55 protein-coding genes and 1 riboswitch (1 of these 56 only partly in view) are annotated in these 55,346 nt (G+C 72.5%); of the genes, 15 read left to right on the top strand and 40 right to left on the bottom strand.

What is annotated here, in order from left to right; translation table 11 throughout:
• A protein-coding gene (locus AB0J21_RS29030) for a 2-hydroxyacid dehydrogenase (RefSeq protein ID WP_363149115.1) crosses the window boundary here: on the bottom strand, nt 1-419 show its 5' end (the start). 544 nt of this gene lie to the left of the window's left edge; the window shows 419 of its 963 coding nt (coding positions 1-419); its start codon is at nt 417-419; its stop codon lies beyond the left edge, outside the window.
• Nucleotides 420-579: 160 nt separating this feature from the next.
• Between AB0J21_RS29030 and AB0J21_RS29025 the strand changes: the two genes are divergently transcribed.
• Together AB0J21_RS29025 and AB0J21_RS29020 are read left to right on the top strand one after the other, a co-directional pair.
• Entirely contained in the window at nt 580-1,653 is a 1,074-nt protein-coding gene (locus AB0J21_RS29025) for an aldo/keto reductase (RefSeq protein ID WP_363149114.1), read from the top strand.
• A 150-nt stretch (nt 1,654-1,803) separates the two neighbouring features.
• Nucleotides 1,804-2,979: a PQQ-dependent sugar dehydrogenase gene (locus tag AB0J21_RS29020; protein ID WP_363149113.1), complete on the top strand. Its 1,176-nt coding sequence runs from the start codon at nt 1,804-1,806 to the stop codon at nt 2,977-2,979.
• A 102-nt stretch (nt 2,980-3,081) separates the two neighbouring features.
• Here AB0J21_RS29020 and AB0J21_RS29015 read toward each other — a convergent pair whose 3' ends face one another.
• The 14 genes from AB0J21_RS29015 to AB0J21_RS28950 all read right to left on the bottom strand — a co-directional run bounded on the left by AB0J21_RS29015 (nt 3,082) and on the right by AB0J21_RS28950 (nt 19,773).
• Nucleotides 3,082-3,378: a DUF6191 domain-containing protein gene (locus tag AB0J21_RS29015; protein WP_363149112.1), complete on the bottom strand. Its 297-nt coding sequence runs from the start codon at nt 3,376-3,378 to the stop codon at nt 3,082-3,084.
• 121 nt (nt 3,379-3,499) lie between these two features.
• The gene (locus tag AB0J21_RS29010) at nt 3,500-6,577 is read right to left on the bottom strand and encodes an AAA family ATPase (RefSeq protein WP_363149111.1); all 3,078 of its coding nucleotides are present in this window, start codon (nt 6,575-6,577) and stop codon (nt 3,500-3,502) included.
• Between the two features lie 139 nt (nt 6,578-6,716).
• The gene (locus AB0J21_RS29005) at nt 6,717-6,974 is read right to left on the bottom strand and encodes a hypothetical protein (RefSeq protein WP_363149110.1); all 258 of its coding nucleotides are present in this window, start codon (nt 6,972-6,974) and stop codon (nt 6,717-6,719) included.
• Nucleotides 6,975-7,373: 399 nt separating this feature from the next.
• Nucleotides 7,374-8,054, bottom strand: a complete 681-nt coding sequence (locus AB0J21_RS29000; protein ID WP_363149109.1) for a hypothetical protein — start codon at nt 8,052-8,054, stop codon at nt 7,374-7,376.
• Nucleotides 8,055-8,089: 35 nt separating this feature from the next.
• Complete coding sequence (locus AB0J21_RS28995) at nt 8,090-8,662, bottom strand: GNAT family protein (protein WP_363149108.1); 573 nt, start codon at nt 8,660-8,662, stop codon at nt 8,090-8,092.
• A gap of 359 nt (nt 8,663-9,021) precedes the next feature.
• The gene (gene gatB / locus AB0J21_RS28990) at nt 9,022-10,536 is read right to left on the bottom strand and encodes an Asp-tRNA(Asn)/Glu-tRNA(Gln) amidotransferase subunit GatB (RefSeq protein WP_363149107.1); all 1,515 of its coding nucleotides are present in this window, start codon (nt 10,534-10,536) and stop codon (nt 9,022-9,024) included.
• 16 nt (nt 10,537-10,552) lie between these two features.
• Nucleotides 10,553-10,795 carry a hypothetical protein gene (locus AB0J21_RS28985; RefSeq protein ID WP_363149106.1) on the bottom strand — a complete coding sequence of 81 codons (243 nt, stop codon included), beginning with the start codon at nt 10,793-10,795 and terminating at the stop codon, nt 10,553-10,555.
• The gene (gatA, locus tag AB0J21_RS28980) at nt 10,792-12,285 is read right to left on the bottom strand and encodes an Asp-tRNA(Asn)/Glu-tRNA(Gln) amidotransferase subunit GatA (protein WP_363149105.1); all 1,494 of its coding nucleotides are present in this window, start codon (nt 12,283-12,285) and stop codon (nt 10,792-10,794) included. Before gatA ends, AB0J21_RS28985 begins: the two co-directional genes overlap by 4 nt.
• Before the next feature lie 2 nt (nt 12,286-12,287).
• Nucleotides 12,288-12,587: an Asp-tRNA(Asn)/Glu-tRNA(Gln) amidotransferase subunit GatC gene (gatC, locus tag AB0J21_RS28975; protein WP_363149104.1), complete on the bottom strand. Its 300-nt coding sequence runs from the start codon at nt 12,585-12,587 to the stop codon at nt 12,288-12,290.
• A gap of 108 nt (nt 12,588-12,695) precedes the next feature.
• Nucleotides 12,696-14,867, bottom strand: a complete 2,172-nt coding sequence (locus tag AB0J21_RS28970; protein WP_363149103.1) for a bifunctional diguanylate cyclase/phosphodiesterase — start codon at nt 14,865-14,867, stop codon at nt 12,696-12,698.
• 208 nt (nt 14,868-15,075) lie between these two features.
• Nucleotides 15,076-17,331 carry an NAD-dependent DNA ligase LigA gene (gene ligA, locus AB0J21_RS28965; RefSeq protein ID WP_363149102.1) on the bottom strand — a complete coding sequence of 752 codons (2,256 nt, stop codon included), beginning with the start codon at nt 17,329-17,331 and terminating at the stop codon, nt 15,076-15,078.
• A 61-nt stretch (nt 17,332-17,392) separates the two neighbouring features.
• Nucleotides 17,393-18,391 (bottom strand): methionine synthase, encoded by a 999-nt coding sequence (locus AB0J21_RS28960; RefSeq protein ID WP_363149101.1) that lies wholly within the window; start codon nt 18,389-18,391, stop codon nt 17,393-17,395.
• A gap of 81 nt (nt 18,392-18,472) precedes the next feature.
• Nucleotides 18,473-19,162: an SDR family oxidoreductase gene (locus AB0J21_RS28955; RefSeq protein WP_363149100.1), complete on the bottom strand. Its 690-nt coding sequence runs from the start codon at nt 19,160-19,162 to the stop codon at nt 18,473-18,475.
• Between the two features lie 71 nt (nt 19,163-19,233).
• Nucleotides 19,234-19,773 (bottom strand): TIGR00730 family Rossman fold protein, encoded by a 540-nt coding sequence (locus AB0J21_RS28950; protein ID WP_363149099.1) that lies wholly within the window; start codon nt 19,771-19,773, stop codon nt 19,234-19,236.
• Nucleotides 19,774-19,911: 138 nt separating this feature from the next.
• Here AB0J21_RS28950 and AB0J21_RS28945 point away from each other — a divergent pair, with 138 nt between their 5' ends.
• A complete protein-coding gene (locus AB0J21_RS28945; RefSeq protein ID WP_363149098.1) occupies nt 19,912-20,238 on the top strand; it encodes a DUF427 domain-containing protein in 327 nt (108 codons plus the stop codon).
• A 61-nt stretch (nt 20,239-20,299) separates the two neighbouring features.
• Here the strand turns inward: AB0J21_RS28945 and mnmA are convergent, their stop codons facing one another.
• A complete protein-coding gene (gene mnmA / locus AB0J21_RS28940) occupies nt 20,300-21,427 on the bottom strand; it encodes a tRNA 2-thiouridine(34) synthase MnmA (RefSeq protein WP_363149097.1) in 1,128 nt (375 codons plus the stop codon).
• 61 nt (nt 21,428-21,488) lie between these two features.
• On the opposite strand from mnmA, the gene AB0J21_RS28935 reads away from it, so the two are divergent.
• Nucleotides 21,489-22,190 carry a peptidoglycan recognition family protein gene (locus tag AB0J21_RS28935; RefSeq protein ID WP_363149096.1) on the top strand — a complete coding sequence of 234 codons (702 nt, stop codon included), beginning with the start codon at nt 21,489-21,491 and terminating at the stop codon, nt 22,188-22,190.
• Nucleotides 22,191-22,226: 36 nt separating this feature from the next.
• On the top strand, nt 22,227-22,706 hold the full coding sequence (locus tag AB0J21_RS28930; protein ID WP_363149095.1) for a GNAT family N-acetyltransferase: 480 nt from the start codon (nt 22,227-22,229) through the stop codon (nt 22,704-22,706).
• Here AB0J21_RS28930 and AB0J21_RS28925 read toward each other — a convergent pair.
• From AB0J21_RS28925 to AB0J21_RS28900, 6 genes are all read right to left on the bottom strand, one after another.
• The gene (locus AB0J21_RS28925) at nt 22,678-22,953 is read right to left on the bottom strand and encodes a hypothetical protein (RefSeq protein ID WP_363149094.1); all 276 of its coding nucleotides are present in this window, start codon (nt 22,951-22,953) and stop codon (nt 22,678-22,680) included. The genes AB0J21_RS28930 and AB0J21_RS28925 overlap by 29 nt on opposite strands.
• 22 nt (nt 22,954-22,975) lie before the next feature.
• Nucleotides 22,976-23,098: a hypothetical protein gene (locus tag AB0J21_RS28920; protein ID WP_363149093.1), complete on the bottom strand. Its 123-nt coding sequence runs from the start codon at nt 23,096-23,098 to the stop codon at nt 22,976-22,978.
• 335 nt (nt 23,099-23,433) lie between these two features.
• Entirely contained in the window at nt 23,434-24,579 is a 1,146-nt protein-coding gene (locus AB0J21_RS28915) for a methyltransferase domain-containing protein (RefSeq protein ID WP_363149092.1), read from the bottom strand.
• 17 nt (nt 24,580-24,596) lie between these two features.
• Complete coding sequence (locus AB0J21_RS28910) at nt 24,597-25,139, bottom strand: SPASM domain-containing protein (protein ID WP_363149091.1); 543 nt, start codon at nt 25,137-25,139, stop codon at nt 24,597-24,599.
• 740 nt (nt 25,140-25,879) lie between these two features.
• Nucleotides 25,880-26,086: a hypothetical protein gene (locus tag AB0J21_RS28905; RefSeq protein ID WP_363149090.1), complete on the bottom strand. Its 207-nt coding sequence runs from the start codon at nt 26,084-26,086 to the stop codon at nt 25,880-25,882.
• Between the two features lie 471 nt (nt 26,087-26,557).
• A complete protein-coding gene (locus AB0J21_RS28900; protein ID WP_363149089.1) occupies nt 26,558-26,962 on the bottom strand; it encodes a hypothetical protein in 405 nt (134 codons plus the stop codon).
• 361 nt (nt 26,963-27,323) lie between these two features.
• Between AB0J21_RS28900 and AB0J21_RS28895 the strand changes: the two genes are divergently transcribed.
• Nucleotides 27,324-28,229 (top strand): helix-turn-helix transcriptional regulator, encoded by a 906-nt coding sequence (locus AB0J21_RS28895; protein ID WP_363149143.1) that lies wholly within the window; start codon nt 27,324-27,326, stop codon nt 28,227-28,229.
• Nucleotides 28,226-28,420 carry a DUF397 domain-containing protein gene (locus AB0J21_RS28890; protein ID WP_363149088.1) on the top strand — a complete coding sequence of 65 codons (195 nt, stop codon included), beginning with the start codon at nt 28,226-28,228 and terminating at the stop codon, nt 28,418-28,420. The genes AB0J21_RS28895 and AB0J21_RS28890 overlap by 4 nt, the downstream gene beginning before the upstream one ends.
• Before the next feature lie 162 nt (nt 28,421-28,582).
• Here AB0J21_RS28890 and AB0J21_RS28885 read toward each other — a convergent pair whose 3' ends face one another.
• From AB0J21_RS28885 to AB0J21_RS28875, 3 genes are all read right to left on the bottom strand, one after another.
• Nucleotides 28,583-29,746 (bottom strand): cysteine desulfurase family protein, encoded by a 1,164-nt coding sequence (locus AB0J21_RS28885; protein WP_363149087.1) that lies wholly within the window; start codon nt 29,744-29,746, stop codon nt 28,583-28,585.
• 87 nt (nt 29,747-29,833) lie between these two features.
• Nucleotides 29,834-30,127, bottom strand: coding sequence for a DUF4190 domain-containing protein (locus tag AB0J21_RS28880; protein WP_363149086.1), 294 nt, complete (start codon nt 30,125-30,127; stop codon nt 29,834-29,836).
• A gap of 46 nt (nt 30,128-30,173) precedes the next feature.
• On the bottom strand, nt 30,174-30,335 hold the full coding sequence (locus AB0J21_RS28875) for a hypothetical protein (RefSeq protein ID WP_363149085.1): 162 nt from the start codon (nt 30,333-30,335) through the stop codon (nt 30,174-30,176).
• 132 nt (nt 30,336-30,467) lie between these two features.
• On the opposite strand from AB0J21_RS28875, the gene AB0J21_RS28870 reads away from it, so the two are divergent.
• Nucleotides 30,468-31,118 carry a TetR family transcriptional regulator gene (locus AB0J21_RS28870; RefSeq protein WP_363149084.1) on the top strand — a complete coding sequence of 217 codons (651 nt, stop codon included), beginning with the start codon at nt 30,468-30,470 and terminating at the stop codon, nt 31,116-31,118.
• Nucleotides 31,119-31,134: 16 nt separating this feature from the next.
• Here the strand turns inward: AB0J21_RS28870 and AB0J21_RS28865 are convergent, their stop codons facing one another.
• The 11 genes from AB0J21_RS28865 to AB0J21_RS28815 all read right to left on the bottom strand — a co-directional run bounded on the left by AB0J21_RS28865 (nt 31,135) and on the right by AB0J21_RS28815 (nt 43,435).
• Entirely contained in the window at nt 31,135-32,028 is an 894-nt protein-coding gene (locus AB0J21_RS28865) for an SRPBCC family protein (RefSeq protein WP_363149083.1), read from the bottom strand.
• A gap of 123 nt (nt 32,029-32,151) precedes the next feature.
• Nucleotides 32,152-33,006, bottom strand: coding sequence for a thioesterase family protein (locus tag AB0J21_RS28860; protein ID WP_363149082.1), 855 nt, complete (start codon nt 33,004-33,006; stop codon nt 32,152-32,154).
• Between the two features lie 57 nt (nt 33,007-33,063).
• Nucleotides 33,064-33,723 carry a trimeric intracellular cation channel family protein gene (locus AB0J21_RS28855; RefSeq protein WP_363149081.1) on the bottom strand — a complete coding sequence of 220 codons (660 nt, stop codon included), beginning with the start codon at nt 33,721-33,723 and terminating at the stop codon, nt 33,064-33,066.
• Between the two features lie 28 nt (nt 33,724-33,751).
• On the bottom strand, nt 33,752-35,062 hold the full coding sequence (locus AB0J21_RS28850; RefSeq protein WP_363149080.1) for a dipeptide ABC transporter ATP-binding protein: 1,311 nt from the start codon (nt 35,060-35,062) through the stop codon (nt 33,752-33,754).
• Nucleotides 35,063-35,076: 14 nt separating this feature from the next.
• Nucleotides 35,077-36,180, bottom strand: coding sequence for an ABC transporter ATP-binding protein (locus AB0J21_RS28845; RefSeq protein WP_363149079.1), 1,104 nt, complete (start codon nt 36,178-36,180; stop codon nt 35,077-35,079).
• Nucleotides 36,177-37,175 carry an ABC transporter permease gene (locus AB0J21_RS28840; RefSeq protein ID WP_363149078.1) on the bottom strand — a complete coding sequence of 333 codons (999 nt, stop codon included), beginning with the start codon at nt 37,173-37,175 and terminating at the stop codon, nt 36,177-36,179. Before AB0J21_RS28840 ends, AB0J21_RS28845 begins: the two co-directional genes overlap by 4 nt.
• A gap of 122 nt (nt 37,176-37,297) precedes the next feature.
• Nucleotides 37,298-39,082, bottom strand: coding sequence for an ABC transporter substrate-binding protein (locus AB0J21_RS28835; RefSeq protein ID WP_363149077.1), 1,785 nt, complete (start codon nt 39,080-39,082; stop codon nt 37,298-37,300).
• 61 nt (nt 39,083-39,143) lie between these two features.
• Entirely contained in the window at nt 39,144-40,145 is a 1,002-nt protein-coding gene (locus tag AB0J21_RS28830; RefSeq protein ID WP_363149076.1) for an ABC transporter permease, read from the bottom strand.
• 424 nt (nt 40,146-40,569) lie between these two features.
• Complete coding sequence (locus AB0J21_RS28825) at nt 40,570-41,325, bottom strand: enhanced serine sensitivity protein SseB C-terminal domain-containing protein (protein WP_363149075.1); 756 nt, start codon at nt 41,323-41,325, stop codon at nt 40,570-40,572.
• 310 nt (nt 41,326-41,635) lie between these two features.
• Nucleotides 41,636-42,412 (bottom strand): enhanced serine sensitivity protein SseB, encoded by a 777-nt coding sequence (locus AB0J21_RS28820; RefSeq protein ID WP_363149074.1) that lies wholly within the window; start codon nt 42,410-42,412, stop codon nt 41,636-41,638.
• A 150-nt stretch (nt 42,413-42,562) separates the two neighbouring features.
• Nucleotides 42,563-43,435 carry an AAA family ATPase gene (locus AB0J21_RS28815; RefSeq protein WP_363149073.1) on the bottom strand — a complete coding sequence of 291 codons (873 nt, stop codon included), beginning with the start codon at nt 43,433-43,435 and terminating at the stop codon, nt 42,563-42,565.
• A gap of 194 nt (nt 43,436-43,629) precedes the next feature.
• A riboswitch (glycine riboswitch) is annotated at nt 43,630-43,734 on the top strand.
• Nucleotides 43,735-43,882: 148 nt separating this feature from the next.
• Here AB0J21_RS28815 and gcvT point away from each other — a divergent pair.
• The 5 genes from gcvT (at nt 43,883) to AB0J21_RS28790 (ending at nt 49,133) form a co-directional block, all read left to right on the top strand.
• Nucleotides 43,883-45,010 (top strand): glycine cleavage system aminomethyltransferase GcvT, encoded by a 1,128-nt coding sequence (gcvT, locus tag AB0J21_RS28810; RefSeq protein ID WP_363149072.1) that lies wholly within the window; start codon nt 43,883-43,885, stop codon nt 45,008-45,010.
• Nucleotides 45,011-45,128: 118 nt separating this feature from the next.
• Entirely contained in the window at nt 45,129-45,512 is a 384-nt protein-coding gene (gene gcvH, locus AB0J21_RS28805; RefSeq protein ID WP_363149071.1) for a glycine cleavage system protein GcvH, read from the top strand.
• 26 nt (nt 45,513-45,538) lie between these two features.
• Nucleotides 45,539-46,807: a serine hydroxymethyltransferase gene (gene glyA / locus AB0J21_RS28800; protein ID WP_363149070.1), complete on the top strand. Its 1,269-nt coding sequence runs from the start codon at nt 45,539-45,541 to the stop codon at nt 46,805-46,807.
• 193 nt (nt 46,808-47,000) lie between these two features.
• Nucleotides 47,001-48,368 (top strand): L-serine ammonia-lyase, encoded by a 1,368-nt coding sequence (locus tag AB0J21_RS28795; RefSeq protein ID WP_363149069.1) that lies wholly within the window; start codon nt 47,001-47,003, stop codon nt 48,366-48,368.
• A gap of 222 nt (nt 48,369-48,590) precedes the next feature.
• Nucleotides 48,591-49,133 (top strand): hypothetical protein, encoded by a 543-nt coding sequence (locus AB0J21_RS28790; protein ID WP_363149068.1) that lies wholly within the window; start codon nt 48,591-48,593, stop codon nt 49,131-49,133.
• Between the two features lie 66 nt (nt 49,134-49,199).
• On the opposite strand, the gene AB0J21_RS28785 is transcribed toward AB0J21_RS28790, so the two are convergent.
• A complete protein-coding gene (locus AB0J21_RS28785; protein WP_363149067.1) occupies nt 49,200-50,042 on the bottom strand; it encodes an NAD(P)H-binding protein in 843 nt (280 codons plus the stop codon).
• Between the two features lie 95 nt (nt 50,043-50,137).
• Here AB0J21_RS28785 and AB0J21_RS28780 point away from each other — a divergent pair, with 95 nt between their 5' ends.
• Nucleotides 50,138-50,509: a helix-turn-helix domain-containing protein gene (locus AB0J21_RS28780; protein ID WP_363149066.1), complete on the top strand. Its 372-nt coding sequence runs from the start codon at nt 50,138-50,140 to the stop codon at nt 50,507-50,509.
• A 433-nt stretch (nt 50,510-50,942) separates the two neighbouring features.
• Here the strand turns inward: AB0J21_RS28780 and AB0J21_RS28775 are convergent, their stop codons facing one another.
• Together AB0J21_RS28775 and AB0J21_RS28770 are read right to left on the bottom strand one after the other, a co-directional pair.
• Nucleotides 50,943-51,935, bottom strand: coding sequence for an MBL fold metallo-hydrolase (locus AB0J21_RS28775; protein ID WP_363149065.1), 993 nt, complete (start codon nt 51,933-51,935; stop codon nt 50,943-50,945).
• 124 nt (nt 51,936-52,059) lie between these two features.
• A complete protein-coding gene (locus AB0J21_RS28770; protein ID WP_363149064.1) occupies nt 52,060-53,544 on the bottom strand; it encodes an MFS transporter in 1,485 nt (494 codons plus the stop codon).
• 200 nt (nt 53,545-53,744) lie between these two features.
• Between AB0J21_RS28770 and AB0J21_RS28765 the strand changes: the two genes are divergently transcribed.
• On the top strand, nt 53,745-54,698 hold the full coding sequence (locus AB0J21_RS28765) for a LysR family transcriptional regulator (protein ID WP_363149063.1): 954 nt from the start codon (nt 53,745-53,747) through the stop codon (nt 54,696-54,698).
• 116 nt (nt 54,699-54,814) lie between these two features.
• Here the strand turns inward: AB0J21_RS28765 and AB0J21_RS28760 are convergent, their stop codons facing one another.
• Complete coding sequence (locus tag AB0J21_RS28760) at nt 54,815-55,276, bottom strand: MarR family transcriptional regulator (RefSeq protein ID WP_363149062.1); 462 nt, start codon at nt 55,274-55,276, stop codon at nt 54,815-54,817.
• Nucleotides 55,277-55,346: the final 70 nt, after the last annotated feature.

Raw genomic sequence — 55,346 nt, 5'->3', positions numbered from 1 at the left:
GCGAGCGCCGGGTGGAAGCCGGAGCGCCACCGCTCGGCCCGCTGCCCCTCGACGAAGCCGGGGATGCCGCGCAGGGAGGCGAGGGTGAGGGTGAGGGCCAGTTCGGCGGTGCTCGCCTCGTGCACGCCGCGCGCGTTGCACAGCAGGACGCCGGGGTGCAGCCCGTCGAGTCCGGGCGCGACGTTGTCGGTGCCCGCGGAGAGGGTCTGCACGACGCGTACGGAACTCATGTGCGGCAGCGGCCGCACCGCGACGTCGCCGCCCCTCATGTAGGGGACGACGTAGAAGGCGCACCGGGCCGGGTCGCCGGGGAACTCCTCCTCCCCGTCCCAGAAGAGGTAGTTCAGTCCGGCCTGTGCGGGGTCGGGCAGTCCGGGGATCTCGTGCGCGCGGTAGGGAAGCCATACGTCGTCTGTCATGGTCAGGAGGTTATGACCCGCCGCGCGGAGCGGAACGGGGCGGGGGCGGTGGCCGGGACGGGGCGGGCCGCGCGGGGCCGCCTCGCCGGAGGCGGGCGCGGGGGCGGGCGGCCCAGAGGTTAATTTGGTGCGCGGACGGCGCGGCGGGAGGACGGACCAGGTGGAGCGCAGGACAGTCGGCTCCGCGGCTCTTGAGGTGGGCGCGGTCGGCCTCGGCTGCGCGCCGATGAGCTGGGCCTACACCCGCTCGCAGCAGCGTGGCGAGGAGTCGGTGCGGGCGGTGCGGGCGGCCCTCGACCATGGCAGCACCCTGCTGGACACGGCCGACATGTACGGCCCGTTCACCAATGAGCTGCTGCTGGGGCGGGCGCTGGGCGCGCGGCGTCAGGAGGCTTTTCTGGCCACGAAGTGCGGGCTGCTGGTGGGTGAGCAGCATCTCGTCACCAACGGCAGGCCGGGGTACGTACGGCGGGCCTGCGACGCCTCGCTGCGGCGGTTGCAGACCGAGGTGATCGACCTGTACCAGTTGCACCGTCCCGATCCGGAGGTCCCGGTGGAGGAGACCTGGGGGGCGATGGCCGAGCTGGTCGCGGCGGGCAAGGTCAGGGCGCTGGGCCTGTGCGCCTTCAACCCGCAGTCCGCGCGGCGGCTGCCGGCCCCGCGCCGCTCCCCCGCCCGGGAGCGGGTGGCGGCGGGCGCGCGGGGCGGTGCGCGTCCGGGCCCGCCCCTCCCCGTCGAGGACCCGTACGCGGCGACGGTGCGTCAGCTGGAGCGTGTGCAGCAGGTGTTCCCGGTCAGCGCGGTGCAGGCGGAGCTGTCCGTGTGGTCGCCGGAGGCGCTGGCCCGTCTGGTGCCGTGGTGCGCGGCGCGCGACGTCGGTTTCCTCGCGGCGATGCCGCTCGGCAGCGGCTATCTGACGGGCACGCTGACGCCCGGTCAGGGGTTCGAGCCGGAGGACGTACGCGCGCGGCATCCTCGGTTCACGGCGGAGATGATGGCCGCGAACCAGCCGGTGGTGGCGGGGCTGCGGCGGGTCGCGCAGCGGCACGGCGCGACGGTGGCGCAGGTCGCGCTGGCCTGGGTGCTGAGCCGGGACCACCGGATCGTCGCGCTCGCGGGGACGAAGCGGGCCCGGTGGGCCGCGGAGAACGCGGCGGCGGCAGGGCTGCGGCTGACGGAGGAGGACCTGGCCGAGATCGCGTGTCTGCCGCGCGCCAGGGGCTCCTGGGACTGAGGGTGGGCCGGGACGGTCCGCGAGGCGTCCCGGGCCGCCGGAGGGGAACCTTGAGGGGGTTCGGTGTATCTCAGGGGGGCCGGTGTGTCGCCCCGGTGCAGCGACGACGGTCCGCCCGGGCCGTCGCGACCGCGAGGGAAGGACCGCTTGATGCGAGGCAGAGCCGTGGCCGCCGTACTGGCCGCAGCGGGAGTGCTGTTCGCCGCCGGATGTTCCTCTTCGGACGGTTCGGACGAGGGGAGGTGGTCGCCGGTGTCCAGGGCCCCGTCCGGTTCCGCGCCGCCCTCGCCCGCCGGGCCCTCGGCGAGCCCGGCCGAGAAGGGCCCGCCCGCGAAGGGCTCCGCGGAGGTCGTCCGTACCGTCACCGACCGCCTGAAGGCGCCCTGGGGGCTCGCCCCGTTGCCGGGCGGGGACCTGCTCGTGTCGCTGCGCGACGACGGGAAGCTCGTACGGGTGGACACCGAGTCCGGCGAGAAGACCGAGGTGGGCACGGTGCCGGGGGTCGCCGCGGCCGGGGAGGGCGGTCTGCTGGGGATCGCCGTCTCGCCCCGCTTCGCCTCGGACCACTTCGTGTACGCGTATCTGACGACCGAGTCGGACAACCGGATCGCGCGCCTGCTGTACGACGAGAAGAAGCCGGCCGGTCAGCAGCTCGGGGCGCCCAACACGGTGCTGCGCGGCATCCCGAAGGGGACGGTGCACAACGGGGGGCGGATCGCGTTCGGACCGGACGGAATGCTGTACGCGGGCACCGGGGAGACCGGCGAACGGGGCCTGGCGCAGGACAGGAAGTCCCTCGCGGGCAAGATCCTTCGGATGACGCCGGAGGGCCGGCCGGCCGAGGGCAACCCCGATCCGGACTCCCTCGTGTGGTCCTGGGGCCACCGCAACGTGCAGGGCCTCGCGTGGGACGCGGACAAACGCCTGTGGGCCTCCGAGTTCGGCCAGGACACCTGGGACGAGCTGAACCTGATCGAGCCGGGCGGGAACTACGGCTGGCCAAAGGCGGAGGGCCGCGCGAGCGAGAAGGGCTTCACCGATCCGGTCGCCCAGTGGAAGACCTCCCAGTCCTCGCCGAGCGGCCTCGCGTGGGCCGAGGGCTCGGTGTGGATGGCGGGCCTGCGCGGCGAGGCCCTGTGGCGGGTGCCGCTCAAGGGCACGCAGGAGGCGGCCGAACCGCAGCCCTTCCTGAAGGGGAAGTACGGGCGGCTGCGCGCGGCGGTCGCGGCGGGCGGCGACAAGCTGTGGGTGCTCACCAACGAGACGGACTCGCGCGGCACCCCGCAGAAGGGTGACGACAGGATCCTGGAGGTCCGGGTGAAGTGAGGCCCGCCCGGCCGCGCACGTACCGGCCGCGCACGTACCGGCCGCGCATGTCCCGGCCGTGCTCGCCCCCGGCCCGCGTGGCGGCTGCGCGTCGGCGCCCCGTCACAGCTTCCAGGCGCCCGGGTCGGTGGTCGCGGACGGAGGCGGTGGGGCCTGCGGGCCCGCGCCGTCGCCGGGCTCAGCCGCCCCGTCCTCCTCGGTGTCGGCGGCTGCGACGGAGGCCGTGCGGGGGCCCTGGCCCGCGGTGACGGTCACGGTGACCTTGCCGGAGCCGAGGTCTATCGGGCCGCGGCCCGGGTCGGCGTCGCCGAGCTGCTCGCGGGTCAGCTCCAGCCGGCGGTTCTCGTCCTCGGTGTGCTTGCGTCCCGGCGAGAACAGGGCTTCGAACGCGTTGAACACAGTGACCTCCCGCCACCAGGCATGTGCCGCCAGCGTAAGCGAGGCGCCCGGCGAAGGAACCGGTCCTGGCGCGTGAGCCCGGGCACTGCGGGGCGGCCGGAGTCCCGCGGCGGGCGACGGCTCAGGGGGCGGCGCCCGCGGTCCGCTGCGGCCCGGCGGGGAACAGCCGCAGCCGGTGGGCGAGCGCCGCGGCCTCCCCGCGCCCGGTGACGCCGAGCTTGGCCAGGATGTGCGAGACGTGCACACTCGCGGTCTTCGGGGAGATGAACAGTGTCTCGGCGATCTGGCGGTTGCTGCGTCCGGCGGCGACCAGGCGCAGGACGTCGCGTTCCCGGGAGGTCAGGCCCAGCTCGGCGGCCGGTTCGACCGGGCCGGACGGCGGCTCGGCGGCCGACGCGGTCTCGGTGAGGGAGAGGCGGGCCCGGCGGGCGGTCTGCGCGGCGGTCTCGGCCGCGGCCGAGGCGCCCATCGCGGTGGCCGCCGCGTGCGCCTGTCGCAGCAGGGCGAGAGCGGCTGCCCTGTCGCCCTCGGCGAGCTGCGCCTCGGCCAGCCGCAGCCGGACCCGTACGAGGTCGTGGGGGCGGTCCAGGGGCAGCACCGCCGCGTGGGTCTCGGCCCAGTCGGCGGCGGCGTCCGCGCCCCGGGCCCGGCGCAGCTCCGTGCGCACCCACTGGGCGTGGGCCTGCCACAGCGGTACGGGGGTGGACAGCCGGCGGGCGGCCCGCTCCAGCCGGTCGAGGACGGCCGCACGGCCCTGCTCGGCGGCGGGCAGTCCGCGCGCGTCGGCCTCCAGTTCGGCCCCGGCGAGCAGCAGCGGCCAGGCGTAGCGGTGGACGCCCGTCGCGAAACCGGCCTCCAGCGCGGCCAGGACCAGCGCCCGGCCCTCCAGGACGCGGCCCTCCTGGGCGGCGAGGGTGACGGCGAGGGTGCGCGTCGGGAGTTCGCGCTGCGGAGTGTCCCGGCCGCCGCCCGGCGCGTGCTCGCCCGCGGCGTCGATCTCCCGCCGTACCCGGGCGTGGTCGCCCCGGCGCAGCGCCAGTTCGGCGCGCAGACAGGCGGTGAACCCGCGCGAGGCGGTACCGGCACAGGTGCGGTCGGCCTCGGCGAGGGCCTGTTCGGCCTCGGACAGCCGGCCCAGGGACAGCAGGGACTCGGCGAGGTTGTTCCACACGTAGGCGGCGGTGCCCGCGAGCCCGTAGCGGTGGGCGAGTTCGGTGCCCTCGCGCAGCACCTCGACGGCCTCGGCGGAGCGGCCGATGCCTTCGAGCGAGGAGGGCAGGTTGACGTGGACGCGGCCAATGTGCGGGGCGAGTCCGAGGGCCGTGGAGCACTCCTTGACGGCGCGCAGCTCGGCGAGTCCGGCCTCGACGGAGCCGGAGTCCACGAGGAGGCAGCCGAGGGTGGTGCGGGCGTTCAGTTCGGTGTCCTGGGCGCCCACCATGCGGGCGTAGTCCACGGCGCGCTGCGCGGAGGTGAGGCTGTCGGGGCCCGGACTGTGCAGCATCTGCCATCCGGCCACGTGGGCGAGCACGTCGGCGTGCACCTCGGAGGGCGGCAGGCCCTTGACGAGTTCGCTCGCGGTGCGCAGTTCCGCCCAGCCGTCGCCGCGCGCGAGGTTGGTGACGAGCCGGGAGCGCTGGACCCAGAACCAGGCGGCGCGCAGCGGGTCGGCGGCCTCGTCGACCAGGCGCAGGGCGCGTTTGGTGAGGGCGAGGGCGCGCTCGCGCTCCCCGCACAGGCGGCCCGCCTCGGTGGCCTCGGCCAGCACGTCGAGCAGTTCGAGTGCGGTGGTGGCGGGGTCGCAGCCGCACGGCGGGTATGCCTCGGCCATCGGGCTGAGCGCGTCGAGCCGCGGGTGCGGCGCCGCGTCCCACAGCTCCATCACGCGTTCCAGTAACCGTAGTTGCTCGGCGTAGGCGTGGCGGCGGCGGGCTTCCACGGAGGCGTCGAGGACGGCGGGCAGCGCCTTGTCGGGGGCCTGCGCGTGGTACCAGTAGCTCGCGAGCCGGGCGGGGCGCGCGTCGGCGCATACCAGCGCGGGTGCGGACTCGACAGCCTCGGCGTAGCGGCGGTTGATGCGCGAGCGCTCGCCGGGCAGCAGGTCGTCGGAGACGGCCTCGCGCACGAGGGAGTGGCGGAAGCGGTAGCCCTCGCCGTCGTGCGTCGGGCTCAGGAGGTTGGCGCCGACGGCGGCGCGCAGCGCGGCGATCAGCGTGTCCTCGCTCATCGCGCTGACGGCGGCGAGCAGCGGGTGTTCGACGGTCGAGCCGCCCTCGGCGACGAGCCGGGCCACGGTCTGGGCGTCCTCGGGCAGCGCTTCGACGCGGACCAGCAGCAGGTCGCGCAGGGACTCGCTGAGGCCGACGCGGCGGCCCTCGCACGAGGCGACGGTCAGTTCCTCGACGAAGAAGGGGTTCCCCTCGGAGCGGCGGAACACCTCGTCGAGTACGGCCCGTTCGGGGGCGGCGCCGAGGATGCCGGTCATCTGCCGGCGTACCTGCTCGTGGTCGAGGCGGTGCAGTTCGAGGCGGTGGACGGTACGCAGCCGGTCGAGTTCGGCGAGCAGGGGGCGCAGCGGGTGGCGGCGGTGCAGGTCGTCGGAGCGGTAGGTGGCGAGGACGAGGAGCCGGCCGGCGCGCAGGTTGCGGTAGAGGTGGGCGAGCAGGTGCCGGGTCGAGGCGTCGGCCCAGTGCAGGTCCTCCAGGACGAGGACGACGGGCCGGCGCGCGGCGATCCGCTCCAGCAGGGTGACGGTCAGCTCGAAGAGGCGGGCGAGCGCGTCGGGGTGGTGCCCGCTCTCCTCCGCCTCGCCGAGTTCGGGCAGGAGCCGGGCGAGTTCGCCGGTGCGGTCCTCGACGGCCTCGTCGAACACCTCGGGGAGCTGGGCGCGCAGGGCCCGCAGCGCCGCGGAGAAGGGGGCGAACGGCAGTCCCTCGGCGCCGATCTCGACGCAGCCTCCGACGGCGACGACGGCGCCCTCGCGGTCCGCGGCGGCGGTGAACTCCTCGACGAGCCTGGTCTTGCCGATGCCGGCCTCACCGCCGAGCAGCAGGGTCCGCGGCCCGGTGCTCTCCCCGGTCGCGCCCGGCCCCTCGGGCGCGGCGCCGACGCGCCCGAGGGCGGTGCGCAGGGCGTCCAACTCCTCGGCGCGGCCTACGAACACGGGGCTGACGGACTCGATCTTCACGGGACCGAGCATCGCACAGGGGTCCGACAGCGCGCGCGGAATTGTCGGGGGGACGGGGAGGGCCGGGCTGTGCACGGGCGCGGCGGCGCGGCCGGCCGGGGCGGGTGCCCCGGCCGGCGGGCCGGTTCTGTCCATGGCGCGGTCCCGCCGCTCAGGCGGCGCTGGTGAAGCGGCTGCGCCCCCACGTGCGACGCGGGGCCTCGCTCCCTCGTGCGGCTCCGCGCTCGGCGCGGCGGGCGGCTCTGGCCTCGCGCAGCAGCCGCTGGGTGCGGGCCTCCGCCTCCAGCCGTGCGCGGTGCAGTTGGGCCAACTCGTACGCGAACATCTCGGTGTACCCCCGGTGTTGCCTGTGGTGCTTCGCGACTGTCGCGATGTCTCCACCGTGCTCGCGCAGGGGGCGGGGCCGCATCGGGAGGATGACGGGTCCCGGGGAACGCGCCGCCTTACCCGCGCGGGCCGGGGGCCTTAGGGGGTGTCCGTCCGTTAAGGGGGTGTCCGGCGGATCGGGGGCGGGCAGGGCCCGGCGGCCGGACCGGTGCGGTGCAGGGCGCCGGGGCCCAAGGCGCCGGAGCGTCTCGGGACGGGGTCTCCCCTGCCCGAGACGGGGCCGAGAGCTCGGGAAAGGGAGCTGTCGGGGCGTTTCGGCAACGCGGCGTGGAGGTCCTCCCCCGCCCGGAGGCCGGGGGCGCCGTGCGAGGCCTCGCGAGCCCCGGGCATGATCCGCCGGACACCCCTGAAGGGCCGGGCGTGGGGACGCGGGGGTCTTGGGGACTGAGGCCCCGCGCCCCGTACCCGGCGGCGTCGCGCCCTACACCGAGGGGATGCCGAGCACCACGTCGGTCACCTTGAGGACGGCGAGGACCAGCCCGATGACGGCGAGGACGACGCCGCCCCAGGCGACGGACTTGACCCACGGGGCGCTGTCCACGCGTCCGGGGGCGCCAAAGGCCGGGCGGACCAGGACGAAGACCCCGACGAGCAGGGCGACGAGGGCGAACGCGCCGCCGAACCACGCGGTGAGGTGCCAGGAGTCGCCGTACACGCCGTGCAGTTGCTCCCGCACGTCGCTCGCCGACTGCGCCTGCTGCGCGGACTGCGCCTTGAGCTGTCCGACGAGGGACTGGCGGTCACCGGCGACGGTGCCGATCCAGCTGCCGGAGAGGGAGACGAAGCCGAGGGCGGCGGAGACGACGGCCCCGGCGCCGAGCCCGGTGCCCGCGGACCGCGGGGCGACGGGCGGTGCGGCCTCGTCCGGGTCGTTCCCGGCCCGGTCGTCCTCGTCCAGGTCGTCCTGGTGCGTGTCGGCGTCCTGCGCCCCGGCCTCCGTCCGGTCCCCGGGGGCGGCCTCCTCGCGGGGCGCGGTGGGCCCGGCCCCCTCGGCCGCGTCGGTGTCCTGCTGGGGAGGGGTGTCGACGCCCGCCTTGTCGTTGATCTCGGTGTCGGTCTCGGCGCCGCCCGGTGCGGCGCCCGCGGTCGTCTTCGTATCCATGGCCCGCACCGTACGGACGGAGTCTGAGAGGCGTCTTAACGCACGCTGTCCGGCCCGGGGCGGGCGGCGCGCCACTCGGGGGCGAGCACCGACCAGATCTCGGTGTCGTACCGTACGCCGCGGTGCAGGTGGCTCTCGCGCAGGACGCCCTCGCGGGTCATCCCGAGCCGTTCGGCGACCTTGAGGCTCGCCGTGTTGGCCGAGGCGGCAACCCATTCGACGCGGTGGATGCCGCGTTCCTCGACGGCCCAGTCGATCAGGACGCGTACGGCGCGCGTCACCAGGCCCCGCCCCACGCCCCGCGGCTCCAGCCAGCAGCCGACCTCGCAGGTCCCGGCGGCGGCGTCGAAGAGGCGGAACAGGACGCCCCCGACGAGCAGCCCGTCCAGCCACAGCCCGTAGATCCGGCCGCCGTCCGCGGCGCGCTGTTCGGCGTAGCGCCGCAGCAGGGCGCGCGCGGAGTCCTCGTCCCGCACGGCGTCGGCGAAGCCGATGTACGCGCCGATGTAGTCGCGGCCCCGGTCGACGTGGGCCAGCAGTTCGGCGGCGTGCCGGGGTTCGAGGGGGCGCAGCTGCGCCCCGTCCTCGCCGAGGGATCTCGCGGTCACGGTGTTCCTCTCCGATGGGCCCTTTCGGGCGGGGGCGGCCCCGGCGGTGCGCTCAGCTCGTTCCGGACACGCGTCGGTCCGGCTCCGCCGCACTCCCGGGGACCGCGGCGGGCACGATCGTAGACGTCGCGGCGGGCGCGGGGACAGCGTCCGGCACGAGGGCGAGGAGGGTGCGCAGCGAACATCGCGACGCCGCGTCGCCGCTGGACACGGAGGCGGAGATCATGTGCAAGTACGTGTCCCCCGCCTTCGCGCACGGGTACGCCCGGCACGCCGGTTCCGGTCCCGCACACGCGAAAGGGGCGGCGCCCGGTGGGTGTGTCCACCGGGCGCCGCCCCTCGGGCGGTGCGTGAGGCGATCAGCCCTCGCTGACGCCGAGCTTCTCCAGGATCAGCTCCTTGACGCGGGCGGCGTCCGCCTGGCCACGGGTGGCCTTCATGACGGCGCCGACCAGCGCACCGGCGGCGGCGACCTTCCCGCCCCGGATCTTGTCGGCGACACCGGGGTTGCCGGCGATGGCCTCGTCGACGGCGGTGCCGAGCGCGCCCTCGTCGGAGACGACCTTGAGTCCGCGCTTCTCGACGACGGTGTCCGGGTCGCCCTCACCGGCGAGCACACCCTCGATGACCTGCCGGGCGAGCTTGTCGTTGAGGTCTCCCGCGGCGACCAGCGCGGTGACGCGGGCGACCTGCTCCGGGGTGATGGGCAGTTCGTCCAGGACCCGGCCCGACTCGTTGGCGTTGCGGGCCAGCTCGCCCATCCACCACTTGCGGGCCTGGTCGGCCCGGGCCCCGGCGGCGATCGTCTCGACGATCGGGTCGATGGCCCCGGCGTTCAGCATGGACTGCATGTCGTGGGCGCTGACGCCCCACTCCTCGCGCAGCCGGTTGCGGCGCGTGAGCGGCAGCTCGGGCAGCTTCTCGCGCAGCTGCTCGACCCACTCCCTCGGCGGGGCCACGGGCACGAGGTCGGGCTCCGGGAAGTACCGGTAGTCCTCCGCGTTGTCCTTGATCCGGCCGGAGGTCGTGGAGCCGTCCTCCTCGTGGAAGTGCCGGGTCTCCTGGAGGATCGTGCCGCCCGAGGAGAGCACCGCGGCGTGCCGCTGGATCTCGAAGCGCGCCGCGCGCTCGACGGAGCGCAGCGAGTTCACGTTCTTCGTCTCCGAGCGGGTCCCGAACTCCTCGCGCCCGTGCGGGCGCAGGGACAGGTTCACGTCGCAGCGCATCTGGCCGCGGTCCATCCGGGCCTCGGACACGCCGAGCGCCTTGATGAGTTCGCGCAGCTCGGCGACGTAGGCGCGGGCCACCTCGGGGGCCCGGGTGCCCGCTCCCTCGATCGGCTTGGTGACGATCTCGATGAGCGGGATGCCGGCCCGGTTGTAGTCGAGCAGCGAGTGCGAGGCGCCGTGGATGCGGCCGGTCGCGCCGCCGACGTGCTTCGACTTGCCGGTGTCCTCCTCCATGTGGGCGCGCTCGATCTCGACCCGGAAGACCTCCCCGTCCTCCAGCTGGACGTCGAGGTAGCCGTCGAAGGCGATGGGCTCGTCGTACTGGGAGGTCTGGAAGTTCTTCGGCATGTCCGGATAGAAGTAGTTCTTCCGGGCGAAGCGGCACCACTCGGCGATCGAGCAGTGCAGCGCGAGGCCGATCTTGACGGCGGACTCGACGCCGACGGCGTTGACCACCGGCAGCGAACCGGGCATGCCCAGGCACGTCGGGCAGGTCTGCGTGTTGGGCTCGGCACCCAGCTCCGTGGAGCAGCCGCAGAACATCTTGGTCCTGGTGCCGAGTTCGACGTGGACCTCAAGGCCCATGACGGGGTCGTAGGACGCGAGGGCGTCCTCGTACGACACCAGGTCGGTAGTGACGGTCACGGTGAAACTTTCCCTCTCAGCCCAGCAGGACGTCGTCGTCGCCGAGGCGCTTCAGCTCGCGGTAGAGGATGGCCAGCCCGGTGACGATGCCGGCGGCGGTCACCACGGCGTCGACCAGCCGCAGCTTGTCCCCCTCTGTGCGGGCCTTCTTCGCCTGCTTGACGACGTTGATCGCGCCGAAGGCGGTCGTGCCCATGGACACGTAGGTGCCGGTCCTGGACTTCTTGAAACCCTTGGCCTTGCTCAGCGTGTTGCTCACAGCGACGGTGCCTCCTCAAGAAGTGGGTGACCCCAGCGTTCCACGAACGCGGCCTCGACGGCGGCTCCGACCTTGTAGAGCCGCTCGTCCTTCATGGCGGGAGCCACGATCTGGAGGCCCACCGGCAGCCCGTCCTCCGGTGCGAGACCGCAGGGCAGGGACATGGCGGCGTTGCCCGCCAGGTTGGTGGGGATGGTGCACAGGTCCGCGAGGTACATCGCCATCGGGTCGTCGGCGCGCTCGCCGATCGGGAAGGCGGTGGTCGGCGTGGTCGGCGACACGATCACGTCGACCTGCTCGAAGGCCTTCTCGAAGTCCCGGGTGATGAGGGTGCGGACCTTCTGCGCGGAGCCGTAGTACGCGTCGTAGTAGCCGGAGCTGAGCGCGTACGTACCGAGGATGACGCGGCGCTTGACCTCGTCGCCGAAGCCCTCCTCGCGGGTGATCGCGGTGACGTCCTCGGCGGAGCGGGTGCCGTCGTCGCCCACGCGCAGTCCGTAGCGCATCGCGTCGAAGCGCGCGAGGTTCGAGGAGCACTCCGAGGGCGCGATGAGGTAGTACGCCGACAGGGCGAGGTCGAAGGACGGGCAGTCCAGCTCGACGATCTCGGCGCCGAGTTCCTTCAGCAGCTCCACCGACTCGTCGAAGCGCTGGAGCACTCCGGCCTGGTAGCCCTCGCCGCGGAACTGCTGGACGACACCGACCCGCAGTCCGCTGACGCTGCCGTTGCGCGCGGCCTCGACGACCGGCGGGACCGGCGCGTCGATGGAGGTCGAGTCGAGCGGGTCGTGCCCGCCGATGACCTCGTGCAGCAGGGCCGCGTCGAGGACGGTGCGGGCGCAGGGGCCGCCCTGGTCGAGCGAGCTGGAGAAGGCGACCATCCCGTAGCGGGAGACCCCGCCGTAGGTCGGCTTGACGCCGACCGTGCCGGTGACGGCGGCGGGCTGGCGGATCGAGCCGCCGGTGTCCGTGCCGATGGCCAGCGGCGCCTGGAACGAGGCGAGCGCCGCGCTGGAGCCGCCGCCGGAGCCGCCCGGGATGCGGGTGAGGTCCCACGGGTTGCCGGTCGGCCCGTACGCGCTGTTCTCGGTCGAGGACCCCATGGCGAACTCGTCCATGTTGGTCTTGCCGAGGATGACGACGTCGGCGGCCTTGAGCCGCTTGGTGACGGTCGCGTCGTACGGCGGGATCCAGCCTTCGAGGATCTTGGAGCCGACCGTCGTGGGCACGCCCTCGGTCGTGAAGATGTCCTTGAGCGCGAGCGGGACGCCGGCCAGCGGGCCGAGCTTCTCGCCCCTGGCGCGCTTCTCGTCCACGGCGCGGGCCTGCGCGAGCGCGCCCTCGCGGTCGACGTGCAGGAAGGCGTGGACCTTCTCGTCCACGGCCTCGATGCGGGCCAGGTGGGCCTCGGTGACCTCGACGGCCGTCAGCTCGCCGGAGGCGACCTTCTCGGCGGTCTCGGCGGCGGTGAGCTTGATGATCTCCGACATGCTCAGCTCTCCTCACCCAGGATCTGCGGCACCTTGAAACGCTGCTGCTCCTGCGCGGGGGCCCCGGAGAGCGCCTGCTCGGGGCTGAGCGAGGGACGGACCTCGTCCGCGCGCATGACGTTGGTCAGCGGCAGCGGGTGGGAGGTCGGCGGTACGTCTTGGTCGGCGACCTCGGAGACGCGGGCGACCGCGCCGAGAATGTCGTCGAGCTGTCCGGCGAAGTGCGCAAGCTCTTCGTCCCTCAGCTCCAGACGCGCCAGCCGTGCGAGGTGGGCGACCTCCTCGCGCGTGATGCCAGGCATGCGGCGATCCTTCTGGGGGTTCGGTGTGTGGGCTTTCGCCCAATCCTATGGGGCGGGCGGGGCGACCGGTTACGGGGTTTCGCCCACCCCTCCCGGGGCACTCGCGGGCTACCCCACCCGGTCGGACTTCCGCTGCCATCCGCGGGCCCCCCGCGCCCGCAGCCAGGCCGTCGCCTCCTCCTCCGGCATCGCGGCGGAGACCAGCCATCCCTGGACGGCGTCGCAGCCCAGGTCGCGCAGGCGTTCCCAGGTCTCGTCGTCCTCGACGCCCTCGGCGACGACGACGAGGCCGAGGGAGTGAGCGAGGTCCACGGTGCAGCGGACGATCTCGGCGTCCTCCGCGTCGACGGCGAGGCGCGCGACGAAGGAGCGGTCGATCTTCAGCTCGCTCACCGGCAGGCGCCGCAGGTGGACGAGGGAGGAGTACCCGGTGCCGAAGTCGTCGAGGGACATCTTGACGCCGTGGCCGGTCAGCCCGGCCAGGGTCTCGGCGGCGCGCTCCGGGTCCTCCAGCAGGACGTGCTCGGTGATCTCCAGCTGGAGCGCCCCCGGCGGGACCCCGTGGCGCGCGAGCCGGCCGGCCACCGCGCCGGCGAAGCCGGGGGTGTGCACGTCGCGCGGGGAGACGTTGACGGCGACGGGCACGAACAGGCCCTGGGCGCGCCAGCGGGCGACCTGGGCGAGCGCCGTCTCCAGCACGTACTCGGTGAGGTACGGCATCAGCCCGGACGTCTCGGCGATGGCGATGAACTCGTCGGGCGGCACCTTGCCCCGCTCCGGGTGCACCCAGCGCACGAGCGCCTCCAGGCCGGCGACCTGTCCGTCGAAGCGGACCTTCGGCTGGTAGTGGAGTTCGACGTCGCCCGCGTCGAGGGCGCGGCGCAGATCGCCGAGCAGGCCGAGCCGGTCGGGGGTGTTGGAGTCCCGTTTGGACTCGTAGACCTCTACGCCGGTGCGGTCGCGTTTGGCCTGGTACATCGCGACGTCGGCGCGGCGCAGGAGCCCCTCGGCGTCGAGTGCGTGGTCGGGGTAGACGGCGACGCCCGCGCTGGCCTCCAGGACGAGGGTGAGCCCGTCGAGGTCGAGCGGGGAGCCGAGGTCGCCGACGAGGGACCTGGCCAGCCGCTGCGCGGAGGTCGTGGAGTCGGCGACGGGCAGCAGGACCGCGAACTCGTCGCCGCCCAGCCGGGCCACCTCCGCCCCGCGCGGCAGGGCCAGCCGCAGCCGGTCCGCGATCTGGAGCAGGAGCCGGTCGCCGGCCAGGTGTCCGAGGGTGTCGTTGACGGAGCGGAAACGGTCGAGGTCGATGAGGACGAGGGCGGAGCGCACCCCGTCGCGTCCCGCCTCGTCGAGGGTGGTCCAGATACGTTCCTGCAGCCACTGCCGGTTGGGCAGTCCGGTGAGCGGGTCGCGCAGTTGCTCCTCGGCGCGGGCGCGGGCCATCCACAGCGTGGAGTCGAGCGCGAACAGCGGGATCGCGAACAGCGGCAGCAGGACGGGCCGGGCGGTGGCGACGACGCAGATGAGCGGGGCGATGCCGAGGAGGGCGACGCCGAAGAGGAGCTGGCGGGCGAGCGCGGTGCGCGCGGCGGTGCGCGGGGCGGGCCCGTGCGGGGCGTGCACGCCCCACAGCAGGGCCCGGCTGACGAGGAGGTAAGTGAAGGCGACGAGGAGGAGTTCGGGCACGGTGTAGGGGTCCCAGGTCGCCGGGGACCAGGGTTCCTCGACGGTGGGGACCTCTCCGCACAGCGCCAGCGCGAGCGCTCCCGCGCCGATGCCGAGGATGTCGACGGCGCCGTGCAGGACGCCCTGGCGCCAGCGCTTGCGGCGGGCCGCGCCGACGATCACGAGGACGGTGAGGCTCACGAGGACGGCGGGCAGCCAGCCGTACAGCAGCAGGACGGCGAGGGTGAGGGCGGCGCCGGAGCCGGTGCCGCCCCACCAGCGGTCGCGGCCCAGGGCGACGAGGTGGCCGACGATCAGCCCGGTGAGCACGGCGAGGGACCAGCCGGCCACCGAGCCGGGGAACAGGCCGTGGCGCGCGCCGAGGGTACGGACCACTCCGGCGCCCAGGAGGGCCGCGGCGAGGGCGACCACGACGAGGGGCAGGGCGGGTGGTGGCCCGCCGCGCTCCCCCGGTCCGGCCCCCGCTCCCCGGGACGGGGGGAGCCGGTCGGGGAGCGCCGGGCCCATCCGCCCGGTACCGCATGCCCACAGGGCCCGCACACCTCTGCGCAGCCGCAGCCAGGAGACTGGGGCGACGCTCTCGGTCGGTTCCATTCCCGTCCCTCTCACAGCCGGCGGTAGCCCGTACCGCGGCTCGAAGCCTTCAGCGCCGCGTCCGAAACTCCACCACACGGGAGTCCACCGCAGGCGCACCTCCCAACAGTAGGCCGCAGAAGGCTTCCTGGGGCAGGCGTAGCGGAGGGTTGCCCGAATGCGCCCCGGCCACCCGGATGGTTCTGGTATGCGGCCTACGGGCGGTGTCTCAGCCCTCCTCAGCAGGGGGAAGGGCTGCTTCCGCGGCCGCCTCGGGGCCCTGGTCGAGGAGGATCGCGAAGCCTTCCTCGTTGAGGACGGGGACTTTCAGCGACACGGCCTTGTCATATTTGGAGCCGGGGTTATCGCCCACAACGACAAAAGACGTCTTCTTCGAAACCGAACCCGTCACTTTTGCGCCACGGCTCTCCAGGGCCTCCTTGGCGCCGTCCCGGGTGTGGTGCTCCAGGGTGCCGGTGACGACGAGGGTGAGCCCTTCGAGGGGACGCGGGCCGCTGTCCTCGTCCGCCCCCTCCTCCTCCATGCGGACCCCGGCGGCCTTCCACTTGCGCAGGATCTCGCGGTGCCAGGGCTCGGCGAACCACTCCTTGACGGAGGCCGCGATGATGCCGCCGACCCCGGTGGTGTCGGCGAGTTCCTGCTCGTCGGCCTGGTCGATGCGGTCGATCGAGCGGAACGCGCGGGCGAGCGCGCGGGCGGCGACGGGCCCGACGTGCCGGATGGAGAGACCGGTGATGATCTGGGCCAGCGGGCGCTGTTTGGCCGCCTCGATGTTCTCCAGCATCGACAGGGTGTTCTTCTTCGCCTCGCCCTCCTTGTTGGCGAAGAAGGTGACGACCTTCTCCTCGCCGGTGTCCGGGTCGCGTTTGGGCAGACCGGAGTCGGGGTCGAGGACGTAGGAGCGGATCGGCAGGAGCTGTTCGACGGTCAGGTCGAAGAGGTCGCCCTCGTCCTTCAGCGGGGGTTCACCCGGTTCGAGCGGCTGGGTGAGGGCGGTCGCCGCGACGTAGCCGAAGTGCTCGATGTCGAGGCTCTTGCGTCCGGCGAGGTAGTAGATCCGCTCACGCAACTGGGCGGGGCAGGAGCGGGCGTTGGGGCATCGCAGGTCGATGTCGCCCTCCTTCATGGCCCGCAGCGGGGTGGCGCACTCGGGGCATTCCGCGGGCATGACGAAGGCGCGTTCGCTGCCGTCGCGCAGGTCGGCGACGGGGCCGAGGATCTCCGGGATGACGTCCCCCGCCTTGCGCAGGACCACCGTGTCGCCGATCAGGACACCCTTGGCCTTGACGACCTCCTGGTTGTGCAGGGTCGCGAACTCGACCTCGCTGCCGGCCACGGTGACCGGTTCGACGACCGCGTACGGGGTGACCCGGCCGGTGCGGCCGACCCCGACGCGGATGTCCACCAGCTTGGTGTTGACCTCCTCCGGGGGGAACTTCCAGGCGGTGGCCCAGCGCGGGGCCCGGGAGGTGGAGCCCAGACGGCCCTGGAGCGGGATCTCGTCGAGCTTGACGACGACCCCGTCGATCTCGTGCTCCACGGAGTGCCGGTTCTCGCCGTAGTAGCGGATGAACTCCCGTACCGCGTCGAGGCTGTCGGCCACCTTGTTGTGCCGGGCGGTGGGCAGGCCCCACGCGTTCAGCAGCCCGTAGGCCTGCGAGAGCCGGTCGATGGCGAAGCCCTCGCGGGCGCCGATGCCGTGCACGACCATGTGCAGCGGGCGGGTCGCGGTGACGGCCGGGTCCTTCTGGCGCAGCGAACCGGCCGCCGCGTTGCGCGGGTTGGCGAAGGGCTTGTCGCCGGCCTCGACGAGCCGGGCGTTGAGCGCCTCGAAGTCCTCCATCGGGAAGTAGACCTCGCCCCGGATCTCGACCAGGGCGGGGACGTTCTCGCCCTGGAGGCGGGCGGGGATGTCGGAGATGGTGCGGACGTTGGGCGTGATGTCCTCGCCGACCCGGCCGTCGCCCCGGGTGGCGGCGCGGGTCAGCCGGCCGTTCTCGTAGGTGAGGTTGACGGCGAGGCCGTCGACCTTCAGCTCGCACAGGTAGTGGTATCCGGGGGCGCCGATCTCCTTGGCGAGGCGCTCGGCCCAGGCGGCGAGCCCCTCGTCGTCGAAGACGTTGTCGAGCGAGAGCATCCGCTCGCGGTGCTCGACGGAGGCGAAGGGGGTGAACCCCTCGTAGGCGCCGGAGACCTTCTGGGTCGGCGAGTCGGGCGTGCGCAGCTCCGGGTGGCGCTCCTCCAGCTCCTGGAGGGTGCGCAGCAGCCGGTCGAACTCGGCGTCGCTGACGACCGGCTGGTCCTTCGCGTAGTACCGGAAGCGGTGCTCCTCGACCTGCTGGGCGAGGCTGTTGTGCTCCTCGCGCGCCTCGGCCGGCACCGAGGACCGCCCCGGCCCGGCCGGACCGGTGTCCGGCGCGCCGCTCGTCGCCACGTCCGCGCTTTCCTGTTCCTCGCCTGCCATCGCCCGTCCTCCCGTTGTCGCCTTCGTCCCGTTCGTCACCCTGCTCGCGGGGCCCGGCCGGTCACTCCGGGTGGTCCGCGAGCGAACGGGCCGCGCGGGCGCAGTGCGCCATCGCCGCCCGTGCGTACGCGGGTGAGGCACCCGCGAGTCCGCAGGACGGGGTCACCACGACGGCCTGCGAGAGGATCGCCGGTGACAGCCCCAGCCTGCGCCACAACGCCCTGACCCCCATGACGCTACCGGCAGGGTCGGACAATGGGCTGTCAGTGCCGGGCACGACACCGGTGAGCAGCCGGGTGCCGGACTCGACGGCCTCCCCCAGCACCTCGTCGTCACGTTCCGTGAGCAGCGAGAAGTCGAAGGAGACGGCGTCCACGCCGGCCCGGCGCAGCAGCGCGAAGGGCACGTCGGGGGCGCAGGAGTGGACGAGCACGGGGCCGTCGTGGACGGCGAAGATCTCGCGCAGCCCGGACTCGACGAGCTGGCGGTCCACGGCGCGGTAGGTGCGGTAGCCGCTCGCGGAGCGCACCCGGCCGCTGAGCACGGCGGTGAGCGAGGGCTCGTCGAGCTGGAGGACGACGCGGGCGCCGGGGATGCGGCGGCGCACCTCGGCGAGGTGGGAGCGCAGCCCCTCGGCGAGGGAGGCGGTGAGGTCGCGGGTGGCTCCGGAGTCGGAGAGCGCGGCCTCGCCGCCGCGCAGTTCGAGGGCGGCGGCGAGCGTCCACGGGCCGGTCACCTGGACCTTGAGGAAACCCTCGTAGCCCTGGGTGAACTCCTCCAGGGCGTCGAGGTCCTCGCCCATCCAGGAGCGCGCCCGGCGGGTGTCGCGCCCGGGGCGGTCGCTGATCCGCCAGCCGCTGGGCTCGACGTGGGCGTACAGCTCGGCGAGCAGGCCGATGGTGCGGCCGGTCATGTCCGCGCCGGGCCCCCTGGCGGGCAGCTCCGCGAGGTAGGGGAAGTCCTCGAAGGAGCCGGTGGTGGACTTGGCCGCCTCGCGGGCGTCCGTGCCGGGGAGGGAGCCGATGGCTGTCGCTGCGGGCCAGGGGGTGGGTTCAGTCACCCGGTAAGGGTAGGCCGAGGCGTCGGGCGCCATCGCCCGACGTACGGGCCGCGCCCGGTGCCCGTTCGCCGGGCCCGCCGGTCAGCCTCCGGGCCGGACCGTCACGTCCGTCATCGTCGCGTCCGCCGGGAGGTCGAGGGCGGTCAGGACGGCGGTGGCCACCGAGTCGGGGTCGATCCACGCGGAGGGGTCGTAGGGCTTGCCCTCCTGGTGGTGGATCTTGGCCTGCATCGGGGAGGCGGTGCGCCCCGGGTAGACCGTCGTGACGCGCACGCCGTGCTGCTTCTCCTCGCCGCGCAGCGAGTCGGCGAGGGCCTTGAGGCCGTGCTTGGACGCGGCGTAGGCGCCCCACTCGGGGCTCGCGGAGAGTCCGGCGCCGGAGTTGACGAAGACGACGGTGCCGCGGGCGGCGCGCAGCTGCGGCAGGAAGTGCCGGGTCAGCTCGGCGGGGGCGAGCAGGTTCACGTTGAGCTGGTGGCGCCAGGTCTTGGGCGTGGTCTCGGCGACGGTGCCGAGGTCCACGACGCCCGCGACGTGCAGCAGCGAGTCGACCCGGTCGGGCAGGCTCTGGTGCGAGAAGGCCCAGGAGAGCCGGTCGGGGTCGGAGAGGTCGCCGACGAGGGTGCGGGCGCCGGGCAGCCCGGCGACGAGTTCCTTGGCGCGTCCGGCGTCGCGGGCGAGCAGGACGAGCTCGTCGCCGCGCTCGTGCAGGCGGCGCGCGAGGGCGGCGCCGATGCCGGAGCCGGCGCCGGTGATCACATGGGTAGCCATGGGTCCCATCGTCCCACCGGGCCGGTTCGCCGGCCGCGCCGGGCCGCGCGCGGGCCCCGGGGGCGGCGTGCTCAGCGCAGGCCGCCCGCCTCCTCGACGTAGGCGAGCGCGCCCACCGCGTCCTCGGCGAAGAACACCAGGTCGGTGAGGGGAAGGGGCAGGAAGCCCTCGGTGTCCATGCGCTGGAACTGCTGCTTGAGGCCGTCGTAGAAGCCCTCGGTGTTGAGGACGACGACGGGCTTGGTGTGCTGTCCGTGCTTCTTGAGTTCCAGGATCTCGGTGACCTCGTCGAGGGTGCCGACGCCGCCCACGAGGACGACGATCGCCTCGGCCCGCTCCAGGAGCTGCGCCTTGCGTTCGGCGAGGTCCTTGGTGACGACCATCGTGTCGAGCCCGGGGCGGGCCTTGTGCGACAGGAACTCGACGGAGACGCCGAGCAGTCCCCCGCCGGCCTCCTCGACGCCGTCCGCGACGACCTTCATCAGGCCGGTGTCGGAGCCGCCCCACACGAGGGTGTGGCCGCCCCTGCCGAGGAGTTCGGCGAACTCGCGGGCGGGCCGGGTGTAGCGCTCGTCGAGGTCGGCGGCGGAGAGGAAGACGCAGATGTTCATGGCCGCCACGGTACGGCGCGCCGGTTTCGTCCCGGAAGGGGGTCTTCACGCCGCACGCGGGAACACTCGGCGGGGACGCGGGGCTGAACCTGTCAGCATCCGCGCGACACGGCGCGGCCGATACGGGAGGACTTCACCATGGCGGGACACACGATCACGGTCGAGCAGGGCGAGGAGCACGTGCGGGTCGTGCACGACGGGGAGCTGCTCGCGGAGAGCCGGCGGCCGCTGGTCCTGCGCGAGACGGGCTGCCCGGTGCGCTACTACCTGCCGCCGGAGGACGTCCGTACGGCGCTGCTGACGCCCTCGGACAGCACCTCGCACTGCCCGTTCAAGGGCGACGCCTCCTACTGGTCGCTGCCGGACGCCCCGGACCTGGTCTGGGCGTACGAGGAGCCGAAGGAGGAGGTCGCCGCGGTCAAGGGGCACTACTGCTTCTACGACACGGAGGTCGTCGCCGACTGAGTACGGTGCGCTCGCGCGGCCCACGCCTCGGCGAGGCCGCGCGAGCGGCGTCCCGGGCGTGTCAGCCCGCGACGGCCGCCGTGCGGCGTTCGGTGTGCGCGATGGTCGCGGAGCCGACGACGCGGGTCCCGTCGTAGAGGACGACGGCCTGTCCGGGGGCGACGCCGCGCACCGGCTCGTCGAAGGCGACCCGCAGCTCTGCGCCGACGAGTTCGGCGGCCACCTCGGTCTCGCCGCCGTGGGCGCGCAGCTGCGCCGTGTAGCGGCCGGGGCCGGTGGGCGCCGCCCCGCACCAGCGGGGGCGTACGGCGGTCAGCCCGGTCACGTCGAGGGCCTCGCGCGGTCCTACGGTCACGGTGTTGTCGACCGGGGAGATGTCCAGGACGTAGCGGGGCTTGCCGTCGGCCGCCGGGTGCCCGATGCGCAGGCCCTTGCGCTGGCCGATGGTGAACCCGTAGGCGCCCTGGTGGGCGCCGAGGCGCTCGCCGGACTCGTCGACGATGTCGCCCTCGGCGGTGCCGAGCCGCTTGGCGAGGAAGCCCTGCGTGTCGCCGTCGGCGATGAAGCAGATGTCGTGGCTGTCGGGCTTCTTGGCGACGGCGAGGCCGCGGCGTTCGGCCTCGGCGCGGATCTCGTCCTTGGTGGTCTCGGTGTCGCCGAGCGGGAACATCGCGTGGGCGAGCTGCCGGTCGTCGAGCACGCCGAGGACGTACGACTGGTCCTTGGCCATGTCGGTGGCGCGGTGCAGTTCGCGGCGGCCGTCGGCGTGCGTGATCACCTGCGCGTAGTGCCCGGTGCACACCGCGTCGAAGCCGAGGGCGAGTGCCTTGTCGAGGAGGGCGGCGAACTTGATCTTCTCGTTGCAGCGCAGGCACGGGTTGGGCGTGCGGCCCGCCTCGTACTCGGCGACGAAGTCCTCGACGACGTCCTCGCGGAAGCGTTCGGCGAGGTCCCACACGTAGAACGGGATGCCGATGACGTCGGCGGCGCGGCGCGCGTCGCGGGAGTCCTCGATCGTGCAGCAGCCCCGGGCGCCGGTGCGGAAGGACTGCGGGTTGGCGGAGAGCGCGAGGTGCACTCCGGTCACGTCGTGCCCCGCCTCGGCCGCGCGGGCGGCGGCGACGGCGGAGTCCACTCCGCCCGACATGGCGGCGAGGACCTTCAGGGGGCGCGGGGAAGTGTCAGTCATAGCCCCACCAGAGTACGGGTCGAAGGGAACACGGGGCCCCCGAGTATCCGTTGTGCGGGACATGGAGACAGGTGACGGCCCGGGAGCGGGCGGCGGGCAGGGGCCCGGCAGGCGTGCCCTGCTGCTCGGCGGAGCGGCGGCGGCCGCCGCCGTGGGCTCCGGGGTGTTCGTGTGGGACGAGCTGCGGCACCTGTGGCGGCGGGCGCCCGGGGTGGCCAGGCCGCGGGTCGCGGGGGCCGTGGACCAGCCGGGCGCCGAGTGGGTCGCGGCCTCGGAGGCGAACTGGCGGCGCGCGGACCGCCCCGCCGACTATCCGGTGGACCGCATAGTGATCCACGTCGTGCAGGGCAGTTACCCGGTGGCGCTCAAGGTCTTCCAGGACCCGGCGCACGGGGCGGCGGCGCACTACGTCGTCCGCGAGGACGGGCACGTCGCGCAGACCATCCGCGAACTGGACGTGGCCTTCCACGCGGGCAACCGGCGCTTCAACGAGCGCAGCATAGGCATCGAGCACGAGGGCTGGGTGGACCGGCCGGGTCAGTTCCCGGACGCGATGCTGCGCTCCTCGGCCCGGCTGGCGGCCTCGGTCTGCGCGCGCTACGGCTTCCCGCCCGACCGCGAGCACGTCATCGGCCACATCGAGGTGCCGGGCGCCGACCACACCGACCCGGGCCGGTACTGGCCGTGGGAGCGGTACATGCGCCTGGTCCGGCAGGCCCGTACGGAGGTGGAGGGGACGCGGGCGGCGGCGCGGCGGGCGTAGGGGTCCTCCCCTTGGGTCCCGTGCCAGGATGACGCCGTGCCGGAGCCCTCATCCTTCACGCCCACCGTCCCGGCCTGGGAGCTGCGGCCCGCGACGACCGACGACGTCGAGCCGGTCGCGGAGCTGCGGGCGGTGGTGCTGCGCGCGGACCTGGAGCGACTGGGGCGCTACGACGCGCACCGGGTGCGGCAGCGGCTGCGGGACGCCTTCGACGCCTCGTGCACCTCGGTCCTGACGGTGGACGGCGCGTTCGCGGGCTGTGTCGCGCTGCGGCCGGCCGGGCGCGGCGAGGTGTGGCTGGAGCACTTCTACCTCTCCCCCGCCCTCCAGGGCCGGGGCCTGGGCACGGCCGTCCTGCGCTCGCTGCTCGCGCGCGCCGACACCGAGGGGCTGCGGGTACGGCTGAACGTCCTGCGCGGCAGCGCCGCCCGGCGGCTGTACGCACGGACCGGTTTCCGCGTCACGAGCGAGGACCCGGTGGACGTCTTCATGGTGCGGGAGCCGTACGCGGGCTGAGCACCGTGCGGAAGCCGTACGCGGCCGAGCGCGCCGCGCCACTCGCGTGGCCGGTGCGAGGGGGCCGTACGAGGACACCGGAGGCGGCCCGGACCGCGCCGGGGCGGACCGCGCGCTCCACGATCACCTCATGACCGGCGAACTCCAGCGCCGCGTCCTGGACTGCCCGGCCCCACAGCTCCCGGCCGCCTCCCCCGCCCGGCTGCCGGGCGGGGAGGTGGACGGGCCCGACCAGCAGCCGGGCCACGGACGCGCCCTGGAGACAGCCCTTAGCCCGCGTCCTTCTCGATGTACTCGGGGAACAGGTGGGGACAGTCTTTTGCCTCGCCCTCGTCATGGTTGCCCAGTTCGCACATGGCGTGGGCGGGCTCCGGATCCTTGAGCAGAGGCACGATGGCTTGCGGGGGTATCAGCGGCTTGACAGCGGTGCACTGAATCACGGTTCGCAGCTTTCTTCTGATCGAGTCGGAGCGAGGGAGCCCCGCCCGGCTGCCCAAGGAAGGGGAAGCAGCCGGGCGGGGCTCATCCCTCACCGCGCCATGCGTGGCGCGGCACCCCTGTGAGACAGGCCCGTCACGATCGGGCCTCGGCACATCTCGTGGGGCGAACCGGGGCGGGAGGTCGGACACATCGGTTCGAGCGGGACACGTCCTGTCCCTCCTCGGGCTTGTCCGGTCGGGGAAACCGTCCGCTCGTCCGGCTCCAGCACCGGACGGGCGGACGGGGCTCAGCGGTTGCCCATGGACGCGTGCCACTGCCCTCGGGAGAGGTGGACCACCCCGTCCGGGGTGATGAGCGCGTCCGCGCCGTAGAGCGGCAGACTGCCCTCGGCGTTCAGGCGGTGGCGGACGCGTTCGAGTGCGTCCCAGAGCCGTCGTGGGCCGCTCTGGTGCACTTCGGGCGGGTCGATCCACTCGGCGGAAGCACGCGCCCATGAACCGTCCCGGTGCACCAGACAGGCGGTGCGGGTCCGTCCTCGGGTCACGTAGGCGTGTTCCACACCGGGGGTGGTGACTTCCAGCATGGAACGCAGCTCCCACGCGTTGGCCACGTCCAGCACCGGGTAACGTCCCGTGCTCACCTCGTCCCCCTCGGCCTCGTGGGCAACGGCGAACAGGTCGCCGAGACCGGGCGGGTAGTCCTCACCGGACCGGGTGAGCATGAAGCCCGCCCCGTCCCGCTCCACTCGGCCCACCACGTCGCCGTTGCTGCGCTTCCAGCCTGTGACGATCAGGCAGGTTCCTGCGAGGGTGGTCACCAGCCGTCCGCCCGGTACGAGTGCCGCGAGAGCTGCACGGAGACCGGGGCCTGTCGGCAGTGCGACCGTGGCCACGATCCGCTCGTACCGTCCGGGGACATGCTCGGTGGCGTCCGCCGTGACCATCTTCGGGTGGTAGCCCATTGCCGCAAGCCGTTCGCCCGCGATACCCACCAGGTAGGGGTCCACGTCCAGGCTCGTCACGTGCAGGTCCCCCACCCGCGCGGACGCGTACGCGGCGAGTCCGCCGGCGCCGGTGCCCAGGTCGAGCACGGGGGCCCCGTCTCCGAGACGCGCGTGTCGCAGCATGCGGATCACGAGACTGGGAAGCGTCGCGGAAGATGTCGGGAGCCCCTTGGGCCGGTCGGAGGGTCCGGCGTGGTCGGCGTGCAACGGTCCGACCTTCGTGACCAACGACCGGTCGGCGTAGCCTGCGTTCGCCCATGCGTCCGGGTCGCTCGGCCCCTCTCGAAGGAACCACGCTCCAGCGCCATCGGGTTCCCACCAGCGGGGGACAAGTTGGTGACGGGGGACGCTCGCCACCGGGGAGCGCCACCGGGACACCTGGTCGGCAACGTCGGTTGCAAGCTGATTAGCTCGTCTCTGCCAATGCATGATGCCGGGCCTTCCGGTCACTCGTACGCGGGGGCACAGGCTTCGGTGTTCGCGGGGTCGCAGTCGCCGCTGTCGTCGGGCGGGCACGCGTTACGGGCAGGCGTGGGGATGCTCGCGGCGAGATCGGCCCATGCCTGCCCGCCGAACAACTCGGCGAGACGCGTCGTCCGCACGTTGCCCACCGGGAAGTCCCGCGAAAGCACGCAGCCGGCAAGCTCCCCGTTCGGCAGGATCGCGGCACGTCCCCGGGTGCACCGGCCGCACATCTCGTCCAGCGTCGGTTTCGTGCCGGGCAGCGCGGCCCGGCCCACGGCGCGCATCCGGTCGGTCTGGATGTGCTTCACGCCCATGGACTCCAACTCGGCCCGTGCTGCCGCGACTCGTTGCCCAGGCAGGATGTCCACGATTCCGGCCCGGATGGTGATGTCCTGACGGACCGCTTCGCGAATGTTGCCTCGGGTCCGGGCGTAGCTGCCGGTACGGCCGGTGATCTTGTCGTGTTCCTCGGGGTCGTCGCTGTAGTACGACGTCGCGAGGGTCACCCCTTCGCGGGCGAACACGTCCCACCAACCGGGCGCGACGTAAAAGGTTGCTGTACACCTCGACGGCCAGGCCGAGGGAGAGCGCCAGTTCCGTGAACTCGACCCAGCCGGGGTGAACGGTCGGCTCACCGCCGATGAGCTGGACGGTACGGATGCCGAGCCCGGCCGCGTCGATGATGACCGTGCGCCATTCGGCGGGCGTCATGGTGCCGTGCGTCGCGCGCGGACTGGATTCGGACAGGCAATGGGTGCGAGACAGTTGGCACTTGCCGGTGATCTCCAGTTCAAGAGTCCGGACACCAGCGAGCGGACCGGTGGGCCGGTCAAGCAACGTGGTCATGGTGTGACTTCCTTCCGTTGGATTAGCGGTCGGTTCGGGGCTTGCGTGGCCAGTCGGGCCAGAGCGAAGCCCCGTGCTGGGGGCCCAGCAGTTCCGCACCGGGCACCCCAACGGTCCGTCGCAGAGCAGAGCGGTCAGCGCCTCTGCGAACGGGCAGAGGGGGCGGCGGTCCCGCCCCGAGCAGAGCCCACGCGGCAGCGGAGTCCCGGATGGGCACGCCCCACGCAGTGAGCTGGGCTTTCAGCCAACCCCGTCCACGCCGGACTCGCGCGCCAGAGGGGTGTACCCCTCCCCCTCCTCACGCCGGGCGGTGACCGCCTCGCGCGCGGACAGGACGGTTTCGCGCGCCTGCTCTGCCTCTTCGTTCGTGCGGCGCCGGCTTCCCCGGGCCGGACACGCCCGACCGCACGTCGGGCGCTCACCAGCTGTCACCGGTGCTGCCGGCCGTTTCGGTCGCCTCCGGCTCCTCGGGCGTGTGGGTGCCGATGTAGCGGTCTCCCAACCACCCCTGTGCGGCTGCCAGCGAAGGGGACGCCCCTCGGGCATCGGCGGCAGCCTTGCCCCGGCTGATCTCCGCCTTGGCGGCCTTGACCGTGGGCGCGGCCTGGCCCTTGTTCTTCTTCACGCAGGTGTCTCCTGTGCATGGTGCTGGTGTGGACCGGGACGGAGGTGGAACCGCCCGGCTGTCGCCGACAACAGCCGGACGGGGTAGGTGGGCCCTGTGAGTGCGGTGCGGGCGGCCTGATCAGGTGTGTGCGGGTTCCTCGGCCACGGCGGGCCGGCACTGGCCGGGGTGCCCGGAATAAAGCCCGCACACCTCGTCGGCTGCGGTACCGGTGCACGGCGGGATAACGCGTACCTGGAACGGGGGTTGACCTTCCACGAACGTCACCCACACCGCCCCTGCCCCGTTCAACTCGCGTACTCGGCCGACGTGTTCGTACGACTCGTGGGGAGAAAGAGCGCAGTGCGTACCGGGGGACGGCTTCCCGACGGGCAGGGCGGTCACCTGCTTGGACATGATGCGGATGATCTCGGGGACGTCGGTCTCCGCGGTGCAGTGATCATGGGGGGACGACATTCGGGCACCTCGGTTTCAGGGGGTCGGCCCCGAGGACGGATAGGTGGGTGAGGGGATCGGGGCGGCGGCCAGCTCGTACCAGGCGCCTCCCCGGTCGGGGAACCGGAGCGTGAACGGAATTTCCCAAGCGAGGAGTTCGAAGGTCGCGCGTTGGCGGTCCTGGTCCTCAGCCCATGCGCGCAGCGTGGCGGGCGCGTCGGGGCCGGAGCCGAACACGGGGCGGACGAGCGACGGCGGGGCCCACGTCACGGCCGGTCCGGGGTCGAGCCGCACGGCCAGACGCAACGCGCTGTTCCGCAGCCACTCCGCGCACTCCTCCCGGCCAGTGGTCCGTTCCGCAGCGAGCACCCATCCACCGGACCCGTCCCCACCCCGGACCGTCGCCGCGAAACCGGACGCCTGGGCCGAGATCGCGTTCACGGGGGACGGTGTCGCCGTGAGCATCGCCATCGCTCCGCCCCCGCGCACTGCTCCGGACTGATCGCGGGGCACCACGCGGCGGGGGAACTGGCGTTCGTCATCACCGGACACCTTCCGAAGGAGCACGAGGAAGGGGGACCCGGGAAGCGGGCAACCAGTTCGCCAGTCAGCGGAGTTGGCAGCCCGCGTGGGCCGGAATAGATGCGGTCTACGCAAAAGCACCGCCACAGCAACAGAACTTGCCAGGAATCGTGCTGAAGGGGGAAGAGTGGCACATGCGACGCTGTGTGCATGGGTCGTGACGATATGCACGTGGCCGCTAGGGCGGGACCACAAGCAAGGGTTATAAGCGTGAGGCCACCTGTGGCGCGCGCGTGGCCCGGATTGGGGGCACACGGCTTCGAGACCGCGACCGACCGCACGCCGCATCGGACTGGGCAACACGCTGCGGCAACTACGAAGGGACAAGGGGCTCACACTGGCTCAGGCCGTGGAAGGGCTGCCGTTCGACGAGTCGACACTCCAGCGAGTGGAAGCCGGCTGGAAGTCCTTCCGTACGAGCGCCTATCTGCGGGCGCTGCTGGAGCGCTACAGCGTCGAGGACGAAGAGGAAATGGACCGGCTCGTCACGCTCCAGCGGGAGGGAGCGAGTCGGGAGTCGTGGACCGGGGTAAGCACTTCCCTGCTCTCCGGGATGCCGCGCTTCCTGGGAGTAGAGTCGGCGGCGCGTGAGATCCGCATATTCCACCCAACGGCCGTGCCCGGCCTGCTACAGACAGAGGCCTACGCGAGGGCGCTTCACCAACTGCACAAGCCGGTTGATGAGATCACCACGGAGTTTCTGGAGGAAAGTGTTCGTCTCCGGATGAAGCGCCAAGACGCACTCACTCGTTGTGACGACCCGTTGAAGCTCTGGGCGATCCTCTACGAGCCTGCCCTGCGGTACCCGATTGGCGGCCCAGACGTCATGCGTGAGCAATACGTGAGGCTTGCCGAACTGTCATCGCGGGACAACATCACCCTTCAGGTGCTGCCGCAAGGCGAGGTCGCTTACGTGGCATTCCACGACGTGAACATCATGGTGCTGGCGGACGGTCTGCCCACCTCAGTGCAGACAGATACCGCGTGGGCAACTGTGGCTGTAAGTGACAAGCCGAAGGAGGTACACCGTTTCTCGCGAATGTTCGACGCGATGACGGCTGCTGCCCTGCCTCCGGCGGACACACTGAAGCTCATGACCCAACTAGCAAGAGAGATCGCGAAATGAACGAATCCCGCAAGGCTGCGTTCCTACCGGTGGCATGGCGCAAGTCGTCCTACAGCAACGGTGGCGGGGAGTGCGTGAAAGTCGGCTTCGGGCTGCCGCACACCGTTCCCGTCCGTGACTCGAAGGTCGCGAACGGCCCAGCTGTCGTCGTCTCTCGCGAGGCGTTCGCCGCATTGATCAACGCCGCCTGAGCGCCACACAGAGCGCCACGAAGCCCCGCCACGTCCCGGATCGGGAGCGTGGCGGGGCGTAGGTCGGGCAGCGGGGGCGGGCCCGGTTCGGGGGTTCGGTCGGGGGCCCGGCCGGGCATCCGTTCCGTCTCGTACGAGAACCGACCGGGCCGTACGGGCGGATCAGCTGAGTCCGGCCGCCCTGGCCCGGCGTACGGCCGGGCCGATCGCCTTCGCGACCGCGTCGACGTCGTCCCCGGTCGTGGTGTGGCCCAGCGAGAAGCGCAGGGTGCCGCGGGCGAGGTCGGGGTCGACGCCGGTCGCGAGCAGGACGTGGCTGGGCTGGGCGATCCCGGCGGTGCACGCGGAGCCGGTGGAGCACTCGATGCCCTGCGCGTCGAGCAGCAGCAGCAGGGAGTCGCCCTCGCAGCCGGGGAAGGCGAAGTGCGCGTTGGCGGGCAGCCGGTCGACCGGGTCGCCGCCGAGGACCGCGTCGGGCACCTCGTCGAGCACGGCCGTCACCAGACGGTCGCGCAGGGCGCCGATCTCGCGGGCGAACTCCTCGCGCCGGGCGGCGGCGAGGCGGCCGGCCACGGCGAACGAGGCGATCGCGGGCACGTCGAGGGTCCCGGAGCGCACGTGCCGCTCCTGGCCGCCGCCGTGCAGCACGGGTACGGGGGTGTGGGCACGGCCCAGGAGCAGGGCGCCGATCCCGTAGGGGCCGCCGATCTTGTGGCCGCTGACGGTGGCGGCGGCCAGGCCCGAGGCGGCGAAGTCGAGCGGCACCTGGCCGAAGGCCTGCACCGCGTCGGCGTGCAGGGGGACGCCGTACTCGGCGGCGACCTCGGCCAGTTGGCGTACGGGCTGGAGGGTGCCGATCTCGTTGTTGGCCCACATGACGGTGGCGAGCGCCACGTCCCCGGGGTCACGCGCGATGGCCTCGCGCAGCGTCTCGGGGTGGACCCTGCCGTACGCGTCGACCGGGAGGTACTCGACCCGGGCGCCCTCGTGGGTGCCGAGCCAGTCCACCGCGTCCAGCACGGCGTGGTGCTCGACGGGGCTGCACAGGACGCGCACCCGGCGCGGGTCCTCGGCGCGACGGGACCAGTAGAGGCCCTTCACGGCGAGGTTGTCGGCCTCGGTGCCCCCGGAGGTGAACACGACCTCGCTGGGGCGGGCGCCGAGCGCCTCCGCGAGGCTCTCCCTGGCCTCCTCCACCGTACGGCGAGCGCGCCGCCCCGAGGAGTGCAGCGAGGAGGCGTTGCCGACGGCGGCGAGCTGGGCTGTCATCGCCTCGACGGCCTCCGGGAGCATCGGAGTGGTCGCGGCGTGGTCGAGGTAGGCCATGGTGAGTCGATTCTACGAGCCACGCCGGACCGCGGTCGCCGCGGTGCCCCCGCGTCCCGCGGGGTGGGACGGCCCACCGGGGCGGCCTCAGCCCGCGAGGCTCCACGAGGCCGTGCCGTCGGCGGCCGCGAGGGCCGCGAAGACGACCAGGTCGGTGACGCCGAGACCGAGGCCGAGAAGGGCCCGGCCGCGCCGGTGCGTACCGCGCCACAGGGCGATCGAGGCGAGCAGGACGGCGGCGGGCCCGAGGAGGATGTTCATCACGAGCAGGCCGAGGAGCCCGAGGACGAACGAGGCGACGGCCATGCCGTCGGTGTCCCGCAGCCCGGTCCTCGGCCGGCCTTCGGTGGCGGGATCGGTGGGGGGAGCGGTCAGTTCCATGGGGTGGCCTCCTGTCGGTCAGACGGACGGACGGTTCGGTCGACGGTCAGTGGCTGCCGCGGCTGCCGCGGTGCCGTTCCCGGACCGCGAAGACCAGCAGCCAGCAGCCGATGACGAGGGCGGCGACCAGGGAGACCGGGACGGGCGCGTGGGCCACCGTGCCGAGCGCGGTGCCGAGGACGAGGAGTGCCGCTACGAGAATGAGCATCGTTGCCTCCAGGTGGCCCGGACGGTTCCGGGCCTTTCGGTGAACGCTTGTGGTTACGAGTGTTCACTGACTGACGAGTCTACACATGCTCCGGCTTGGAGATTTCCGGCGGGCGCCTGTTGACTGCATGGCATGGATCACACCGACGCACCCGCACCCGTCGGAGCCCGGGCCGCCCAGAAACTGCGCACCCGGCGCTCGCTGCTGGACGCCGCGCTGGGCCTGCTCACCGAGCAGAGCCTCAGCGGCCTGGGACTGCGCGAGGTGACGCGCGCCGCCGGGGTCGCCCCGACCGCCTTCTACCGGCACTTCCGCGACATCCCCGACCTGGGGGTGGCCCTCGTGGAGGAGGCGCTCGGCAGCCTGCACGGGGTCGTTCGCGCGCTCCTGGCGGCGGAGGGCGGCAGCGAGGCCCGGCTGTCCGGGGCGGTCGGCCTGATCGCGGAGCATGTGCGCGCCCACCCCGACCACGTGCGCTTCGTCGCGCGCGAGCGGCACGGCGGGGTACGGGCGGTACGCGAGGCGATAGACCACGAACTGGGCCGTTTCGCGCGGGAGGTGGCGGCCGGACTGGGCGGGCAGCCCCAGTCGGCGGGGTGGAGCGAGGACGACGTGCTGATGCTCGCCGAGCTGTACGTCGACCACCTGCTGATGACGGCCTCGAACCTGCTGGAGGCGGCGCCCGGCGAGGAGGAGGCCGTCGTGGCCCGGGCCCGCCGCCAGTTGCGCGTCATCGCGCTGGGGCGGCTGCACTGGCTCGACGAGGGCGCGCCCAGGACCTGAGCGGGGCGGGGGAACGTCAGCGCGGCAGGTCGAGCAACTGGCCCGCGAGTTCCCCGATGCGCTGGTACCAGGCGGCCTGGACGGCGGTGACGGCCGGTTCGTCGACGGCGGGGCCCGAGCGGGTCAGCACGAGACGGGCGCCGTGCCCGGTGCCCTCGGTGAGCTGCCAGCGGACCCGGCCGAGCGGGCTCCAGGCGTATTCGAGCAGCCGGGGCGGGTCGAGTTCGGTGATCGCGCCGGCCGGGGAACCGATCGCGGTGAACCCCGAGGGGGCCTCCTGGCCGGGCAGCGGGTCGGTGCCCCGGGTGAGATACGACCAGACCGTCTCGACGGGGCGCACGAGCTGGCGCTCGAAGCGGACGGTGACGCCCGCGGGTTCCTCCTCGACCGTGGAGCCCACGAGGTCGAACAGCTCGACGTACGCCTCGTGCAGCGCCCCGTCGCGGTCCCCGGCGCCGTCCGGCTCCTCACCGTCGAGCAGTTGGGCGAGCGCCGTCACGCAGACGTGCCAGCCGGAGGCGAAGCTCGCCGCGCCCCAGTGGTCGTCGAAGGTGTGCACGAGAGTCAGCAGACTGACCCCGGAGTCGCCGTCCTCTGCGCCGGCCGCCCGGTCGGGCCGTACCGACCAGTGCAGCCGGTCGCTCTCCCAGGTGTAGGCGAGCACCCACGGCTCCTCCGCCTCCAGGACCGTTCCCCGCGTCGGGGGGCGCCGGCCGTCCGGGAAGCGGAAGGCGGCCCCGGCCCCGGGGCTCGGGTCGAGGCGCACCTCCACCGGCATCCAGCGCGCCGTCAGCTCCGGGCGGGTGAGCGCCTCCCAGATCCGCTCGGGCGGATGCGGGATGCGGCGCTGCATGCGCAGGGCGGTCCGCCCGTCCTCGGTGAGGGTGAGCGTGTCGGCGTTGGGCTGCATGACGGGGCTCCCCGGCACAGTCGCTGGCGGCTTTCGGCCACCGTACGAGAGCGGCGGGCCGGGCGCGCGGCGGGCGGCGGCCTCCCGAGCCCCGGAACGCCGGGCGGGGGCGGGCCTGGCGGTTCAGCGCACGGGCACGCGGGCGAGCTGGCGGGACTGGGCCACCAGGCGGCCCGCGCTGTCCCAGACCTCGGCGTCCTCCTCCAGGAAGCCGCCGGCCAGGTTGCGGGTGGCCACCTGGACGCGCAGCGGGCCGGGGGCGGGGCGGCAGCGCACGTGAACGGTGAGTTCCACGGTCGGCACCCAGCCCTTGACGCCGAGGTCGAAGGCGGTGGGCGGCAGCGCGTCGACGGCGAGCAGGAGGGACAGCGGGTCGGCGTCGCGGCCGTCGGCCAGGCCGAACCACGCGCGCACCTCGCCCTTGCCGGACGGGGCGCCGAGGGCCCAGCCGAGCGTCGCGGGGTCCATCTTGAGCATGAGACGGCCGGTGATCGCGTTGGAGCCGGGGATCACCTGCGCGTCGGGGGCGTCGTCGGCGCCCAGGCACTGCTCGACCGGGGGGAACTCGGGCGGGCGCGCACTCGTGCGGACCTCGTCCGTGAGCGAGCCGAGATCGCCGTACGAGGCGAGCACCCGCAGCCGCTCCACCTCGCTGCCGTCCTCGGCGTACTGGAACAGGGAGGCCTGACCGGTCGAGAGGGTACGGCCGGTGCGCACCGTCTCGGTACGGATCACGGCGGGGCCCGGCTGCGAGGCGGTCAGGTAGTGCGCGGTGACCGAGAAGGGCTCGGAGTGCGGCAGGGCGTCCGCGAGGGCGCGGCCCACGAGGGCCAGGAGGTAGCCGCCGTTCACCGCGTTGATGATGGTCCACCCGGCCGAGAGCCGGGCGTCGTAGACGCCGGGAGCGCGGAGGGTGACGGCGGTGTCGCGGTCGAACTCGCTGTCGCCCACGGTCGCCGGTGCGATTGCCTGTGCCATGGGGGAACGGTACAACAGCTTGCTACTGGGCGGTAGCTTTCTCTGCGGGGGCGGGGATCACTCGACCTCGACCGTCGAGGTCCTGCGGTTCCAGGCGCGGGGCGCGCGCCAGTGGTAGCGCAGGGCGAGCAGCCGCAGGAGGAAGGCCGCGACGGCCGCCGTCCCGCTGGTGAGGGCGTTGAGCGCGTCGAGGTGGATGCACACGGCGACCGTCGAGGCGCCCGCGAGCGCGGGCACGGCGTACAGGTCGCGGTCCCAGCGCACCAGGGAGGGCACCTCGTTGGCGATGACGTCGCGGATCACCCCGCCGCCCACGGCGGTGGCCAGGCCCAGTGCGACGGACGAGGTGAGGCCGAGCCCGTAGCCGTACGCCTTGGTGGTGCCGGTCACGCAGAACAGCCCGAGCCCGGCGGCGTCGAAGACGTTGACGGCGCCGTTGATCCGCTCGACCTGCGGGTGCAGGAAGAAGACCAGCCCCGCGGCGACCAGGGGCATCGTGAAGTAGCCGAGGTCCGTGAACGCGGCGGGCGGGATCGCGCCGATGACGATGTCCCGGAAGATCCCGCCGCCCAGCGCCGTCGCCTCCGCGAGCACCGCGATGCCGAACACGTCGAAGTTCTTCCGTACGGCCAGCAGCGCGCCGGAGATCGCGAAGACGAAGATGCCGATGAGGTCGAGCGTGTGCTGGACGGTCGGGGAGAAGAGATCGAGGACCACCCGGTCATTGTGCCGGGTGGTCCTCGCCTCACTTCCGGTCCGCCTCGCCGCCGGGGCCGTCCGGCCCGGGACCGGCGTCCGGCGCGTCTTCGGTCGCGGCCGCAGCCTCGGCCTCGGCGCCGGTGTCGGCCTCCGGCTCCGGCTCGGCGGCCGGTTCACTCTTCGCGACCGGCTCGTCCTCCGCGACCGGCTCGCTCTTGGCAGCCGGCTTCTCGGAGGCGACGTCCGTGACCGGCGCCTGCGCGTCGGCCGGGTCCCCGGCGGAGACCGTGATGGTCTCGACGGGCTCCGGCAGCGCCGGGTCGTCCGGGAGCCGGTCGGCGCCGTTCTCCGGGTGGTGGCAGGCCACCAGCTGGCCGGTGCGCAGCTCGACGAGCGGCGGCTCGACCGTGGTGCAGGAGAGCGTCGCCTTCCAGCACCGGGTGTGGAAGCGGCAGCCCGAGGGCGGGGCGATGGGCGAGGGCACGTCGCCCGTGAGCAGCCGGCGCTTGCGGTCGCCCCGGGTACGCGGGTCCGGCACCGGCACCGCGGACATGAGCGCCGTGGTGTACGGGTGCATGGGCGTGCTGTAGAGCGATTTGCGGTCGGCCAGCTCCACGATCTTGCCGAGGTACATCACCGCGATCCGGTCCGAGACGTGCCGGATGACCGAGAGGTCGTGCGCGATGATCACGTAGGTGAGGCCGAGTTCCTGCTGGAGGTCGTCCAGCAGGTTGACGACCTGGGCCTGGATCGACACGTCCAGCGCGGAGACCGGCTCGTCGGCGACGACCAGCTTCGGCTTGAGCGCGAGCGCCCGGGCGATGCCGATGCGCTGGCGCTGGCCGCCGGAGAACTCGTGCGGATAGCGGTTGTAGTGCTCGGGGTTGAGCCCGACCCGCTCCAGCAGGGCCTGGACCTCGGCCTTGATCCCGCCCTCGGGCTTGACGCCCTGGAGACGGAAGGGAGCGCCCACGATCGTGCCGATGGTGTGCCGGGGGTTCAGCGAGGAGTACGGGTCCTGGAAGATCATCTGCACGTCGCGCCGCATGGAACGCATCGCCGACGTGGAGAGGTGGGTGATGTCCCGTCCCTCGAACTCGACGCTGCCCCCGGTGGGTTCGAGCAGCCGGGTGATGAGCCGGCCCATCGTCGACTTGCCGCAGCCGGACTCGCCGACCACGCCGAGGGTCTCGCCCTGGCGCACGTCGAAGGAGAGGCCGTCGACGGCCTTGACCGCACCGACCTGGCGCTGGAAGACGCCCTTCTTGATGGGGAAGTGCTTCTGGAGCCCCTCCACCTTCAGCAGGGTCTCGCCCGGGGCCCGCTCACTTCCCTTGCTCTGCGCGGGAATCGTCACGTCCTGGTCCTCGCTCACAGCTTGGGCGCAATCTCTTCGGTCCAGATCCGCTCCCGCTGCTCCTGCGTCATGTGGCAGGCCGCCCAGTGGCCCTGGCCGCCGACCTGGGCCAGCTCGGGCCGCACGGTGCGGGTCACGTTGTCCTTGGGGATGTCGGCGTACGGGCAGCGCGGGTTGAAGGCGCAGCCGTCGGGGATGTTGATCAGCGAGGGCGGGGAGCCCTTGACCGGGATGAGCCGGTCGGTCTCCTCGCGGTCGATGCGCGGCATCGAGCCGAGCAGCCCCCACGTGTAGGGGTGACGCGGTTCGTAGAAGACCTTCTCGACCGGCCCGCGCTCCACGCAGCGTCCGCCGTACATCACGAGGATGTCGTCGGACAGTTCGGCGACCACGCCGAGGTCGTGCGTGATGATGATGACCGCCGAGCCGAACTCCTTCTGGAGGTCGCGGATCAGGTCGAGGATCTGCGCCTGCACGGTGACGTCGAGCGCGGTGGTCGGCTCGTCGGCGATGAGCAGTTCGGGGTTGTTGACGAGCGCCATGGCGATCATCGCGCGCTGGCGCATCCCGCCGGAGAACTCGTGGGCGTAGGAGTCGACGCGCTTGTCGGGCTGCGGGATGCCGACCCGGTCGAGCATCTCGATCGCCCGCTTGCGCGCCGTCTTCTTGTCCACGTCGTGGTGGATGCGGTACGCCTCGACGATCTGCTTGCCGATGGAGTAGTACGGGTGCAGGGCGGACAGCGGGTCCTGGAAGATCATCGCCATCTCGCGGCCGCGCAGGGCGCGCACCCGGTCCTGCGGGGCGGAGAGCAGTTCCTCGCCGTCGAGCCAGATCTCCCCGGACAGCTGGGCCTTGCGGCGGCCGTACTGGCCGGCCGTGTGCAGGCCCATGATGCCGAGCGAGGTGACGGACTTGCCCGAGCCGGACTCGCCGACGATGCCGAGCGTCTTGCCCTTCTCCAGCGAGAAGCTGAGCCCGTCGACGGACTTGACGAGCCCGTCGTCGGTGGGGAAGTGCACCTTGAGGTCGCGGACCTCAAGGAACGCCCTGGGCGGCTCGGAACCGGCGGAGACGGTCTCGCCGACTGCGGCTCCGGTCTTGCTGAGCTCTGTCATGCGAGCCTCACTCGGGGGTCGATCACGGCGTACAGCACGTCCACGACGAGGTTGGCGATGATCACGGCGAGCGAGGTGATGAGGACGACGCCCAGGATCACCGGGAGGTCGCGCTCTTGGATCGCCTTGAGCACGGCCTGGCCGAGGCCGGGGAGGCTGTAGGTCGTCTCGGTCAGGATCGCGCCGCCGATCATGGCGCCGAGGTCCATGCCGAGCATGGTCAGGATGGGGGTCATCGTGGAGCGCATCGCGTGCTTGCCGATGACCTTGGTCTCCTTGAGGCCCTTCGCCCGGGCGGTGCGGATGTAGTCCTCGCCCATCACGTCGAGCATGGTGGCCCGGGTGATGCGCGCGTACATCGCCGCGTAGAGGAAGGCCAGGGTGAACCAGGGCAGGAGCAGCCCCTCGAACCAGCCGGTGACGCTCTCCCCGATGGGGACGTACTCGCTGTGGATCCAGCCCAGTCCGAAGTCGAAGATCGCCATGACGATCATGCCGGTGAAGTAGATCGGCAGGGAGACGCCGGAGAGGGCGACGAGCATCGCGCCGCGGTCCCAGACGCTGCCGCGCTTGAGCGCGGAGAGCACACCGGCCGCGACCCCGAGGACGACCCACAGGATGGCCGCGCCGACGGCGAGGGAGATGGTCACCGGCAGCCGGTCGGTCAGGACCGGCCAGATGGCCTGCTCGCTGCGGAAGGAGTAGCCGAAGCAGGGGATCGAGCAGTGGGTGACGTCGCCGCCGGAGGAGTAGGTCCGGCCGGCGAAGATGCCCTTGAAGAACTCCCAGAGCTGGACGAAGATCGGCTGGTCCAGCTGGAGTTTCTGCCGGATCCCCTCCAGGGCGGCGGAGTCGGACTGCTTGCCCACGTACATCGTGGCGGGATCGACCCCGGCCCACTTCGGGATGAGGAAGAAGATGCAGAAGACCACCAGCATGATGACCACCAGCATCACGACGACGGCCATGAGCCGCCTGATGAGGTATGCGAGCACTGCTTCCGGCCCGGCCGCGGGCCGCGGGCCACCGGGGAGTTCGTCCCCGGTGGCCCGCGACTACGCCGTCGTGGCCTTCACCTGCCTTTCGTGCAGTACGGCGGGTGTGCCGACGGTGGTGGTTACTTCACGCCGAGGTTGACGAAGTCGTACGTGCCCGAGTAGCCGTCGGTCGTGTAGACGTTGGTCAGCCTGGAGGAGCGGAAGTTGATGAACTTCTCGAAGACGAAGGGCAGGTAGTAGCCGCCCTCCATCACCTCGTGGTTGATCGACTTGGCGATCTCTTCCTTCTTCGACGCGTCCAGCTCGGTGGTGAACTCGTCGAAGGCGCCGTCGATCTTCTTGTCGTCGATCAGGGCGTAGTTGTTGTTGCCGTTGCTGAGCGTGAAGCGCGAGTCCCACAGCGGCTGGCCGTAGCCCTGCACCGACGGGAAGTCGGGGCCCCAGCCCATGATGACGACGCCGTAGCCCTTCTGCTTGACGACCTTCGGGTTGCCGATGATGCCGGCGATCTGCGAGCCGTCGTACTTGTCGATGTCGGCGACGATGCCGACCTTCTTCAGCGAGGCCTGGAGGGACTCGGCGGTCGCGACCTCGACGGGCTTGTTGCTGCGCACCGCGATGGTGGTCTTGAAGCCGTTCGGCTTGCCGCAGGCCTTGAGCTCTTCCTTGGCCTTGGCGGTGTTCGGCGCGCCGTCGTTCTTGGCGGTGCCGAACGGGTCGTAGGACTGGCCCTCGGAGCCGGGCACGGACGGCGGCAGCATGTTGGTGCCGATGTCACCACCGGCCTGCGGGCCACCACGCGCGGTCTGCAGCGACTTGTGGTCGGCGCCGTAGATCGCGGCCTTGCGGCAGTGGATGTTGTCGAAGGGCTTCACGCTCTGCGGGAAGGTCGCGTAGCGGATGTAGCCCGAGACGGGGTTGTCCAGGTTGTCCTTGTGCTCCTTGAGGGCCTTGATGCGGCCCTGCGGGGAGAGACCCGTCTGCGAGAAGTCGAGGTCGTACTCACCGTTGAGGAGACGGTTGTCCATGTCGTCCGGGTTGGTGAAGTACGTCATCGTGATCTTGTCCGGGAGCGCCTTGCGGACCGGGTCCGAGGACTGCTTCCACTGGGGGTTGCGCACCAGTTCCAGGCTCTTGCCCGGCGAGTACTTGGCGAACTTGTACGGGCCGGAGGAGAACGGGTGCAGGCCGTACTTGGACTTGGTGTCCTTGTCCTTGCGCACCGGGGAGGCCGAGGTGAGCGCGAGCATCTCCTCGAAGTCACTGTTCTTCTTGGGGAGCTTGAAGACGATCGTCTTCTCGTCCGGCGTCTGGATCGCCTTCAGGCCCTCCTTGGAGGTGTCCTTGTAGGGGCCCTTGTACTTGCTCTTCGGGTCCAGGACGGTCTTCAGGTAGACCGGGCCGCCGGACAGCACGTCCTGGGCCCACTGGCGCTCGATGCCGTACTTGACGTCCTCGGAGGTGATCGGCTTGCCGTCCTCCCACGTGATCCCGTCGCGCAGGGTGTACGTGTAGGTCAGGCCGTCGTCCGAGATCTTGGCCTTGCTGGTGGCGAGGTCGGGAGTGACCGTGGCGCCCGCCTTGCCCGGCTCGGGCTTGTTGGTGACGAGCTGGCGGCTGTAGTACCGCATGAAGTTCCACACGACGCCGTAGTAACCGCGCGTGGTGTCCCAGGAGTCGGCGTCCTGGACGGTGGCGTACTTGAGCGTGCCACCCTTCTTGCTGGAGGCGTTGGCCACCTTGTTGTTGCCCGCGTCGAAGCCGGCCGCGTGCGCCTTGCCGCCGTCCTTCGAGTCCTTGCTGTCGCCGTCGCCCCCGCCGCACGCCGCCGTGGACAGCAGGGCGGCGACCACGGCAGCGGCCGCGAGGGCCTGCTTGCGCCGCCCTGAAGTGTGGGTTCTCACGATCTCGGTTCCTCCGTGTAGATGACGGACCCGTGTGCTCACGGGCCTTTAGATACGGCTGTTAACGGGAGCCCCGGGGGTCGAGCGCGTCCCGTACGCCGTCGCCGAGGAGATTGAAGGAGAGGACGGTGATGAAGATGGCCAGGCCCGGGATCACCATGTACATGGGATCGGACTCGTAGTAGCTCAGGGCACTGGACAGCATCTGTCCCCACGAGGAGGACGGCGGCTTCACACCGACGCCGAGGAAGCTCAGGGCGGCCTCGTTGAGGATGTTGGTGGGGATCATCATCGTCGTGTACACGATGATCGGCGCCACCAGGTTGGGCATCAGTTCCTTGAAGATGATGTGCCGTTGACCGGCGCCGAGGCTGCGGGCGGCCTCGACGTACTCGCGTTCGCGCAGGCTCAGGGTCTGGGCGCGCACCACGCGGCCGACGTTGGGCCAGCCGAAGAAGCCGATCACCAGGATCATCACGAACACGCGGACGCTGGTGCCGTTGAGGCCCAGCATCGAGTTCGGCATCACCGAGACCAGCGCGATGATGAAGAGCAGCTGCGGGAAGGACAGCAGCATGTCCATCACGCGGCTGATGATCGCGTCGACCCAGCCGCCGAAGTAGCCGGCGAGGACGCCGAGCAGTACGCCGAGGACGACGGCGACGAAGGCCGAGAGGAACCCGACCAGCAGGGAGATCCGGGCGCCGTAGACGATGCGGGCGAAGATGTCGCGGCCGTTGACCGGTTCGACGCCCAGCCAGTGCTCCCCGCTGATGCCGCCCAGCGAGCCCGTGGGCGTGGAGAACAGCGGATCGATCAGCTTCTCGTTGTAGGCGTTGGGGTCCTGACCTGCCAGGTTCGCGATGACCGGGGCCAGGATCGCGATCAGGATCAGGAGCAGGACGACGATGCCGCCGCCGAGGGCGAGCTTGTCGCGCTTGAGGCGTTCCCAGGCGATCCGCCCGAGTGAACGCCCCTGCACCTTGGCCTTCGGCATTCCGGCCTTCAGAGCCTCCGCCGAAGGCGCCACCGGGGCGGCAGGCTCATGCAGTGGTGCCGTCATCGTGCCAGCGACCCCTCTCAACCGGCGGTAACCGGCCCACACTTGCCGCGGTGGCGGCAGACGATCCGTCGAACACGGGAGCGGAAGCTCCCTGATGGGGGAGTCTTCATCGCTGGACAGCCCGCGGACCAGACCTGACGGTCAATGGATGCGCAACCGTGATGCATAAATCCCGAGTCCGCTATCCGGTGACCGGCCAACGCACTGCGGACATAGGACAGTTGAGACTAAAGGTGCGCGATCACGGGAACCCAAGGGATTCTGTACCCCATATCCGACATAGCCGCTCAGTCGTCACAGTAAGGGGCGGCCGGCCGCTCAACTCGTCCGCATGCTGGACAAGTTAGTGAGGGGTGCATCTAACGGAGGGGCGGGAAGCGCCTCTTGGGCGCGCCGCCGGGAGTGCAGGCCCTCGGTCCCGCCCTCAGTAGCGGGCGGGACCGGCCCCGTACGGCGGCGGGTAGCCGTACCCGGAGGCCGGGGCGGCGGGGGCGGCGTGCGCCTCGCGGTCGTAGAAGGGGCGGGAGCGGGCGCGCAGCCACAGCGCCACGGGGTCGTGCGGGTCGGCGAGGGCGACCGTGGAGACGGGCAGCCCCTCGGGCACGACGCCGACGGCCTGGCCCATCATGGCGCGCACCGACTCGACGGCGGGCGGGGCGGTGTCGTAGACGTCCAGGCCGATCGCCAGGTAGGGCGCGCCGAGCGCGGGCTGGACCCAGGCCCGGCGCAGCGAGCGCACGGCCGGGGTGCGGTGGGCGATCTGGGTCAGCAGCGCGTAGAACTGGGGCAGTTCGATCGCGGGCTCGCTCAGCCGCAGCGGCCCGGCGGGCTCGGCGTCCAGGCCCCGCGCGAGGCGGCGCAGATCGGGCCACGGGATGCCGAGGCCGCCGCCGGGGGCGTGCGGGTTGAGCCACAGGCCGTGGTGGTGGGGGTAGAGGGCGCGCGCCACGTCGAGTCCGGGGAAGGATTCGTGGGCCCGGGTCCAGCCGCTCGCGGCGAGTTCCTGGGGGGAGGTCACGCAGGGCGCGTAGCCGTGGCCCTCGACCTCCATGTGCCCGTACTGGGCGTCGGGGGCGCCGGCCTCGCCGTGCCACAGCAGCATGTGCACGCGGCCCTCGACGAGGGCGTGCAGCAGGGCCTCGTAGGCGTCGTAGCGCCCGGGCGTCACCTGCCGCAGCATGTGCTCGACCGTTTCCCCAGGTCTCGACCGCGCTCGACCGGGGCTGTCCCCGCTGGCCGCAGCCGTGCCCGACGCACTCACCCTTGACCGCCCCTTCGTCACGACTCGACCGCCCCCGCACCGGCCCGGCGGATCACGGGGGCCGCGGCCCGCGCGTTTGGCGCTCGCGCCGACCGGCCCATCAAACCAGCTTAAGCGGCGGGCCCGGCACGGACTTGACGCGCAGCGCCGGGAATGCGGGGCGGCCGGCCCGCCCCGTCCGGCGCACGCCCGCACCTCGGTCACCTGCGGACCCGTGGGCCCCGCTTCCTCATTCCGGCTCGGCGAGGTGGAAGGGGCGGACCCGGGCGCGCAGCCACTCGGCCACCGGGTCCTGGGCGACGTCGAGCAGGATGAGGTTGACCGGCCAGCGCACCGGGACACGGCCGAGGGCACGGCCGAGGGCGTCCAGCGGCAGTTCACCGGCGGCCCCCTCCCAGGCGGCCAGTTCCACGCCGACGAACAGCGCGGGCTCCTGGTCCTCGACCTCGGCGAGGCAGCGGCGGGCGCTGCGCACGACGCCGGTGGCGCGGAACTCCTCGGCCGCCGCGGACAGGAAGTCGACGGGGTCGACCTGCCAGTCCGGTTCGTAGAGCCGGACCCGGCCGCCGGTTCCGGCCCCGTCCAGCGGGGTGCGTCCGCTGCGGCACAGTTCGGCGACGGCGGGCGGCGGCAGCGGCACGGTGACGGCCCCGTCGGGGTTGAGGACCAGTCCGAGCTGCGCGGGCAGTCCCCGGGCGAACTCCACGGCGGGGGCCACGGTGAAGGACAGGTTCCCGCCGGTCGCCTGGAGGAATTGTTCCTGGGAGGAGAAGACGGGGACGTAGGCCTGCCCGCCGAGTTCCATCATCGGCACGTCGAGTGCGGCGCTGTCGGGGCCGCCGCCCCTGGGCAGCGGCACCCAGACCGGGCTGCGGCCCAGCGCCTCCACGATCCGCGGGCCCGCCGTGGGCACGCCGACCGAGGCGGCGAGCACCTCTTCCAGTGCGTTGCCCGGCCAGCCGCCGTACGACTGGGTGTGGGCCTCGGCCTGCGCCGGGACGTTCATCCTCTTCCCCACCTGTACCTGCTCGCGCGCACAGGGCTCACCCGCGCGTTCCGTCTGCCGTGTTCCTGTCGGTGGCCGGCCACTCACCGGCGGGCCGCCGGGCGAACTTTAACGCGCCCCGCACGGCACGCACCGAGCGTATGCGCGACCTCACCCTTCGATGCCGTCCCGTCCACGCTGCGGGCGCTGTGCGGCGCCCCGTGGACGGGGTGGCGCGGGGGTCAGGAAGTCGAGCCGGCGCAGGGCGTCGGCGGCGGGCCGGTCGAGCAGCACGACGGAGGCGCAGCCCCGGGGCAGGTCCCCGGCGAGGGCCCGGCCGAGGAGGCGGCCGAGGGTCGCGCGGTGGCGGTGGAAGGCGTACCGGCTGACCGTGCGGCCGCGGACGCGCTGCCCGGCGAGCGCGAGGGCGGGCCGGACGTCGAGCAGTAACAGGTGCATCCCGCTGCCGCGCCTGCGGGCCTCGGCGGCGATCCAGTGCCGCACCCAGCGCTGGGTCCCGCAGTCGTGGACGACCAGGCTCGCGCCCGAGCGCAGGGCGCGGTGCAGGGCGGCGTAGTGGGCGAGGCGGACCAGGGGGCGGAAGACCGCGTACGGCAGGCGCGGCAGACGCCGCTCCCAGCGCTCCCGCACGTCCTGGGAGTCGATGGTGCGCGTGGCCCGCGAGGTGCGTACGACCCGGGCGAGCAGGGTGGACTTCCCGCTGCCGGGCAGTCCGGAGACGACGACGAGGTCCCCGGCGGCGAAGCCGAGCGTGCGCGGGCCGGTCCCGGCGAGCCCGCGCAGATCACGGACCGGCGGTGCCGGCGGCCGGGCGGCGGGGCGGGCAGGGCCGGTGGCCCGGCGCGAGCGCGCGGGCCCGGCGCGCCCCGGGCCGGCCGCCGGGGGGAGGCCGCGCGGCGGGCCGAGCCCCGCCGGAGCCAGCGGGCCGGGGCCCGGTCCGCCCTCCCCCGCGCCCGCGGCCCCGCCCGCCCCACCGCTCGTGCCGCGTGTCGCGTCCGCGTCGTACGCGCTGGTCTTCCCCACCGTGATCCGCCTCCCCGTGCGGCCGCCACTCCTCCCCGACGGTAAAGAGGAGGTAATGCGGCCTGTTCCTGATAGTGCCCCCGCGGGGGCGGCGGGAAAACGGGGCGGCGCGGTGAGACCGCGGGGACCGGCCCTTCTGCGCCGCACGGGGGCGTGCGATGATGGCGGCGATCCACAACCTCATACCGGCCGCTTGAATCCGCGCGGGAGAGTCCCGGGAGTCCGCAGTGATCTCCGGGGCGCCGAAGGAGCAAGTTCCTCCCTTGAATCTCTCAGGCCCCAGATACCGCGCGGGCGAGGCACATCTGAAAAGCGAGCCGGTGCTCCCGGCTCCACCCACGGTGCAAGTCGGGCCCCGCGCGTGCGGCGGTCATGACGAACCTCTCAGGTACCGATGACAGATGGGGAGGGTCCACCTCGCCGTCACGCCCCCTGGGAGCATCCCGTATGAGCGACACTTCGCCCCGCAAGACCGCCCTGGACGCCACGCACCGCGCGCTCGGGGCGACCATGACCGACTTCGCCGGCTGGGACATGCCGCTGCGGTACGGCAGTGAGCGCGAGGAGCACACGGCGGTGCGCGAGCGCGCCGGTCTCTTCGACCTGTCCCACATGGGCGAGATCACGGTGACCGGCCCGCAGGCCGCCCCGTTCCTGGACCACGCGCTGGTGGGCAACATGGGCTCGATCGGTGTCGGGCGGGCCCGCTACACGATGATCTGCGCCGAGGACGGCGGCATCCTGGACGACCTGATCGTCTACCGGCCCGCCGAGAGCCGCTACCTGGTGGTGGCCAACGCCTCGAACGCGCAGACGGTGCTGGACGAGCTGAACCGCCGCAGCGAGGGTTTCGACACCGAGGTCCGCGACGACCGCGAGGCGTACGCGCTGCTCGCGATCCAGGGCCCGGCCTCCCCGAAGATCCTCGCCTCGGTGACCGACGCCGACCTGGACGGCCTGAAGTACTACGCGGGCCTGCCGGGCACCGTGGCCGGGGTCCCGGCGATGATCGCCCGGACCGGCTACACCGGTGAGGACGGCTTCGAGCTGTTCGTGGACCCCGCCGACGCCGCGAAGCTGTGGGAGGCGCTGCTCGCGGCCGGGACCGGCGAGGGCCTCGTGCCCTGCGGTCTGGCCTGCCGGGACACCCTGCGCCTGGAGGCGGGCATGCCGCTGTACGGGCACGAGCTGACCGCCTCGCTCACCCCGTTCGACGCGGGCCTGGGCCGGGTCGTGAAGTTCGACAAGACCGCGAACGACGGCCGTTTCGTGGGCCGGGAGGCGCTGGCCGCCGCGGCCGGGCGGGCGGACGCGAAGCCGCCGCGCAAGCTGGTCGGCCTGGTGGCCGAGGGCCGCCGGGTGCCGCGCGCGGGCTACGCGGTCGTCGCGGACGGCGAGGTGATCGGCGAGGTCACCTCGGGCGCCCCCTCCCCCACGGTCGGCAAGCCGATCGCGATGGCCTACGTGGACGCGGCGCACGCCGCTCCCGGCACGCCGGGCGTGGGCGTCGACATCCGGGGCAGCCACGAGCCGTACGAGGTCGTCGCGCTGCCTTTCTACAAGCGCCGGAAGTAGTCCTTCCGCAGCCCTCGCGAGTGACGGGCGGCCGGGCGGGCCCAGCGTTTCCCGCCCCCGGGCCCTCCCGCGAACCGCCGTTTTCCAGCACAGCCCCGCGTACAGGAGAATTCAGGTCATGAGCAACCCCCAGCAGCTGCGTTACAGCAAGGAGCACGAGTGGCTGTCGGGCGCCGAGGACGGCGTCTCGACGGTCGGCATCACCGAGTACGCGGCCAACGCGCTCGGCGACGTCGTCTACGCCCAGCTCCCCGAGACCGGCTCCACCGTCACCGCGGGCGAGACCTGCGGAGAGCTGGAGTCCACGAAGTCCGTCAGCGACCTGTACGCCCCGGTCAGCGGCGAGATCACCGAGATCAACGAGGACGTGGTGAGCGACCCCTCCCTCGTGAACTCCGCCCCCTTCGAGGGCGGCTGGCTGTTCAAGGTCCGCGTCACCGGCGAACCGGAGGACCTGCTGTCCGCCGAGGAGTACGCGGCGTTCTCCGGCTCCGACGACTGACGAACCGACCCCAGGGACTGATTCTCTTGTCTTCGCTCCTCAACACCCCGCTCCACGAACTCGACCCCGACGTGGCGGCCGCCGTCGACGCCGAGCTGCACCGTCAGCAGTCGACGCTGGAGATGATCGCCTCGGAGAACTTCGCCCCGGTCGCCGTCATGGAGGCGCAGGGTTCGGTGCTCACCAACAAGTACGCGGAGGGCTATCCGGGCCGCCGCTACTACGGTGGCTGCGAGCACGTCGACGTCGTCGAGCAGATCGCGATCGACCGGGTCAAGGCGCTGTTCGGCGCCGAGCACGCCAACGTGCAGCCGCACTCGGGCGCCCAGGCCAACGCGGCCGCCATGTTCGCGCTGCTCAAGCCGGGCGACACGATCATGGGCCTGAACCTCGCGCACGGCGGGCACCTGACCCACGGGATGAAGATCAACTTCTCCGGGAAGCTCTACAACGTGGTCGCCTACCACGTGGACGAGCGGACCGGTCAGGTCGACATGGACGAGGTCGCGCGCCTGGCCAAGGAGGCGCGGCCGAAGCTGATCGTGGCGGGCTGGTCGGCCTATCCCCGCCAGCTCGACTTCGCCGCCTTCCGCCGGATCGCGGACGAGGTCGGCGCGTACCTCATGGTCGACATGGCGCACTTCGCGGGCCTGGTCGCGGCGGGGCTGCACCCCTCCCCCGTCCCGCACGCGCACGTCGTGACCACGACGACGCACAAGACCCTGGGCGGGCCGCGCGGTGGCGTGATCCTGTCCACGGCCGAACTCGCCAAGAAGATCAACTCGGCGGTCTTCCCCGGCCAGCAGGGCGGTCCGCTGGAGCACGTGATCGCGGGCAAGGCGGTGGCCTTCAAGGTCGCGGCCTCCGAGGACTTCAAGGAGCGCCAGCAGCGCACCCTGGACGGCGCCCGCATCCTGGCCGAGCGGCTGGTCGCGGCGGACGTCACCGAACACGGCGTCTCCGTGCTGTCCGGCGGCACCGACGTGCACCTGGTCCTGGTGGACCTGCGCGACTCGGAGCTGGACGGCCAGCAGGCGGAGGACCGGCTGCACGAGGTCGGCATCACCGTGAACCGCAACGCGGTCCCGAACGACCCGCGGCCCCCGATGGTCACCTCGGGCCTGCGCATCGGCACCCCGGCGCTCGCGACCCGCGGTTTCGGGGCGGCGGACTTCGAGGAGGTCGCCGACGTCATCGCCCAGGCGCTCAAGCCCTCGTACGACGCGGCGGCGCTGCGCGCGCGGGTCACCGCGCTGACCGAGAAGCACCCGCTGTACCCGGGCCTGTCGAAGTAACGGCCTCCCCTCACCGGCCGGCCGTGATGCCGGGCACATCCCGGTGAGGACGGTTTCACGCGGGGCGTCGCGCACACTGGAAACGGTGGGCGGGACGCCCCGCCCCATGCCGTGCGCCGAGGGCCGCCCCTTTTCCCTTTCCCCGCTCAACCCGTCCGGTGGACAACGGCGTCCGCCTGTGAGGAGTCTCCACGTGGCCATCTCGGTCTTCGACCTGTTCTCCGTCGGCATCGGCCCCTCCAGTTCGCACACGGTGGGCCCGATGCGGGCGGCGCGGATGTTCGCGCGCCGGCTCAAGAACGAGGGCCTGCTCGCGCCGACCGCCTCGGTGCGCGCGGAACTGTTCGGCTCCCTGGGCGCCACCGGCCACGGCCACGGCACGCCGAAGGCGGTGCTGCTCGGCCTGGAGGGCGAGTCCCCGCGCACGGTCGACGTCGAGGGCGCCGACGAGCGGGTCGCCGCGATCCGCGAGAGCGGCCGGATCTCGCTGCTCGGCGCGCACGAGATCCCCTTCTCCTACGACGAGGACCTCCTGCTGCACCGGCGCGAGACGCTGCCGTACCACGCGAACGGCATGCGGATGTTCGCCCACGACGCCGAGGGCGCGCTCCTGCTGGAGAAGACGTACTACTCGGTGGGCGGCGGCTTCGTGGTGGACGAGGACGCGGTCGGCGAGGACCGCATCAAACTCGACGACACGGTGCTGAGGTACCCCTTCCGCACCGGTGACGAGCTGCTGCGCCTGGCGAAGGACACCGGCCTGTCGATCCCCGCGCTGATGCTGGAGAACGAGAAGGCCTGGCGTACGGAGGACGAGATCCGGGCGGGCCTGCTGGAGATCTGGCGGGTCATGAAGGACTGCGTGGCGCGCGGCATGAGCCAGGAGGGCATCCTGCCCGGCGGCCTGAAGGTGCGCCGCCGCGCGGCCTCCTCGGCCCGCCAGTTGCGCGCCGAGGGCGAGCCGCTGCCGCGCGCGATGGAGTGGATCACGCTGTACGCGATGGCCGTGAACGAGGAGAACGCGGCGGGCGGCCGCGTCGTGACGGCCCCGACCAACGGCGCGGCCGGCATCATCCCGGCGGTCCTGCACTACTACATGAACTTCGTGCCCGGCGCCGACGAGGAGGGCGTCGTGCGCTTCCTCCTCGCGGCCGGCGCGGTCGGCATGCTGTTCAAGGAGAACGCCTCGATCTCGGGCGCCGAGGTCGGCTGCCAGGGCGAGGTCGGCTCGGCCTGCTCGATGGCCGCGGGCGCCCTCGCCGAGGTCCTGGGCGGCACCCCGGAACAGGTCGAGAACGCGGCCGAGATCGGCATGGAGCACAACCTGGGCCTGACCTGCGACCCGGTCGGCGGCCTCGTCCAGATCCCGTGCATCGAGCGCAACGGCATGGCCGCGGCCAAGGCGGTCACCGCGGCCCGCATGGCCCTGCGCGGCGACGGCAACCACCTGGTCTCCCTCGACAAGGTCATCAAGACGATGCGCGAGACGGGCGCCGACATGAGCGTCAAGTACAAGGAGACGGCCCGGGGCGGGCTCGCGGTGAACATCATCGAGTGCTGATCCCGTAGGCCCTGACCAGTGCGTTTGTTATTTTCAGCGCGGTCGGGGCCTTCCCTGCTTACGCGGCGGAAAGTCCCTGAGATCTCAGTGGGAAGTCCCTGAGGGAGGGGCTCTCGACCTGCAGGTTTGCGGTACGCGATCAACACCGGATGCGCCGCTCACCCACCACGGGGATGTATCAAATCGATCCCTCAGGACCACACGAAGGGTGTCATTTGATACATGGACGCTGTGGGAAACTCGCGCCTGGAACAGCGACTGGCCAACCTGCCCCGCACCTTCACGACGGCGCAGGCACGTCAGGCCCTGCTCTCCCCGCGCGATCTGGCGCACCTGGTCACGGAAGCGGTGATAGACGAACTGTCCCGTGGGGTGTACCGGCGTGCAGACGCCCCGGAGACCGCGCACGCGGATCTGCTGGCCGTGTGCGCACGGGCTCCTCGCGCCGTCGTGTGCGGTGAATCCGCCCTGGCCCTGCATGAGCTGATCGACGACATCCCCGCAGCAGTACACATCGCCGTGCCGCGCGGTACAAGCCGCCCGACGATTTCCCCGGCAGAGACCACACCCATGTACGACGCGGCCCGCAGCGTCGTCGACGCGATGCGCCACCGCAGCCGCCTCGGAGAGGCCCTCGCCCTGTCCGCGCTCGGCCGCCACCTGCGCCGGAGCGGGCGAGGCGGAGTCGGCGAACTTCAGCACTTCGCAAGCGAGTTGGACGCTCTCGCCGTCGTCCGCCCCGCCATGGAGGCGGTGCTCGCCTGATGGCCAACCCCACCGGTGTCAGCAGGGGATCGCCGAGCACGAGAGCACTGGCGGCGCCGCCCCGTCTCAGCGGAACGCGGCGACGTTGCGGGCGGCCCAGTCGGCGAAGGGGCGCGGGGCGCGGCCGAGGACCTGCTGGACGTGCGGGCTGACGCGCAGTTCGGCCGGGCTCGGGGAACCGAGGATGTCCAGCGTGTCGTCGGCGAGCTCCGCCGGCATGCTCCGGGTCATGGCGGTCTTCGCCTCGTCGCGGGTGAGCTCGTGGAAGCGCACCGGCGAGCCCAGCGCGGCGGCGATGGCCTCCGCCTGCCCGCGCGGGGTGATCACCTCCGGGCCGGTCAGCTCGTAGACGCCACCGATGTGGCGGTCGTCCAGCAGGCAGGCCGCCGCGACCGCGGCGATGTCCGCCGGGTCGATGATCGGCACCCCGACGTCTCCGAAGGGAGCGGCGACGAGCTGTTGTGTGCGGACGGACTCGGCCCACCACAGGGCGTTGGAGGCGAAGCCTCCCGGGCGCAGGATGACCCACTCCTTGATGCCGGACTCCCGCAGCGTGTCCTCCAGTGCGCGCATCGCGATCCGCGTCCGGCCGGACGGCCTGGTCACCACGCCCAGCGTGGAGAGAAGGACGACCCGGCGCACTCCGGCGGCCGCGGCTTCACTGATGATGTCGGCAGGATTGGCTCCCGTGGCGTGCAGGTCGCCGGACAGCAGCAGGAACAGTGCCCGCGCCCCGGCCAGCGCGGGCTTGAGGCCGGCCGGCTCGGCCAGGTCGGCCGCCACGTGGCGGACGCCGTCCGGCACCGCCGCCGCGTGCCGTGACACTGCCGTCACCTGCCGGCCCGCCTCGGCCAGCGCCTTCGTCAACGGGCGGCCGATGTTCCCGGTGGCCCCGGTCACTACGATCATGGTCAGCTCCTTGTCGGATGTCCTCTGTGATCTGCACGCACGCTAGGAGCCGGGCTCACTTTTGGTAAGGACATACCTTTAGGTAAGCTCATGAGATGGTGGAAGGCGTGCAGCACAGACAGGCCGGGACGGGGAAGCGGTATGACGTGTTTCACACCGACTGCCTCGCACGCGATGTGGTCGACCATGTGACGAGCAGGTGGGGCGTCTGGGTGCTGATCTCCCTGCGCGGGAGCAGTCTCCGGTTCTACGAACTGCGCGAGAGCATCCAGGGCATCAGCGAGAAGATGCTCGCCCAGACCCTGCGGGCGCTGGTCCAGGACGGCCTGGTCTGGCGGGAAGTAGAGCCGACGACGCCGCCCCAGGTCACCTACGGGCTGACCGAGTTCGGCCGGGACGTCGGCGAGCCACTGACAGAGCTGTTCGACCGGATCACCCAGCGGCTGTCGCCGCGCGGCACGGAATAGCCTGGCCGCGGCCGGTGCCCGCCTGCGGGTGGTGGACGGCCTTGAGGTGGGAGATCACCACGGCCGTGACCCCCGCCCGGCGTGACGGCGTTTCGCGAAGAGCCGGATCAACGCGGCTGCCGTAGTACAGAACCGGTGACTTCATCTGACGGTGCACCCTGTTCCCGTACTGCGCCCTGTCCCTGTTCCCCGCGCTTCGGCGTTCGCGTCGTTTGCGGCTCCGCCCGGACTCGCGGCCACCGCACCGGGGTCCGCAGCCGCCTCGGCCGGCAGCGTGGATTCGACCAGCTCACCATGCGGCAACTCCTTGGTCCCCCGTCCCGCCGAAAGCCCACCGCCTCGCGGGAGAGCACGGAGGTGCGGCGGCCGACGTGATGCTGCGCGCCCTCTTCATCCATCCGCCCCCGCAGCACCGTCGGGGCCGGGCCGCCGCTCACACGGGAATCCAGGCGTCGCCCTGTACGCGGCCGAAGACGACGTCCGCGAAGTGGATGCCGAAGCCGATGGTGTCGGGGCGGCGCAGTTCCGCGATGAGACGGAGCCGGTGGCGGGTCGACTGGTGGGGGTCGGCGTCGTTCGACGCGGACCAGTCGGGATGGCGGATCTGCAACGGGGTGGTCAGCGCGTCCCCGAAGGCGAGCAGGCGCGTGCCGCGCGAGGTGATCGTGTAACCGGTGTGGCCCGTGGTGTGGCCGGGCAGGGCGAACGTCTCGACGCCGGGCAGGATCTGCCGGCCGGGGGCGACCAGGGCGAGCCGGGGCGTCAGCATCCGGGCTGCCTCCGGGGAGAGCCGGTGCTGCGCCCATTCGCTTTCCGGTACGAAGAAGGTGGCCTCCGGGAAGAGCGGCGGATCGGCGCAGGCCCAGCCGATGTGGTCGGCGTGCAGGTGGGTGAAGGCGACCGCGCCGATGGTCTCCGGGCGCCGGCCGAGGCGGGCGAGGCCCGCGGGCAGCCAGCCGCCGTGCACCGCGCCGAGCGCGGCATCGGACGGGTCGTCGGGGACGAGCCGGGGCCCGAAGCCCGCGTCGACGAGCAGGGCCTCGGGGCCCAGTTCCACGAGGAGGCCGCCGGTGTTGGCGACGAGCCGGGCGGTGTCGTTGAGGTGGTCGGCGTAGACGTCCCAGCGGGCTGCGGGGACGGTGGGCAGCCGGCCGGCCGGTTTGAGGAGCATCGCCCCGTCGGGGACGTAGGAGACCCTGAAGTCACCGACCCGCAGGGTGCGCAGCGCCGAGGGGCGGCGCAGTCGCCGTCCGGCCTCGTCCGGGTCCACCGGTCGCCCGGCCGGGCGGTCCGGCTCCGGGTCCCCTCTGCTCTCCTGCGCCGGTCCCACCGCTCGCTCGTCCACCAGGTTCACCGGTCGCTCGTCCACCGGGTTCACCGCTCGCTCGTCCACCGGGTTCACCGCTCGCTCGTCTGCCGGGTTCACCGGTCGCTCTCCTTGTCCGGGGCGGGCCGGCCGGCCGCCGGAGGTGAGGCGGGCCGGCCGTGGGGCTGAGGGGGCCGCACCGGCACGGCACCGCGGGGGTCGGTGCCGTGCGCGGGGGCCAGGGTTATGCGGCACTCCGCTTGCGCAGCAGCACCGCGGCGAGGGCGGCGCCGACGAGGGCGAGCAGGCCGGCGACCACCATGCCGGCGTGCAGCCCGGCCAGGGTCTCCACCCGGGTGGGCGTCCCCGCACCGGCGAGGGCGGCGGTACGGGCGGCGGCGATCGCGCTGAGCCCGGCGACACCGATCGCGGCCACGTACTGCGGGAGCTGGGAGAGGCCGCCGACGACGCCCTGGTCCCGCTCCTCGGCCCCGGTCGTCATCACGGTGATGAAGGAGACGACGCTGAACACGTGGCCCAAGCCCATGACGGACGAGGTGACGAGCAGGGCCGCCAGGTTGCCGCCCGCCGACAGGGTGAACATCGAGGCGGTGCCGATTCCCTGGATGAGCAGGCCCGCGACCAGGACCCTCGGTCCGCCGAAGCGGCCGAGCAGCCTGGCGACGTACATGCCGCCGATCATCGCGGCGGCGCCTTCACCGAGGTAGCCGAGGCCGGCCTGGAGCGGGGTGTAGCCGAGGACGTCCTGCATGTACAGGCTCAGCAGCAGGGTCGTGCCGGCGCACATGCCGAAGGTGACGACGCCCATCAGGCCCGCCCACTTGACGCCGGCGCGGCCAAGGATCTTGAGCGGGATCAGCGGCTCCGGGTGGCGCCGCTCGACGAGCAGGAAGACGCCGAGCAGCAGCACGCCGCCGACGATCGAGCCGAGCGACTGCGCCCGGAGCCAGCCCTGGTCCCCGCCGGCCGAGATGCCGAAGACGATGCCGAACAGGCCGAGCGTGGCCAGGATCGCGCCGGGGATGTCCATGCTGCGGGCGGTGACGGCCTGCCGCATCGCGGGCAGGGCCAGGGCGCCGGCCAGCGCGAGGGCTCCCATCACGCACAGCACGACCATCGTCCAGCGCCAGCTGAAGCCGCTGGTGATGACCCCGCCGCCGAGCGCGCCGAGGACGAAGCCGAGGGACATCACGGCACCGTTGAGGCCGAGCGCGCGGGCGCGCAGCGGACCCTCGGGGAAGTAGCCGGTCATGAGGGCGATGGCGGCGGGTGCGATCATCGCGGCCGCGACGCCCTGACCGGCGCGGAAGGCGATCAGCATGCCGGGGCCGTCGGCCAGCGCGGCGCACAGTGAGAACGCCGTGAACAGGCCCACGCCGAAGGTGAACAGCCGCTTGCGGCCCACCAGGTCGGCGACGCGGGCGAACAGCGGCAGCAGGCTCGCCGAGGGGAGCAGGCTCGCGGTGGCCACCCACTGGAGCGTGCCCGCCGACGAGAACCCGAGGCTGTCGCCGATGTCGGGCAGGGCGACGGTCACGATGGAGAAGTCCAGGCCGCACATGAAGGTGGCGCAGCACAGGGTGATCAGCACCAGCCGGCCCCGCGCGTCGAAGGAGGCGCCGGGTGCGGCGGCCTCGGCGACGGGCGGGAGGGGGGTGGTCCCCTTCCGTCCGGTCTGTGTCGGGGGCGATGACTCGGCGACGGCCATGAGAGGCCCTTTCAGTAGGCAACTATGCTCGCCCAGAATCGAGTTGGCTCCCCGGCGCAACAAGCACGATCTGTGCAACGATCGATCCGCTGGACTCATCGTTCGAGGTGGGAGCGGTGGGGCGGGCGGACAGCGGTACGGCCGCGCGGCGGCGGGTACGGTCGGCAGACGGAACGCGCGAGGGGACCCGGGGACAGGACATGGAACGGCAGGAGATCCAGATATTCCTGGCGCTCGCCGACGAGTTGCACTTCGGCAGGACGGCGGAGCGGGTGGGCGTCTCGCAGAGCCGGGTCAGCCAGACCATCGCCCGCGTCGAGCGCAGGATCGGCGCGAAACTCTTCGAGCGCAGCAGCCGCCAGGTGGCGCTCACCCCGATCGGGGAGCAGCTCAGGGACGGCATCGGGCCCGCTCAGCGGCGTATCGAGGAGGAGATCGCCAAGGCGACGGCGGCGGGCCGGGGGATCACCGGCATCCTGCGCATCGGGTTCTCCGGTGCCTTCACCGGTCACCTGCTGCACCACGTCAGCGAGGAGTTCGGCCGTCGGCATCCGGGCGTGGACGTGCGCGTGCGGCAGATCCAGATCTCCGACCCGTACGGTCCGCTGCGCGCCGGGGAACTGGACTTCCAGGTGAGCGAGCTGCCGGTGGAGGAGCCGGATCTGGCCGCGGGGCCGGTGTTCGTGTCGCAGCCGCGGGTGCTGCTCATGGCGGACTCGCACCCGTTCGCCCGGCGGCCGGCGCTCACCATGGAGGATCTCGCGGAGGCCACGCTCCTGACCGTCGCGGGCGCCGCCCCCGCGCACTGGCTGGAGTACCACTTCCCGCGTCAGACGCCGTCGGGGCGTCCCATTCCGCAGGGGCAGGCGATCACGCACTGGGAGGACGCGCTGTCACTGGTGCTGGCGGGCAAGGGTGTGACGCCGGTCGCCGCGGCGGGTGAGCACTACTACTCGCGGCCGGGGCTCGCCTTCCGTCCGCTGACCGACGCGCCGCGTCTCCAGTACGCCTTCGTGTGGCCGCTGGACCGTGAGACGGAACGGCTGCGCGCGTTCGTCGGGGCGGCCGTGGAGTGCGTACGCGGCCTGGGTGGTCCGGGCCGTGCGCTTCCCGCCCTCTGGGGTCCCGGTGGGTCCGCCCGCACGGGTTCCTGACGTCCGGCGCCCGCTCGCCGTCACCCGCCCGCGCCCGGTGCGCTCCGGCCCCGGAAAGCGGGCCGGCGGGCAGGTGGCGGAGCCGGCCGGCACGGCCCGGCACCGGGCGCCCCCGTTCATTCCCGCCGGTAGGTGTCGACGATCCGCCGGATGACCGCCGCGGTGATCCGGAGTTCCTCGGCGGAGAAGTCGCCCAGCGCGTCGTTCAGCCAACCTTGGGAGGCCGCTTCCGCCCGGGAGACCAGTTCTCGGCCACGCGGGGTGGCGGTGATCCTCCGCACCCGCAGGTCTCCGGCTTCCGGAAGCAGGTCCACCAGGCCCCGCCGCTGGAGGTTGCGGACCTCACGGCTGACGTGCGAGGCGCGGACCATGAGGGCGTTGGCGAGTTCCCCCATGCGCAGCGGCCCGTCAGCGGCGGTCAGGATGCGCAGCAGGGCGAGGCCCGCCCGGTCGACGGGGACCTCGGCCTCCGTACGCAGTCTCGTGTGGACTCGGGAGCCCGACATCGCGTAGGCGAGATCGAGGAGGGCCCCGTGCAGTGCGGCCTCCGGCGGAGCCTGGGGCTCTTCGTGATCCATCCCGCTGATGGTGCCGTATCCGCTGCGGTTGTCCACTCCCCCCGTGAACGGGGTACCGCGGGCACGCAAG

The organism is Streptomyces sp. NPDC049954 (assembly GCF_040656295.1).
Lineage (GTDB): Bacteria > Actinomycetota > Actinomycetes > Streptomycetales > Streptomycetaceae > Streptomyces.
Note: the sequence above shows the minus strand (reverse complement) of the source record. Positions and strands in the feature narration are given on the sequence as shown.

Excerpts from the sequence above, each read along its gene's own strand:
- AB0J21_RS28945 (WP_363149098.1), top strand. The coding sequence starts at position 19,912 with ATGGCGGGACACACGATCACGGTCGAGCAGGGCGAGGAGCACGTGCGG.
- AB0J21_RS28950 (WP_363149099.1), bottom strand. The coding sequence starts at position 19,773 with ATGAACATCTGCGTCTTCCTCTCCGCCGCCGACCTCGACGAGCGCTAC.
- AB0J21_RS28915 (WP_363149092.1), bottom strand. The coding sequence starts at position 24,579 with ATGCATTGGCAGAGACGAGCTAATCAGCTTGCAACCGACGTTGCCGAC.
- AB0J21_RS28935 (WP_363149096.1), top strand. The coding sequence starts at position 21,489 with ATGGAGACAGGTGACGGCCCGGGAGCGGGCGGCGGGCAGGGGCCCGGC.
- AB0J21_RS29010 (WP_363149111.1), bottom strand. The coding sequence starts at position 6,577 with ATGCTCGGTCCCGTGAAGATCGAGTCCGTCAGCCCCGTGTTCGTAGGC.
- gatA (WP_363149105.1), bottom strand. The coding sequence starts at position 12,285 with ATGTCGGAGATCATCAAGCTCACCGCCGCCGAGACCGCCGAGAAGGTC.
- gcvH (WP_363149071.1), top strand. The coding sequence starts at position 45,129 with ATGAGCAACCCCCAGCAGCTGCGTTACAGCAAGGAGCACGAGTGGCTG.
- AB0J21_RS28790 (WP_363149068.1), top strand. The coding sequence starts at position 48,591 with ATGGACGCTGTGGGAAACTCGCGCCTGGAACAGCGACTGGCCAACCTG.
- AB0J21_RS28765 (WP_363149063.1), top strand. The coding sequence starts at position 53,745 with ATGGAACGGCAGGAGATCCAGATATTCCTGGCGCTCGCCGACGAGTTG.
- gcvT (WP_363149072.1), top strand. The coding sequence starts at position 43,883 with ATGAGCGACACTTCGCCCCGCAAGACCGCCCTGGACGCCACGCACCGC.
- AB0J21_RS28890 (WP_363149088.1), top strand. The coding sequence starts at position 28,226 with ATGAACGAATCCCGCAAGGCTGCGTTCCTACCGGTGGCATGGCGCAAG.
- AB0J21_RS28785 (WP_363149067.1), bottom strand. The coding sequence starts at position 50,042 with ATGATCGTAGTGACCGGGGCCACCGGGAACATCGGCCGCCCGTTGACG.
- AB0J21_RS28845 (WP_363149079.1), bottom strand. The coding sequence starts at position 36,180 with ATGACAGAGCTCAGCAAGACCGGAGCCGCAGTCGGCGAGACCGTCTCC.
- AB0J21_RS28885 (WP_363149087.1), bottom strand. The coding sequence starts at position 29,746 with ATGGCCTACCTCGACCACGCCGCGACCACTCCGATGCTCCCGGAGGCC.
- AB0J21_RS28870 (WP_363149084.1), top strand. The coding sequence starts at position 30,468 with ATGGATCACACCGACGCACCCGCACCCGTCGGAGCCCGGGCCGCCCAG.
- AB0J21_RS28825 (WP_363149075.1), bottom strand. The coding sequence starts at position 41,325 with ATGCTGCGGCAGGTGACGCCCGGGCGCTACGACGCCTACGAGGCCCTG.
- AB0J21_RS29020 (WP_363149113.1), top strand. The coding sequence starts at position 1,804 with ATGCGAGGCAGAGCCGTGGCCGCCGTACTGGCCGCAGCGGGAGTGCTG.
- gatC (WP_363149104.1), bottom strand. The coding sequence starts at position 12,587 with ATGCCTGGCATCACGCGCGAGGAGGTCGCCCACCTCGCACGGCTGGCG.
- AB0J21_RS29005 (WP_363149110.1), bottom strand. The coding sequence starts at position 6,974 with ATGCGGCCCCGCCCCCTGCGCGAGCACGGTGGAGACATCGCGACAGTC.
- AB0J21_RS28970 (WP_363149103.1), bottom strand. The coding sequence starts at position 14,867 with ATGGAACCGACCGAGAGCGTCGCCCCAGTCTCCTGGCTGCGGCTGCGC.
- AB0J21_RS28760 (WP_363149062.1), bottom strand. The coding sequence starts at position 55,276 with ATGGATCACGAAGAGCCCCAGGCTCCGCCGGAGGCCGCACTGCACGGG.
- AB0J21_RS28865 (WP_363149083.1), bottom strand. The coding sequence starts at position 32,028 with ATGCAGCCCAACGCCGACACGCTCACCCTCACCGAGGACGGGCGGACC.
- AB0J21_RS28875 (WP_363149085.1), bottom strand. The coding sequence starts at position 30,335 with ATGCTCATTCTCGTAGCGGCACTCCTCGTCCTCGGCACCGCGCTCGGC.
- AB0J21_RS28955 (WP_363149100.1), bottom strand. The coding sequence starts at position 19,162 with ATGGCTACCCATGTGATCACCGGCGCCGGCTCCGGCATCGGCGCCGCC.
- AB0J21_RS28770 (WP_363149064.1), bottom strand. The coding sequence starts at position 53,544 with ATGGCCGTCGCCGAGTCATCGCCCCCGACACAGACCGGACGGAAGGGG.
- AB0J21_RS28860 (WP_363149082.1), bottom strand. The coding sequence starts at position 33,006 with ATGGCACAGGCAATCGCACCGGCGACCGTGGGCGACAGCGAGTTCGAC.
- mnmA (WP_363149097.1), bottom strand. The coding sequence starts at position 21,427 with ATGACTGACACTTCCCCGCGCCCCCTGAAGGTCCTCGCCGCCATGTCG.
- AB0J21_RS28830 (WP_363149076.1), bottom strand. The coding sequence starts at position 40,145 with ATGACGGCACCACTGCATGAGCCTGCCGCCCCGGTGGCGCCTTCGGCG.
- ligA (WP_363149102.1), bottom strand. The coding sequence starts at position 17,331 with ATGGCAGGCGAGGAACAGGAAAGCGCGGACGTGGCGACGAGCGGCGCG.
- AB0J21_RS28880 (WP_363149086.1), bottom strand. The coding sequence starts at position 30,127 with ATGGAACTGACCGCTCCCCCCACCGATCCCGCCACCGAAGGCCGGCCG.
- AB0J21_RS28780 (WP_363149066.1), top strand. The coding sequence starts at position 50,138 with ATGGTGGAAGGCGTGCAGCACAGACAGGCCGGGACGGGGAAGCGGTAT.
- AB0J21_RS29000 (WP_363149109.1), bottom strand. The coding sequence starts at position 8,054 with ATGGATACGAAGACGACCGCGGGCGCCGCACCGGGCGGCGCCGAGACC.
- AB0J21_RS28820 (WP_363149074.1), bottom strand. The coding sequence starts at position 42,412 with ATGAACGTCCCGGCGCAGGCCGAGGCCCACACCCAGTCGTACGGCGGC.